General features: G+C 42.5%; 49 protein-coding genes and 1 pseudogene (1 of these 50 cut by a window edge). 14 read left to right on the top strand and 36 right to left on the bottom strand.

Translation table 11 applies throughout. The features are described from left to right. Positions 1-272: 272 nt before the first annotated feature. A complete protein-coding gene (locus ACWU4D_RS11305; RefSeq protein ID WP_456051530.1) occupies positions 273-854 on the bottom strand; it encodes an NAD(P)H-dependent oxidoreductase in 582 nt (193 codons plus the stop codon). A 422-nt stretch (positions 855-1,276) separates the two neighbouring features. On the opposite strand from ACWU4D_RS11305, the gene ACWU4D_RS11300 reads away from it, so the two are divergent. Further along, entirely contained in the window at positions 1,277-2,398 is a 1,122-nt protein-coding gene (locus ACWU4D_RS11300) for a serine hydrolase domain-containing protein (RefSeq protein ID WP_456051529.1), read from the top strand. Positions 2,399-2,471: 73 nt separating this feature from the next. Here the strand turns inward: ACWU4D_RS11300 and ACWU4D_RS11295 are convergent, their stop codons facing one another. The 6 genes from ACWU4D_RS11295 to ACWU4D_RS11270 form a co-directional block, all read right to left on the bottom strand. Further along, positions 2,472-3,494, bottom strand: coding sequence for an oxidoreductase (locus ACWU4D_RS11295; protein WP_456051528.1), 1,023 nt, complete (start codon positions 3,492-3,494; stop codon positions 2,472-2,474). A 124-nt stretch (positions 3,495-3,618) separates the two neighbouring features. Next, positions 3,619-4,305, bottom strand: a complete 687-nt coding sequence (locus ACWU4D_RS11290) for an SDR family oxidoreductase (protein ID WP_456051527.1) — start codon at positions 4,303-4,305, stop codon at positions 3,619-3,621. Positions 4,306-4,446: 141 nt separating this feature from the next. Continuing rightward, positions 4,447-5,364 carry a pseudouridine-5'-phosphate glycosidase gene (locus ACWU4D_RS11285; protein WP_456051526.1) on the bottom strand — a complete coding sequence of 306 codons (918 nt, stop codon included), beginning with the start codon at positions 5,362-5,364 and terminating at the stop codon, positions 4,447-4,449. Positions 5,365-5,366: 2 nt separating this feature from the next. After that, positions 5,367-6,452: a PfkB family carbohydrate kinase gene (locus ACWU4D_RS11280; protein WP_456051525.1), complete on the bottom strand. Its 1,086-nt coding sequence runs from the start codon at positions 6,450-6,452 to the stop codon at positions 5,367-5,369. A gap of 188 nt (positions 6,453-6,640) precedes the next feature. Next, positions 6,641-7,579, bottom strand: coding sequence for a carbon-nitrogen hydrolase family protein (locus ACWU4D_RS11275; protein WP_456051524.1), 939 nt, complete (start codon positions 7,577-7,579; stop codon positions 6,641-6,643). 10 nt (positions 7,580-7,589) lie between these two features. Then, on the bottom strand, positions 7,590-9,119 hold the full coding sequence (locus tag ACWU4D_RS11270; protein ID WP_456051523.1) for a sodium:solute symporter family protein: 1,530 nt from the start codon (positions 9,117-9,119) through the stop codon (positions 7,590-7,592). Positions 9,120-9,520: 401 nt separating this feature from the next. Here ACWU4D_RS11270 and ACWU4D_RS11265 point away from each other — a divergent pair, with 401 nt between their 5' ends. Then, a complete protein-coding gene (locus tag ACWU4D_RS11265) occupies positions 9,521-10,420 on the top strand; it encodes a LysR family transcriptional regulator (protein ID WP_456051522.1) in 900 nt (299 codons plus the stop codon). Positions 10,421-10,566: 146 nt separating this feature from the next. Here the strand turns inward: ACWU4D_RS11265 and ACWU4D_RS11260 are convergent, their stop codons facing one another. The 17 genes from ACWU4D_RS11260 to ACWU4D_RS11180 all read right to left on the bottom strand — a co-directional run bounded on the left by ACWU4D_RS11260 (position 10,567) and on the right by ACWU4D_RS11180 (position 29,460). Beyond that, positions 10,567-11,931, bottom strand: a complete 1,365-nt coding sequence (locus ACWU4D_RS11260) for an aminotransferase class III-fold pyridoxal phosphate-dependent enzyme (RefSeq protein WP_456051521.1) — start codon at positions 11,929-11,931, stop codon at positions 10,567-10,569. Continuing rightward, the gene (locus ACWU4D_RS11255) at positions 11,932-12,699 is read right to left on the bottom strand and encodes a carbon-nitrogen hydrolase family protein (RefSeq protein WP_456051520.1); all 768 of its coding nucleotides are present in this window, start codon (positions 12,697-12,699) and stop codon (positions 11,932-11,934) included. A gap of 16 nt (positions 12,700-12,715) precedes the next feature. Beyond that, positions 12,716-13,741 carry an extracellular solute-binding protein gene (locus ACWU4D_RS11250; RefSeq protein WP_456051519.1) on the bottom strand — a complete coding sequence of 342 codons (1,026 nt, stop codon included), beginning with the start codon at positions 13,739-13,741 and terminating at the stop codon, positions 12,716-12,718. Between the two features lie 28 nt (positions 13,742-13,769). Continuing rightward, positions 13,770-14,588, bottom strand: a complete 819-nt coding sequence (locus ACWU4D_RS11245; RefSeq protein WP_456051518.1) for an ABC transporter permease — start codon at positions 14,586-14,588, stop codon at positions 13,770-13,772. After that, complete coding sequence (locus ACWU4D_RS11240) at positions 14,588-15,508, bottom strand: ABC transporter permease (protein ID WP_456051517.1); 921 nt, start codon at positions 15,506-15,508, stop codon at positions 14,588-14,590. The genes ACWU4D_RS11245 and ACWU4D_RS11240 overlap by 1 nt, the downstream gene beginning before the upstream one ends. Then, a complete protein-coding gene (locus ACWU4D_RS11235) occupies positions 15,508-16,590 on the bottom strand; it encodes an ABC transporter ATP-binding protein (RefSeq protein WP_456051516.1) in 1,083 nt (360 codons plus the stop codon). The genes ACWU4D_RS11240 and ACWU4D_RS11235 overlap by 1 nt, the downstream gene beginning before the upstream one ends. A gap of 234 nt (positions 16,591-16,824) precedes the next feature. Beyond that, positions 16,825-17,619, bottom strand: coding sequence for a helix-turn-helix transcriptional regulator (locus ACWU4D_RS11230; RefSeq protein WP_456051515.1), 795 nt, complete (start codon positions 17,617-17,619; stop codon positions 16,825-16,827). 149 nt (positions 17,620-17,768) lie between these two features. Continuing rightward, complete coding sequence (locus ACWU4D_RS11225) at positions 17,769-18,719, bottom strand: LysR family transcriptional regulator (RefSeq protein ID WP_456051514.1); 951 nt, start codon at positions 18,717-18,719, stop codon at positions 17,769-17,771. Between the two features lie 262 nt (positions 18,720-18,981). Further along, complete coding sequence (locus tag ACWU4D_RS11220; RefSeq protein WP_456051513.1) at positions 18,982-19,656, bottom strand: DUF1028 domain-containing protein; 675 nt, start codon at positions 19,654-19,656, stop codon at positions 18,982-18,984. 13 nt (positions 19,657-19,669) lie between these two features. Beyond that, a complete protein-coding gene (locus ACWU4D_RS11215) occupies positions 19,670-20,089 on the bottom strand; it encodes a RidA family protein (protein ID WP_456051512.1) in 420 nt (139 codons plus the stop codon). Positions 20,090-20,141: 52 nt separating this feature from the next. Beyond that, entirely contained in the window at positions 20,142-21,398 is a 1,257-nt protein-coding gene (locus tag ACWU4D_RS11210) for a flavin-containing monooxygenase (protein ID WP_456051511.1), read from the bottom strand. 862 nt (positions 21,399-22,260) lie between these two features. Beyond that, on the bottom strand, positions 22,261-23,418 hold the full coding sequence (gene argE, locus ACWU4D_RS11205) for an acetylornithine deacetylase (protein ID WP_456051510.1): 1,158 nt from the start codon (positions 23,416-23,418) through the stop codon (positions 22,261-22,263). Positions 23,419-23,518: 100 nt separating this feature from the next. Further along, positions 23,519-25,129 carry a GMC family oxidoreductase gene (locus ACWU4D_RS11200; RefSeq protein WP_456051509.1) on the bottom strand — a complete coding sequence of 537 codons (1,611 nt, stop codon included), beginning with the start codon at positions 25,127-25,129 and terminating at the stop codon, positions 23,519-23,521. Positions 25,130-25,144: 15 nt separating this feature from the next. Beyond that, the gene (locus tag ACWU4D_RS11195) at positions 25,145-26,026 is read right to left on the bottom strand and encodes an ABC transporter ATP-binding protein (RefSeq protein ID WP_456051508.1); all 882 of its coding nucleotides are present in this window, start codon (positions 26,024-26,026) and stop codon (positions 25,145-25,147) included. Then, positions 26,014-26,811, bottom strand: a complete 798-nt coding sequence (locus ACWU4D_RS11190; RefSeq protein ID WP_456051507.1) for an ABC transporter permease — start codon at positions 26,809-26,811, stop codon at positions 26,014-26,016. The genes ACWU4D_RS11195 and ACWU4D_RS11190 overlap by 13 nt, the downstream gene beginning before the upstream one ends. 14 nt (positions 26,812-26,825) lie before the next feature. After that, a complete protein-coding gene (locus ACWU4D_RS11185) occupies positions 26,826-27,818 on the bottom strand; it encodes an ABC transporter substrate-binding protein (RefSeq protein ID WP_456051506.1) in 993 nt (330 codons plus the stop codon). A 439-nt stretch (positions 27,819-28,257) separates the two neighbouring features. Then, positions 28,258-29,460, bottom strand: coding sequence for a YbfB/YjiJ family MFS transporter (locus ACWU4D_RS11180; protein ID WP_456051505.1), 1,203 nt, complete (start codon positions 29,458-29,460; stop codon positions 28,258-28,260). Positions 29,461-29,582: 122 nt separating this feature from the next. On the opposite strand from ACWU4D_RS11180, the gene ACWU4D_RS11175 reads away from it, so the two are divergent. Continuing rightward, positions 29,583-30,455 carry a LysR family transcriptional regulator gene (locus ACWU4D_RS11175; RefSeq protein WP_456051504.1) on the top strand — a complete coding sequence of 291 codons (873 nt, stop codon included), beginning with the start codon at positions 29,583-29,585 and terminating at the stop codon, positions 30,453-30,455. Here the strand turns inward: ACWU4D_RS11175 and ACWU4D_RS11170 are convergent. Next, positions 30,452-31,384, bottom strand: a complete 933-nt coding sequence (locus ACWU4D_RS11170) for a LysR family transcriptional regulator (RefSeq protein WP_456051503.1) — start codon at positions 31,382-31,384, stop codon at positions 30,452-30,454. The genes ACWU4D_RS11175 and ACWU4D_RS11170 overlap by 4 nt on opposite strands. 115 nt (positions 31,385-31,499) lie before the next feature. On the opposite strand from ACWU4D_RS11170, the gene ACWU4D_RS11165 reads away from it, so the two are divergent. Then, the gene (locus ACWU4D_RS11165; RefSeq protein WP_456051502.1) at positions 31,500-32,972 is read left to right on the top strand and encodes an NAD-dependent succinate-semialdehyde dehydrogenase; all 1,473 of its coding nucleotides are present in this window, start codon (positions 31,500-31,502) and stop codon (positions 32,970-32,972) included. Between the two features lie 45 nt (positions 32,973-33,017). Beyond that, the gene (gabT, locus tag ACWU4D_RS11160; RefSeq protein ID WP_456051501.1) at positions 33,018-34,298 is read left to right on the top strand and encodes a 4-aminobutyrate--2-oxoglutarate transaminase; all 1,281 of its coding nucleotides are present in this window, start codon (positions 33,018-33,020) and stop codon (positions 34,296-34,298) included. Positions 34,299-34,377: 79 nt separating this feature from the next. Here the strand turns inward: gabT and ACWU4D_RS11155 are convergent, their stop codons facing one another. Beyond that, entirely contained in the window at positions 34,378-34,995 is a 618-nt protein-coding gene (locus tag ACWU4D_RS11155) for an HAD family hydrolase (protein ID WP_456051500.1), read from the bottom strand. Between the two features lie 692 nt (positions 34,996-35,687). On the opposite strand from ACWU4D_RS11155, the pseudogene ACWU4D_RS11150 reads away from it, so the two are divergent. From ACWU4D_RS11150 to fghA, 7 genes and pseudogenes are all read left to right on the top strand, one after another. After that, positions 35,688-36,329, top strand: a pseudogene (locus ACWU4D_RS11150) (amino acid ABC transporter permease); the annotation flags it as partial. 174 nt (positions 36,330-36,503) lie between these two features. Further along, positions 36,504-37,208 carry an amino acid ABC transporter ATP-binding protein gene (locus ACWU4D_RS11145; protein WP_456051539.1) on the top strand — a complete coding sequence of 235 codons (705 nt, stop codon included), beginning with the start codon at positions 36,504-36,506 and terminating at the stop codon, positions 37,206-37,208. 14 nt (positions 37,209-37,222) lie between these two features. Next, positions 37,223-38,077: a phytanoyl-CoA dioxygenase family protein gene (locus ACWU4D_RS11140; protein ID WP_456051499.1), complete on the top strand. Its 855-nt coding sequence runs from the start codon at positions 37,223-37,225 to the stop codon at positions 38,075-38,077. Positions 38,078-38,117: 40 nt separating this feature from the next. Beyond that, positions 38,118-38,963, top strand: coding sequence for an ABC transporter substrate-binding protein (locus ACWU4D_RS11135; protein WP_456051498.1), 846 nt, complete (start codon positions 38,118-38,120; stop codon positions 38,961-38,963). A 50-nt stretch (positions 38,964-39,013) separates the two neighbouring features. Continuing rightward, positions 39,014-39,745 carry a class II aldolase and adducin N-terminal domain-containing protein gene (locus tag ACWU4D_RS11130; RefSeq protein WP_456051497.1) on the top strand — a complete coding sequence of 244 codons (732 nt, stop codon included), beginning with the start codon at positions 39,014-39,016 and terminating at the stop codon, positions 39,743-39,745. Between the two features lie 121 nt (positions 39,746-39,866). Further along, positions 39,867-40,997, top strand: coding sequence for an S-(hydroxymethyl)glutathione dehydrogenase/class III alcohol dehydrogenase (locus ACWU4D_RS11125; protein WP_456051496.1), 1,131 nt, complete (start codon positions 39,867-39,869; stop codon positions 40,995-40,997). Between the two features lie 106 nt (positions 40,998-41,103). Further along, positions 41,104-41,943, top strand: coding sequence for an S-formylglutathione hydrolase (gene fghA, locus ACWU4D_RS11120; protein ID WP_456051495.1), 840 nt, complete (start codon positions 41,104-41,106; stop codon positions 41,941-41,943). Positions 41,944-42,011: 68 nt separating this feature from the next. On the opposite strand, the gene ACWU4D_RS11115 is transcribed toward fghA, so the two are convergent. The 8 genes from ACWU4D_RS11115 to ACWU4D_RS11080 all read right to left on the bottom strand — a co-directional run bounded on the left by ACWU4D_RS11115 (position 42,012) and on the right by ACWU4D_RS11080 (position 49,087). Further along, the gene (locus ACWU4D_RS11115; protein WP_456051494.1) at positions 42,012-42,560 is read right to left on the bottom strand and encodes a DUF3156 family protein; all 549 of its coding nucleotides are present in this window, start codon (positions 42,558-42,560) and stop codon (positions 42,012-42,014) included. A gap of 27 nt (positions 42,561-42,587) precedes the next feature. Continuing rightward, the gene (locus ACWU4D_RS11110; RefSeq protein ID WP_456051493.1) at positions 42,588-42,914 is read right to left on the bottom strand and encodes a P-II family nitrogen regulator; all 327 of its coding nucleotides are present in this window, start codon (positions 42,912-42,914) and stop codon (positions 42,588-42,590) included. A 33-nt stretch (positions 42,915-42,947) separates the two neighbouring features. Further along, entirely contained in the window at positions 42,948-44,399 is a 1,452-nt protein-coding gene (locus ACWU4D_RS11105) for an APC family permease (protein WP_456051492.1), read from the bottom strand. A 206-nt stretch (positions 44,400-44,605) separates the two neighbouring features. Further along, positions 44,606-45,736: an NAD(P)/FAD-dependent oxidoreductase gene (locus tag ACWU4D_RS11100; protein WP_456051491.1), complete on the bottom strand. Its 1,131-nt coding sequence runs from the start codon at positions 45,734-45,736 to the stop codon at positions 44,606-44,608. A gap of 57 nt (positions 45,737-45,793) precedes the next feature. Beyond that, positions 45,794-47,188 carry an FAD-dependent oxidoreductase gene (locus ACWU4D_RS11095; RefSeq protein ID WP_456051490.1) on the bottom strand — a complete coding sequence of 465 codons (1,395 nt, stop codon included), beginning with the start codon at positions 47,186-47,188 and terminating at the stop codon, positions 45,794-45,796. After that, positions 47,181-47,486: a (2Fe-2S)-binding protein gene (locus ACWU4D_RS11090; protein WP_456051489.1), complete on the bottom strand. Its 306-nt coding sequence runs from the start codon at positions 47,484-47,486 to the stop codon at positions 47,181-47,183. The genes ACWU4D_RS11095 and ACWU4D_RS11090 overlap by 8 nt, the downstream gene beginning before the upstream one ends. A gap of 48 nt (positions 47,487-47,534) precedes the next feature. Then, positions 47,535-47,936 carry a Rid family hydrolase gene (locus tag ACWU4D_RS11085; protein WP_456051488.1) on the bottom strand — a complete coding sequence of 134 codons (402 nt, stop codon included), beginning with the start codon at positions 47,934-47,936 and terminating at the stop codon, positions 47,535-47,537. An 11-nt stretch (positions 47,937-47,947) separates the two neighbouring features. Further along, on the bottom strand, positions 47,948-49,087 hold the full coding sequence (locus tag ACWU4D_RS11080) for a tyramine oxidase subunit B (protein WP_456051487.1): 1,140 nt from the start codon (positions 49,085-49,087) through the stop codon (positions 47,948-47,950). Positions 49,088-49,324: 237 nt separating this feature from the next. On the opposite strand from ACWU4D_RS11080, the gene ACWU4D_RS11075 reads away from it, so the two are divergent. After that, positions 49,325-50,158 carry a helix-turn-helix domain-containing protein gene (locus ACWU4D_RS11075; RefSeq protein ID WP_456051486.1) on the top strand — a complete coding sequence of 278 codons (834 nt, stop codon included), beginning with the start codon at positions 49,325-49,327 and terminating at the stop codon, positions 50,156-50,158. A gap of 331 nt (positions 50,159-50,489) precedes the next feature. Continuing rightward, entirely contained in the window at positions 50,490-50,729 is a 240-nt protein-coding gene (locus tag ACWU4D_RS11070; protein ID WP_456051485.1) for an RNA recognition motif domain-containing protein, read from the top strand. A 79-nt stretch (positions 50,730-50,808) separates the two neighbouring features. Here the strand turns inward: ACWU4D_RS11070 and ACWU4D_RS11065 are convergent, their stop codons facing one another. Together ACWU4D_RS11065 and ACWU4D_RS11060 are read right to left on the bottom strand one after the other, a co-directional pair. Continuing rightward, complete coding sequence (locus ACWU4D_RS11065; RefSeq protein WP_456051484.1) at positions 50,809-51,174, bottom strand: cupin domain-containing protein; 366 nt, start codon at positions 51,172-51,174, stop codon at positions 50,809-50,811. A gap of 94 nt (positions 51,175-51,268) precedes the next feature. Next, positions 51,269-51,664: the 3' portion of a DUF2867 domain-containing protein gene (locus ACWU4D_RS11060; RefSeq protein ID WP_456051483.1), read on the bottom strand. It continues 102 nt past the right edge of the window; only the last 396 of its 498 coding nucleotides appear in the window; the start codon falls outside the window, past its right edge; the stop codon is at positions 51,269-51,271.

The following is a 51,664-nucleotide window of genomic DNA, read 5'->3' as shown; positions in this document are numbered from 1 at the left end:
AGATTCATCTGGTGATACAGATGGTTCACTCATAAAGCGGTGAACAACGCTTCATACGACTTCAGGTCGCACGGGCATAAACGTGCTAGCAACGATCTCGCGGGCACGCCTCTGGACAAAAGCTTCTTACCCGAGCGGCTGACCCAACTCGCAGTTCGACATTATTGAGCATTTAGCGGATGATTCACACACTCGATGAAGTGAATTGTTATACGCTTTTGAAACTGCTTATTCACTCCAGTACTGGAAATTTTTAGTACTAAATTACAGAATTAAAATTTTGACTTAATTTTGTCTACAAAAGCATCAATTCTATCTTTAGAAGCATCTTCACTTTTGTATAGTGATAGCATCTGAAGCTTACACTGCTTTGTACATGCTCCTAAAAGAGCAATCTTAAGTGTTCGATGAATAGGCTTCCACAGTACGAAAATGTCGACCCACCAAGGTGATCCAAGAGTTGTGATTACTTTTACCTCTCTCAAATTCTCCAGACAAGGCGTTATCGCCCCCAAATCTGACGCATGATTATATGCATGAGTGGGAGCCCATACGCGGTCAAACCAACCTTTTAATATGGCGGGAAATCCAAACCACCATGTTGGAAACACTAAAATTAACGATTCCGTTTCTTTTAGTTGGGTAATATCACCTTCAAGACTATTCGTATCAAAGAATTCCTGATAATAGCTTCGTCGCTCCGAACTACTTAGCGCAGGGTTAAACTCTTCTTGATACAGGTCTTTAACAGTGATCTCGTATCCTTTTGAAGTAAGGTGATCTATCGTTACGTTAGCCAAGTAATGGCACAAGCTATCTTTAAGTGGATGAGCAACCACAACTAGACACTTCAAAGAATGTTCCTTATTAAATTCGCAACCTAAGCGTATGGTGTCATATTGGTATAAAAAATCAAAGACAAACTATCCTTCAGAGTTAACCGTGAAAGCAATGTAAAATGACGTTCATTCATTGAATAATCACTGAATGAAATAAGGCATAATTATGCTTATTTAGATGTAGAATCCACGGTCGATACCCTACAAATAACACCATCGTTTCACCCCTAAGTTAAATTCAAATTACCGCGCATACTTGTTTAAATTTCTCAGGCGCGTTTGAACACAATATTAACGAAAACGCCGTTTACCTCGACAGACTAAGTTCTCAATTTCAGCGATTCATCTGCCAATATGTTACTAGATGTAATGGGCTTTAACTCAAAAAATCCGATTATGTTATGATGAGCGCTTTGGTTTCTCCTTCGGTTCTCAGTATGTTTCGTCTCCTATCTACATTGTTTTTCTTAAGTTCTTTTTCCTGTTATGCACTTGATCTTTCGCCTGTTACTGCAAATCTCGACAGTTACTTCTCCAAACAACTTAAAAACGATAAAGTTCCGGGTGGAGCCTTAGTCGTAGTTCAAGGTGATGAAGTCAAGCTCCTCAGTCTCTATGGCGTTCGTAAGGAAGGAGAAAAAGGTAAGGTTAATCAAAACACGGTATTTCGCCTCGCATCAGTGTCTAAAACATTTGCTGCTGAACTGACTGCAATATTAGTTGAAGAAAAGAAGTTAAATTGGGATGATCTCATCAATGATTACTTACCCGAATTCAGCTACAAAGATGCGAAAGCCTCTAGTCAATTGCAAGTCCAACACTTGCTTAGTCATACAACCGGTATGGTACACAATGTCTACGACAACCTGCTCGATGCACACTTACCGTTGAGTAAAATTTACCCAGCGTTCAATAAACTGGAACCATTGTGCATACCTGGAAACTGTTACGGTTATACCAATCTGATGTTCAGTTTGGTGGACCCCATTCTTGAACAATCTACCAACCAAAATTATACCCAGTTAATGCAAGATAAAATATTTGCACCATTGGCGATGAATGATGCGTCTCTTGGAATGGAAGCGTTTCTCAGCAATAGCAATCATGCAACGCCTCATGTGCGCGGCAAAAAACGCTGGTACAGCCGAGAAGTTGAAGAGGATTATTACCGTGTGTTACCCGCCGCAGGTGTGAATGCCAGTATCAACGATATGGCACAGTGGTTAAAAGCTCAGTTAGGCGAATACCCAGAAGTCATTTCACCAGCCGTGTTAGAAACCGTTTCCACACCCCGAATCGAAACCAAGAGAGAGATGACCCGCAAGCACTGGCGGAAGAAGCTACAAAGAACCGACTATGGTATGGGTTGGCGCATCTTCGATTACGGTGGTGAAGAACTCATTTATCACAATGGTTGGGTAACCGGGTTTAGTGCAGAACTTGCTTATTCTAAGAAACACGACATTGGTATTGCGTTACTAATCAATGGGGAATCTTCGGTTGGAAGTTTGATTGTGACCCATTTCTGGGATGAGGTTTTAAAAAAGGTGGAAAATTAACCGCCGTATCTGGCTTAAACTTACAAGCCAGAATGGAGCAATAGCAAAACATCAGTCTTGTTAGTATTTATTTTCACACAAATATCGTTTTGCCTTGTTTACTACTTTGTTCTGCTGATTCGAGTATTTTTAAAACCTTCACCGCATCAGCAGGATCGATTGGGTTTATACCACCAGCGTTGATTGCAGTGGCGATTGCATGGTAATAGTGTTGATAGCAACCAATTTCTGTTTCAATTAAATCAACTGAAGATTCAGAGTAAAGACTTCCATACTGTTCTTTATTGTCCACACCATACCCTAAATTATCAGGCGCAATGCCGCTTTTTAAATGCTCTTCTTGAGGATCGAATCCATATTTAACAAAACTGCCAAGACTTCCCTCAAGTCTAAAACGAGTGTTTGGTGCCGCACAAAATGAGCTTGCATGCAAAACAACTTCAAGGTTTTGATAATGCAGCAGTACATGGAAGTAGTCAGTTGTTTTTGAACCATCCCTTAACGGCAAACACCTTGCAGTCAAAGCATTAGGCATACCAAAAAGATGAATGGCTTGATCAACCAAGTGAGATCCTAAGTCATACCAGATTCCGGCTCCCGGGCCAGGTTCTTCTCTCCACCTTTGACGAACGATTGGTCGGAAACGGTCAAAACGAGATTCAAATAACCTAATTTCTCCTAATGCATTATTTTTCAGCAGTTTTTGTAGCGTTAAAAAATCACCATCCCAGCGTCTATTATGGAACACGGAGAGGACTAAAGCGTTCTTTTTGGCAAGAATGATCAGTTCTTCAGCTTCTCTACTCGTAGTTACCATTGGTTTTTCGACAACGACATGCACCCCACTTTCTAAGCAAAACTTTGCCAATGAAAAATGAAATTGATTTGGGGCGGTAATTATCACCAAATCCACTTTTTTACTTGTGATTAATTGTTCCGCTGAATTAAATATGACGAGCGATGGGTGTTCTACTTTCAAGATACTCGATTTAGAACTGCTTATGGCTGTCAGAACCATTGACTCGGTGGATTGAATCAACGGAATATGAAATGTATTGGCAGAATTGCCATAACCAATTACGCCTACTCGAATCATGAATTCATGCCTTATTGGAAAATTAGTGGAGTTATAGGTTTTTTACTTCATTGCTATGTGACTAAGTGACCATGTGAGCTCACTGCAACTTATCTTCGGTCGGCTAAAGAATGCCACATGCATGTTACCAAGGAATCTCCGTTCCGTCGTAGTTAAGAAATCGACCGTTATCGTTCTGGTTCAAATTTCCTATTACTTGGGTTAATCCAGCAACACTTTGCGACGCAGTGATTAATGCATTCGGTCCACCCATATCCGTTTGAACCCACCCCGGATGGAGTGCAACGACACAAAAGCCATCATCGGCAAGATCAATACTCAAACTTTTCACGACCGAGTTAAGTGCCGCCTTTGAGGAACGATAAAGATACCCTCCTCCGGAACTATTATCAGTCATACTGCCAACCTTGGAAGAGACGAATGCGATGCGTTTAAGCTCGCCTTGTTTTAACAGTGGATAGAGACTTTCGACCAGTTTCAATGGAGCGATAGTATTGATTTCTAGAACTTGACGCCATTCCTCAAGATCGGTGTTGCCAAAACTAACACCTTTAGGACCGTAATAACCGGCGTTATTAATCAAAAGATCCAGCGCGGGAAGCTTGGTTTTGAGTGCGCTAACTTGTTCGTAATCGGTCACCTCGAGTAAGTGACAACAGAGAGATGGATTGGACTGTTCAAGTTGGAGCAGTTCAGTTGCGCTCGCTTCTGAACGATACGTTGCGTGCACTTCATAACCTAGTGTGAGGTAATGCTGAACCAGAGCAAAGCCAATTCCTCGATTTGCGCCAGTAATAAGAACCGTAGACATATTCTTTACTCCTGTGTTTCTGCGTGTTCAACCTGGAGGTGATCACACATGTGATCGATATAAGTTTGTCACAAATACATTCTGCAGCAACCGCAGCTGGGAACTGCGGTTGTAACCAATAAGGATATTAGTATTGATGGCTTAGTTGTTGCAATATTTCTTCGCTATCTCAGCACCTAGTCGAGCGTTATTAAGCACTAATTGAATATTTGAATCTAGGCTATTACCCCCAGTGAGTTCACATACGCGAGCCAATAAGAATGGTGTTGACTCTTTACCCGCAATGCCCTGCTCGTCTGCTTCTGCTAAAGATTGCTCTATAGCATCCGTGATTGTTTCTAATGGCATTGCGTACTCAACAGGAATTGGGTTCGCGACAACCACACCACCATTGAGATTTAATTCCCACTTGGCTTTAAGTGCAGATGCAATAGAGTCTGGGCTGTCTAATCGATAATCTACCGAATGGTCACTTTCTCGGGTATAAAACGCTGGCAGTGAGTCCGTTTGGTAACCCACAATTGGCACACCTTGTGTTTCTAAGTACTCTCGAGTCAGCCCTAGGTCAAGAATTGATTTGGCTCCAGCACATACCACAGCGACATTCGTGTTTGCGAGTTCTTGAAGGTCAGCAGATATATCAAACGTTTCTTGTGCGCCTCGATGTACGCCACCGATGCCACCAGTGGCAAAGACTTTAATGCCAGCCATTGCAGCAAGAATCATTGTAGCAGCTACCGTTGTCGCGCCATCTTTTTTACCCGCAACCATAAACGGAATGTCGCGTCGGCTTACTTTCGTTACCGAGGTTCCTGCTTTACCAAGATATTCGATTTGCTCTTTTGATAACCCGACTTTTAGACGACCTTCAATAATTGCAATCGTCGCCGGTACAGCGCCATTTTCGCGGATGGTTTCTTCGACGAGAAGCGCTGTTTCGACATTGCGCGGGAAAGGCATTCCGTGTGAAATGATTGTCGACTCTAACGCAACCACGGCTTTATTATTCGCAAGTGCTTCTGCGACTTCAGGTTGAATATCAAGGTACTGTTCTAACATGTTTATTTCTCCTCAATCAGAGACAAAAGCGTCTGCTCTGACATTTCTGAATTAATGGTATCGACTGAAGTGAGCGCTAGATGAGACGCTGCAATGGCAAATCTTATGCTCTGATCCCAACTCCAGTTTTGTAAATAAGCGTGAACAAGTGCTGCCATCATGGCGTCGCCTGCTCCAGTAACATTCACCACATGAGTCGGGGTGGCGTCCATTAAGGTCTGCTGCGAATTACAGCTTGCTAATACGCCTTTATTACCAAGGCTAATTGCAAGGTGTTTGACCCCTTTTTCATGCAAATCATCCGCTAACTGGCTGACTTCAATAGACTCATTGATAGAATGGCCCGACAGGACTTGTGCTTCGAGTTGATTAGGTTTTAAGAAATCAATTTTATCTAAATAAGGCAAGAGTTTAGTTGCCTTGATCGATGAGACAGGATCAGCAAAAATCGTTTTATTGCCATACTGATTAAACAAATATTCCAACGCTTCTTCACTGAGGTTGGCATCGATAACAAGAACACTTGCACCGGTAATGATTCCCCTTCTCTTGGCAAGCTGCTTAGCGTTTAAGCTCTCTATCAATTGCATGTCATTTAGTGCGACAAGCAACTCACCCTGATCATCGATAATAGACAAATAACTGCTCGATTTTCTATCGGGTAAGATAAGCGAATGGTCGGTGCCGACATTAGAAAGATGGCAAGATTCTTTTAGTTCTTCCCCCCAACTATCACCACCGAACGTACCAATAAACTCAACTTGGCTACCTAAACGAGCTAAATTTTCAGCAATATTTCGTCCAACACCACCGGCACTGGACTCAAATGAACCGGGATTAGAGTCGGCCAACACAATCGATGCATCAGAGCGACCACACAAGTCCATATTCGCACCACCCAACACAACGGCATAGGGTTCGGAGCAGAGAATGTATCCCTTACCTTTAATAAACCCTTTACGCGTTAGCTGCATGATGTGGCCAGCAACAGCGCTTCGGCTTATCCCGATCTGATCAGCTAGTTCCTGCTGAGGGATCAAAGGATTACGCTGTAATATTTCTAAAACTTGTTGTTCTCTATCAGTCATAAAAATAATCGCTCACAAAAATAAAAACAATTGTCCGCATTGCAAACAATTGTTCGATTAGAGCATGCCATTACCGTTATGTAAAGTTTCTACGTGTAGTTTTCGAGAGGATTAGTTTCGGTAAGTACAATACGGATGGAGTTAACCCTTAGCGATAACGCTAAGGGTATACTTATATTGGAAAGATCTTATGTTTGATTGTCGAAAACCACAGCCTGCTTTTTGCTTGTATCAACATTCAGCGATAAAACGTCTGGCCTTGAGTAATGCCCAACCGGGTCGAAATCTATCTTACTCTTTATCAACATTTCTCTATCTAGGTCTGCATATATAATGGCTTTCTTATCGAATATTGGGCCAGCTATGACATCTCCAAGCGGACCAATAACACAACTACCTCCTCTCATGACGATACTTTCATCATCGTCGGACAGTATGCTTCGGTAATCACTGCCAAACTCTTTACGAGTAATAAACTGACAAGCACTTAATACAAAACAACGCCCCTCCATTGCGATATGTCGCATACTTGACAACCATGTTTCTCGATCGTCGGCCGTCGGTACGCAATATAATTCAACGCCTTGCGCATACATTGCCATCCGAAGAGATGGCATGTAGTTCTCCCAGCAAATCACCGCGCCAATCTTACCAATATCGCTGTCTACTACGTCAAGTGTAGAACCATCTCCAAACCCCCAAACTAAACGTTCAGCGCCTGTGGGCATCAATTTCCGGCGAACATTAACGACACCAAGCTTGGGGTCCACAAATACAACGCTACAGTAGAGTGTACTCCCTACTCGCTCAATAATTCCCATAACAACAAAAATGGAATTTTCAGACGATGCAACGACAACCTTTGTCATTTCCTCACCATCTAATTCAACCGCCCCTTCAAAATATCGATAGAAATCATTTCTACCTTCAGGAAGTCGAGTACCAACTGGAGCATCAAACGTTAGACCTTTAGGGTAAGTGCCTATAAATGCTTCAGGAAATACCACCAATTCGGCACCATTCTCGGCACATTCTTCAATTAGTTGAACTGATTTATCTGCTGTTTTTTCAGAATCAAATGGAACACTACTATCTTGGATAATCGCGACTTTGCAATTCTTGTTCATTATTCATTCCTTATTTTTGGGTCACAACGCTTGTGCTTGCTTCAATAGATCCGACTTCCGTCGTATTGTTCACCATATATTCATCGTACATATCATGGTAATTCACCACCGATTTCTCAGAAACAGGTTGTGTAATCTTACTAACCAACACTGTCACTAATATGTTGATAATAAAGCCAAAAAGACTAGAACCGACAACTAAATTCAAACCTAATAGAGCGGAAAAGATCATAACAACCGAGCCAACTATCAACCCCCAAAATGCACCGGATTCTGTTACTTTTTTGAAATAAAGAATTCCTAACGCACTAGGGACAATTTGAAGCCCTAAACCAAAGCCTAATGAAGCAATAGGTACAAGGAATCCCGTGCCACTTGGTGTTAAAGCAAGCACAAAGACAAAGATGGTTAACAACGCAACCACTAACTTGGTAACACGGACTGTATTTTCTGAGGATAGCGGCTTTTTGCGTATTGTATTTACGATATCTTCCGCAACAATACTGGCTGAAGACAATAGCTGACTATTTATAGTGGAAATCGCGGCAGCCAAAATACCAGCAACAACAAATGCACCCAAGAGTGGTAAATGTGCAGCGAATAACTGTGGCAAAATTGTGTCACTGGTCTTGTCAGTCAAACTAGGTATAACACCAGGGATCATCGCTGCAGTGCCGACAACAAGAGGGATAATGGCCATCATCCATGAATTCCAAAACGGTGTCATAACCGCAACTTTGCCTAGTACTTCAGCCGAAGATGCCGAATAGTATTTTTGCCACATATGAGGTAAAACCCACGCCCCAAAGCCAAGACCCAGCCATAGTTCAATCATTTTAAGCGGGTTACCAGTGTTAACCATTTTTTCAGGGCTATGAGTAAGTGCATTTTTGAACAAGTCGAATCCGCCTGCTTTATCCGCACTATATAAAGCAGTAAAAATCAATATAGATGCAAAAAATAACCCCATAAAAGAGTCGGTCCAAGCTGTTCCTTTAAAGCCAGCCCAAAGTACGATAACGCCTACCATTAAAGAAGTTACTGTTACCCCGATAACATACGGAATAACCCCATCGGTTAACGTTTCTAAAGCCTGTGCTCCACCACTAATTTGAATCAACATCACCGGAACCAAAGCAGTAATTCCAACCAATGCGACAGCAATCCTCATACGCTTACTGGAATAGTAATGTTCAAACATCTGACCTGGTGTGAAGAAACCAAATTTTTTCCCTGACAACCAAATCCGAGTGCCAAACAACCAGACAAAAATTCCGTGAAAAATCGTCCAGACAGCGAAGCAAGCAAACCAGACTCCACTGCGATAGTAGGTTCCAAATGAACCTAGCAACGTCCAAGTTGAGAAATACGTTGCACCCATGGACAGCAAAAGAACCATCGTCCCCATATTTCTACCGCCGATGATATAGCTCTCGGTCGTACTTTCTACATTTTTCGACCCCCGACTTGCCAAAAAAGCGACCAATAAAAACAACAATAAAAATGAGATAAGAATCCCGATAGTTAAATAGTGATTCATAGCTCCTCTCCTTGTATTGGCTTATCCGAAAGTTTCTTTATAAAAGGTTTAAAATGGAGGGGATAGATTGCTATCGCACATATTGTTAATACAACATTGCAAATAAGAATTAAGGCTAATGGCATGGGAAGTAAACCAATCAGCTCTGCTTCATTGAAATAACCAAAATAGGGTAAGGTAGTCAAAGAGAGAGATAATAATATTATTAGCCACAAAATTTTCCGTTTTATTTTCATAACAACTCCTTTGTAATTCATTTACAACTTCATATTAAGTTATCATTGCTGTTCTGAAAATTAGAAGTTTCCGAACAGCATGTTGCACAAAATGCAACAGCGAGCCATAACAGTGCAAGTCGGGGTCTTTTGTGTCTGATGAATTAATCGGGTAAGGATGTCTAAATGGAAATCACAACAATGAAATACTTCATTGTATTAGCGGAAACACAATCTCTAAGAGAAGCATCAAAACTCCTGTATATAAGTCCTTCGGCATTAAGTAGGCAAATTAAAAATTTTGAGCACAACTTTCATTCACCTTTGTTTGAAAGGCGTCCAACAGGCATGTTCTTAACTGAAGAAGGTAAAATTGTTGAACGCCATATACGACGAACAATTCGAGAAGTCGATCTCGCAAAATCTGAAATCGACAAACTTAAAAACCTACTTACGGGTAAAATTAGACTCGCGACGATCGAAGGAGTTGTTGAATCTTGGGTGATGCCCCCAATGAAGGCATTTACTCATCAGCATCCAGATATAAGATGTAAATTAGCGATCTCTGGAAGCCGAGAGGCACATTATAATGTGGTCAATGACCACGCAGATATTGGTATCGCAATGCAACCAATTGATTGCAGCAATATTGATATTATAAAAAGCGTCAATACACCATTAGCCATCACAGGACGATATGATCATGCTCTATCTAAGACTCCAAACCCGACATTAGAATCCATCATCTCTTACCCGTTTGCAGTCTTAGATGGTAGTTTTCATACAACACAGCTGTTTCATCAATTTTTAAAACATAACAACAAAACATTCGAACCTAAGTTAGAGTTCAACCAAATCAGCTACATCAAAAACCATATAAAAACATCCGACTATCTTACTATTCTTCCCAACTATGCCATTGAAAATGAGGTTAATAATCAAGAGTTATTTATACTAGAAAATGAAAAGTTGCCCTCGTGTAAGACAATTATTTTTGTTCGGAAAGATAGAAAGTTAACTCATGCAGCAACGCACTTTATTAGTCTTTTGTGTCAAAGTATCAAGACGATGGACAGTTGCACCTAAACGTTAAGCAACGTAAGCAACGATATGAACAGCAGCAGTGGCTTGTTTGATGGTGAATATTGAATACAAATATCTTAGAACTCGTATTTCAGAGAGGCGAAAAAATACTCTCCGATAGCACGGAGAGTATTGGAGGTTATCAATAATTAGAGTGACGCACTGACTTCAACAATACTTTGATGAAGGATGCTCGCAATTTCTGTCACCTGCTCTTCACCAAGAATCAACGGTGGCGACAAGATAAGTATGTTACCCAGAGGTCGAGCGATCAGACCACGTTGTTGAGCGGCTTTAGCCACTTTTAACCCAATCATATCTTCTGGAGTGAACGGCTCTTTCGTCGCCTTATCCTTCACAAATTCGATACCGATCATAAAGTGGCTACCACGAACCTCACCGACTAAATCAAGAGACGCTAATCCTTTCAGGGCTTTCTCAAACATTTTACCGGTAACTTGTACTTTTTCTGGTATCCCTTCTTTCTCCATGACTTCAATGTTAGCCAATGCCGCAGCTGATGCTGCTGGGTGACCAGAGTAAGTCATACCATGCAAAAATACTTCTCCAGGACCGGAAATGACTTCATGGATTTCATCAGAAATAATCGTTGCCGACAAAGGTTGATAACCCGAAGTTAAGCCTTTAGCCGTAGTAATAATATCTGGAGTAACGCCAAATACGGCTTCAGAAGCAAAGAAATGTCCTAAGCGACCAAACGCTGTCACAACCTCATCGGAGATATACTTAATGTCATTCTCAGCACATACTTTTGCCATACGAGCATGGTAACCTTCAGGCGGTACGATAACGCCACCCGCACCCATGATAGGTTCTGCAATATAAGCCGCGATATTTTCAGCACCAACGTTATGAATATTTTGATTTAAATCGGCGATTAAATGATCTAGGAACTCAGCTTCCGTCATCCCATCACCTTCACGCCAATAGTGTGGACATGCTAAGTGATGAACTAATTCAGAGGCACTGTCCCAACCTTTGCTATACGCAGGCGTTGTCATCGCAATCGCAAGGTGAGTAGAACCGTGGTAAGCGCCAACACGACTTAAAATCTTTTTCTTGTTTGGACGACCAAGGCGATTGTTGTAGTGATGCAGCATACGTACAGCGGTATCATTAGCCACTGATCCAGAGTTGCCAAAATGGACATGATTTAAATGACCCGGAGCAAGCTGAGCAATTTTTTCAGCCAGTTTTGCCGCTGTTGGGTGAGTAAAGTTATAAAATGTTGAATAATAATCCAGAGTGTTGAGCTGGGTATTAATCGCATCAATAATTTCTTTTCTCTTATGTCCAACGTTAACACACCATAATCCACCGATGCCATCAATCAGGCTGTTCCCTTCACTGTCTTTGACAAAGTAGCCATCAGCTTCAGTAATAACCGTGATCGCGTCTTTTTCTTTTAACGCATTAAGATCTGCGAACGATTGAACCAGATGTTCATCTGACTTTAAAACCGAAGACGTATCAGTCGCGATGTTCATATCCATTTATTTAACCTCTAAATAATCATTAAGCTGCGTTGAAGAAATGCTCTTCGCTGCGTATCGTGTATCGAGATCGACGATGACAAGTGCTGGTGTACAGCCCACCATCGCCATTGGGGCAGAATCAGAACTGGCAATCATAGAAAGTCCTGCATAATCCAATCCTGCTTCTGATCCACAGTAGTTTGCGTAAACGATGGTGACGCCCATCTCAGCGGCTCTAGCGGGAACCAATGTCTGTGAGACATATTCATACCCTGTTGGGTTCGCTGTCGGAACAAAAATCAACGTTACACCCATTTCCGCTAACTCACGACAATGCTGAGGGAATTCGATGTCATAGCAGATAAGTAACGCAGCTTTCTCACCATTCCAGTCAAAAGTTTGATAAGAATCACCAGGTATAAAGCTGGCTTTTTCCATCTCACCAAATAACTGAATTTTTCTATAATTCGCTAATTGAGTACCGTTCTTATCTAAGCAAATTGCTGAGTTATATACGGTGTTGTCACTGGACTCTGCCCAGCCTAATGTCAATCCACAGCCATATTTTTTTACTAACGCTGTAAGCCTATTGATCCAATCGCCATCGATAGATTGAGCGAGTTCTTGGTGCAGATCGGGACGATTATATCCAGGTAAATAAAGCTCTGGAAAAACCACCATTTCGGCGCCAGCTTCAGCTGCTGCACGAAGGTTAGTTTCGATTGTGGTAAACCCACTTTCGATATCCCCATCAATAGGTAAGGCTTGGCAAAGTCCAATTTTCATTAAATTACTCTTCTACTTATTTTCTTAAACGAGTCCAAATAGCGTCATACGTTTTCTGAACGTCTTCAGAACAGACTTCGATAAACGTTCCTTTTGAACCTGCTGGTGGGTGTGCTTCTGGCAAAGTTTTAATTGCTTCATCCAAGTAAGGTTCAGTACCTTTCACGCCAGAGGCATATTGAGCGTAGTTAGTTAACGCTGCTGCATTTTCTGGAACAAGTAGGAAGTTCATAAATTTCAACGCGTTTTCGCGGTTAGGAGCGTCTTTTAGTAATACTAAGTTGTCCATCCACACTATGTAGCCTTCTTTCGGGAATGCATACTCGATATCCGCACCTTCAGAACGTGCGCGTGCTGACATTCCAGACCAAATCATTCCGACCGTTGCGTCACCAGATACCAACACGTCTTTAGCAATATCAGAACCAAATGATGCCCAATCTTTTTTCGCATCGTTCACAAGCTTACTTAACGCTTTAAGTTGCTCTTTGTCGCTACTACATTGTGGGATGCCTAAGTGAATTGACGCTAAACCTAATGTTTCACCCGCAGTATCAAGAACGTTAATCTTTCCTTTCAACTCTTCAGGTGGATCGAACAGAATAGAGGTCGAGTCGATAGGTCCTCTATAAAGGTCTCGATTCACTGAAAATGACGTCGTACCCCATTGATAAGGAATAGAACTGGTTCGGCCTGGATCAAATGAAACATCAAGCCATTGCTCTTCAATATTGGAGAAGTTAGAAAGCTCTGATGGTTCAAAAGTATCTAACATACCTTCGCCTTTCATTATCTTCACCATGTAGTCACCCGGTACAGCAAGGTCATAACTCCCAAGCTTGCCGGCTTTGAGTGACGCGAGTAATGCTTCATTACTGTCAAACGTATCCATGGTTACTTTAACATCATGCTCTTTAGAAAATTTATCAATCAACTCTTGTGGCATGTACTCAAACCAGTTGTAGAGTGATAAATTCCCTGCCGCTTGTGCATTCGCAGAAAGAGCGAGTAATATAATGGATGCTATCGTACGTTTTTTCATAGTCTTTCTTCCTTGTAATAATTCCGAGTTATGATTCCGATGGATGTTCTTGGCCAGACCGGCCGACAATCCACGATAGGGTGACAAAAATAATTGATACAAAAAGCATAAGGGTTGAAATCGCCATAATGTTTGGCTTTATCCCTTGTTTAACCGAACCAAAGATTACGGTTGGTAGTGTTTCGATACCCGCTCCTTTAACGAAGTTGGTAATCAAAAAATCGTCTAGCGATATGATGAACGCGAGAAGGAAACCAGAAAGAACGCCCGGCATCATTATCGGTAAAAGTACCTTCTTGAAAGCATCTCTTGGTGTCGCGTAGAGATCCATCGCAGCTTGTTCATACATTGGTGGAATCGTCTGCATTCGAGCTGATATTGGTAGATATGCAAACGGTATACAAAATATGGTGTGTGCGATAAGGATGGTTAATACTCCACCATTAAATCCAATGGCTGAAAAGAACACCAAACTCGCAACTGCGGTCACCACTTCTGGAACCATTAACGGTAAGTTAATCAGTGCAAATCCAGTAACCTTCCCTCTGAATGATCCGCCTCTCGTCATTGCCACAGCCGCAGCCAAAGCAATCATGGTAGCAATACTCGCCGCACAGATAGCGATGACCAAGGAGTTAATAGCCGCCTGTTCAAACTTCCCAGATTCAGGGCCGGTAAAGACATCCATGTACCAGTTAAGTGACCATCCACCCCAGTTTGTTATCGACGATGAAGCGTTAAATGAGTAAATCGCAACAACGATAAGCGGCGTATATAGAATTACCAAACACAGAACAGTAATTGCGCGAAAACCGGTAAATTTTCTTAAATCAGTTACTTGAGTCATTAGTTACTCTCCTTATGCTGATTTCTCGCGTAAACAAACAGAACCGCCATAACGATGGTCAACAAAATCATTGATATTGCCGCGCCAAATGGCCAGTTTCCTGCGGAGCCTTTAAACTGCTCTTCGATAAGAGAACCAATCATAAAGTTCTTGGCACCACCTAAAAGATCCGGTGCGAGGAACGCGCCTAAAGAGGGAACAAAAACCAAGATACAGCCAGCAATGATTCCAGGTTTCACGACAGGTAGAATAACTAAACGCAATGTGGTCCACGCGCCGGCATAAAGGTCGGCAGCGGCTTCAGACAAACTAAAGTCGTATCGTTCAACCGAGGCGTAAATCGGTAAAACCATAAAAGGTAAGTAGCTATAAAATAGTCCTAGCTGAACCGCAATATCAGTATTAATTAAGCCAAGCGGTTCAGATATCGTGCCAGTCCAAAGTAAAAACTCATTAAGTGGTCCACTATCACGAATCAGGAACTTCATCGATACTGTGCGAATGAGTAGATTCACCCAGTATGGAATCGTGACTAAAAAGAGCCATATCGCACGGCTTTTTTCATCACGAGTGGCAATAAACCACGCCGTTGGAAAACCAATCACCAGACATAAAAGTGTTGCCATTCCCGCTTGGTAAATAGAGCGAAGGAATATGTTGATGTATGTCCACTCAACAACAGGAGGCTCATCACCAAACAAGCCGCGATCAAGAAAGAACTGATCGTAGGAAGCAAACGAAAATTCCCAAATAACACCACCACGGAATTCTTTCGTAAGGAAAGAGTAGACACCCATCATAAGCACAGGAAGTAATAGGAAAAAACCAATCATCACCCATGAAGGAAGCATCAAGCGAAATGCATGACCTTTATAAATATCCGATGAGATATTCGCGCCGAGCGACGCACCCGCAGCCATTAATCTATCAACAGGCTAGCGGCACCTGCCTCCAGTTTTAGACCAATAACATCACCCGTCTGAGGGATTGTAACTGAAGCTGAGTTCTGAATTCGAACCGTAATGTCTTCATCATCAACCAGTTTTAACTCAATGTGTGTATCCGTTCCGAGGTAAACTTGACCAGTTACAGTGCCTTTAAGATCCCCCGCTTCCGGTGAGCAAAAACTGATGCGCTCAGGTCTAACCGATAGGTGCCCTTTACCTGGATTCACTTTGGCAGCAGCAGGACAAGAAAATGGGTGACCGCCCGGTAAATGAATTTGTGCAATACCATCGGTTACCGAGAGGACTTCAACATCGAGTAAATTGGTTTCTCCAATAAAGTCTGCCACAAATCGATTAATCGGTGTTTCATAGATCTCTTTTGGCGTACCCACTTGCTGAACGTAACCATTCGACATTACCGCAATGCGATCCGACATGGTTAACGCTTCTTCTTGGTCATGAGTAACAAAGACAAACGCAATGCCTGTTTCTCTTTGGATCTTTTTAAGTTGAACACGTACAGCTTGACGAAGTTTTAGATCCAATGCAGAGAGTGGTTCATCAAGAAGCAAGACTTTAGGACGTGGCGCTAATGCTCGTGCTAACGCAACCCTTTGCTGTTGTCCGCCAGATAACTGTGAAGGTTTTCGTGTCGCATGCTCATCAAGTTGAACCAATTTCAGCATATCATCAGCACGACGAATTGCTTCCTTCTTGGTCCATCCACTGCGTAGCAACCCGAACATAACGTTTTGTTCAACGGTCATATGTGGAAACAGCGCGTATTGTTGAAATACAGTGTTAACTGGGCGTTCATAGGCTTGTAACCCAGTTAAATCTTCATCATTAAGTCGAATATGCCCTTCACTGACATCTTCAAATCCAGCGATGCATCTCAATAACGTGGTTTTGCCACAGCCAGAAGGCCCCAGCAAAGTAAAAAATTCGTTTTCTTTTATGTCTAACGAAATATTATGCAGTGCGGTAAAAGAACCATAACGCTTAACTACGTTATCAATTCCTACCGAAGCATTTTGTGCAATTTGTGTAATCATGACGCCTTCCCTGATACCCCTCACAATGATAATTTAACTTTATATCACCTGATTTGAGGGGTATATAACCCCAGGGGGGTATGGCATGTCAAAAATGGCATTTATTTGTTTAAAATCAACATGTTAACAAAAAAATAATGAGGGTTTAGTGACAATTTCATCATCAATAGGTTGAATTTCGGGTATCAATAGTGACCTGGAAATAACGAGGAAGATAAATATAAATTTAGCGGGCTACAGAGTAGAAAATATCGGCATTAACAAGGCAAATAATTCAGCTTGAGAGCTGATGCTGCATTTGGCGTACAGTTGTTTACGAAATACCTTAACGGTTTCCTTACTAATATCGAGATTAAGTGAAATAGAAAGTGAAGAATGACCTTGCAAGATATAGAACGCCACTTCAGCCTGTCGAGGACTTAACGCAATGTTATGTTTTTCAATCAACACACTTCTCAGGCGATCAGTAACAGGAGGGAGGGCAATATTTTTTCCTTCTTTGGGTTCATAATTTCCCCAGTGCTGCTCACATAGTGCAGACAACAAAGATTCTAACGACTTCAAATACTCAATTTCAGATTTGCAGTAGAGTAGCTGACTTGTTTTATCGCGACCAAAACAGGCCGTTAACGTTGTCTCATGCCCTAAACGCGCAAACAGAGCAAGCTCATCAATGAGATTCGTATCTTGGTAATATTCACGATAATAACTGGTGTGTTTAAACTGATCCGGCGCCATATCGAAAATGTCGTGAATGCCAGATTGAATGCCACTGCGTACCGCATGATAAAACGGATCGAGTAAATAAGCCCCGCTAAGATAATGCGTCTGCATCTTCCGGTAGACCGTAGGATCCTTTGATTCACGGTACAGCTCTTCAGGGTTGTGGTCTTTATGATAAACAAGAATAATCAGATTATCACAGGAAATAACTTTACCGAAGAAATGATGAAGTGCTTCAGGAAAATGTTCTTTGCCCAGAGAACGCACCAGTTGGGCAAGAGCCTTGTCATGTTTTTTCTCTAACATATTGACCTTAAACTTCTTCCTTCAACCAAACAAACACGGCAGATAATATCAACAGGGTAACTTACATTCACAAAAAACACGACTCTCGAAGTCGTCTCTTTTTGAACCATTATAGCGTGTGCGTTAGACCAGAGTTCCTAACAGCATAGTTAGGTAGGTTCCGCTGTTTTCGTTACATCTAATTGTTCAGGAATAAGTATACCGGATGCGAAGTCTTCTAACACTTTAAAAAATGCTTCCCCTGCCGGAGTCAATTGCTGTTGCTTTAATTTCACAATGCCCATTGTTAGAGGCATAAGATCCCCTTCCAATGGAATCGACGCAAACTTGGTTCCATCAAGTGCAATGTTACTGTGAACCGGAGTGTTGAAGATAGAATACCCAAAGCCATTTGCAACCATTCCCCTTACCATGCCTAGTGAATGTGCATGATACCCAACAGTTGGCTTGGTACCTTGAGATAAAAATAGGGAGTGGAAATATTCTCGACTGACGGGCCAATCGAGCATCACCATCGGATAATTAGCTAACTCTTTTATCGAAACGCCTTTCTTTTTGGCTAAAGGATGGTCGAGTTCGCAAACCACGTAAGGCGGTAAGCTAATCAGCGGGATAAATTCAACAATGGAAGGCAGTTGCATATCGTAGGTTATTGCAAATTCATATTTGCTCGTGATTAACCCTTCAAGTAAATCGCGTTGATGCTTTTCATCACATTGAACCGTTACGGCTGGATATTTCTCAACGAACTCTTTAAGCATTGCAGGCATCATCAACGAGGTGAACGTAGGGAAACCAACTATCCGCAGTGATCCTGATATTTCGGTTCCCAGCGAACTGACGAACTGAGAAAGATCCTCAGCACCCTGTAGCAGAGCTTTCGCTTTATGATAAAACTCCGCACCTTGACTGGTTAGGGCTAACCCTTGAGCGTGATGGCGAATAAACAACTTCAACCCGGTAACATCTTCGAGATGATGAATGGCGCACGAGATTGATGGTTGAGAAACAAATAGCACCTCCGCAGCCTTGGTGACACTGCTATGTTCTCCAGCTGCAACGAAATACGTGAGTTGTTTCAATGTGAATTTATTTGCCATTTTTCATCTCGATTGTTGCATTTATGTTGTGGTTATTAGAAAAGTGTACTGAATTAATTAATCAAATACAAAGCATACTTTAGTTTAATAAAACTAATTCATAGCCACAGAATATGTATAAATTACAAATCTTATTATTTATCAATAACAGACAAGATCGCCATAAATTTAGCTTCAAACACACAATCGCCTTATTTCCTCAAGAAAATAAGGCGATGAAATTAGTCAGGTTGAGAGCGAAACCTATGGCTTGTTACAGCCTTTACTCATCTCCAGGAACACCATAACTTGCGGCAGAATCTGGAGATTCAGCACGTAAGATATAGTCTTTGATCTGAGGGCTATAAACATCCAATAGTGTTCCAAGTTCTTCTATCGGTAGGTCATTCCAATCAACACGAAGATCCACAATAGGCCAATTCTGATCACCATAGACTTTGAGTCCAGCTGACTTAACCGGCCCTGCTTCACCGCCATTATCAACACCCGCTTGCAGAGAAAGTAATAAGCGTTCTGGTAAACTTAATTGTTCATTTGCTTCAAAAAAGTCAACCATAGCTTGAGGAACAGAGGTATTGTCTAACAGGTTACCCATTGCAATGCATGAGTCCCCTATCGCTTCTCCAACGTTTCCTAAAGCATTCGCGCCGCTGTAAACAACACTCTCGTTCTTTCCATCAAGAATACCCAGTTGGCGATACTCAATATGCTGCTCCGAACGGCGCAAAATATCTAACGCTTGTTGAGGTGTATTTCCGAGCTCCAACTGCTCTAGACCTAGAGGCCCAAGATCTGGGTTAGTGATATTCTGAGTTAAAACAACACCAACTTTTGACTTAGCAAATGCACATCGGCTTGCAACACTGATACTTGATGATGAAATAGCAGTACCAAACATCCCAGTTTTCTTACAAAAACCCGCAATGGAAAATGTCATTATTGATTCCTTTCTAATTCGCTTCTTCTGGCAATACGGCGATAACGTCAATTTCCATTAACCACTCAGGCTGAGCAAGTCCAGCAACGACCAACCCTGTAGAAATTGGGAATACGCCTTTTAGCCACTTACCAACTTCTTTGTATACTGGCTCTCTGAATCGAGGGTCAGTGATATACGTGGTTGTTTTAACTATATGACTCAAATCAGAACCACATTCCTCAAGCAACTGCTTTACATTTTTCATCGCTTGCTCTGCTTGCTTTTGTGGGTCACCGAGTCCAACAAGATTACCCTCAAAGTCAGTGCCAATTTGGCCACGAACATAGATGGTATTACCCGCAACAACTGCTTGGCACAGATCGTTGTCTAAAGACTGAGTTGGATAAGTTTCTTTCGTATTAAACATACGAATACGTTTATGAGTCGGCATACAGGTTCCTATTGTTCAATAATTAAATTATGGTGCTAGGTCTTAGCAACCATTACTTCTTTTCATATCGATGATATTTATTTTGCGTCCCGATATGATCAGCAACATATTTCGCATCATGCCAACAACCCCAGATAAACGTCGAACCACGACGAGATAACCAAGGTAAACCGACAAAATACATACCAGGTGCTGCGGTAACACCACGTTGATGTATCGGCGCTCCATTTTCAGAAATCACGTCTACATCGAGCCAGCTATAATCAGATTTAAAGCCAGTTGCCCAAATAATCGTAGTAATACCTTTCGCTGCAAGGTCGACTTCAAGAAGCGGGTTTAGCATACATTCAGGTGTTGCTACCTCACGCCTTGCTTCCGGCTCTTCTGGAAGATCCAAACCGTGCTTTTTAATATACGCATCAGCAGCATCAAGTAAAGAGAGATAATTTTTATCACCGTTGTTAACGTTGGTCACTAGATCTTCGCCAACATAAATCTTACCGTTTTCATAAGACTCTGTGCGGCCTAACAACGTAATTCCATCATGAGCGAGCTGACGAAAATCTATCGTGATTCCTTCATGTGCACCACTTACTGCGATAGTAACGTGCTCTGTACCAGGTTCAACAGCAGGTGCATCCCATAAGCCGAGTACACCAAGCCACCAAACGAAATCTCTGCCACGGTAGGCGCGTGGTGGGCGATCATGTGGTCCTACAGACAGATAAACATCTTTCCCTGCTCGGTTAAGTTCATCTGCTATTTGAACACCTGATGAACCCGCACCGACAACAAGCACACCGCCGTCATTTAGCTGGCCTGGGTTAAAATATTGAGACGAATGAATCTGAGATACTGACTCAGACTCCGGCATGATTGGCGGAATCGATGGATATTGAAACGGTCCAGTCGCGCAAACAATATGTTTGGCTTTAATCACACCTTTGCTCGTTTCAACGGTATAACCTAGCTCTTCTTCAAGCGGAGACACTCGGTTAACTTCAACGCCGGTATAAACAGGTAATTGGAATTTTTCAACATACTCGACGAAGTAAGATGCAACACGTTCTTTAGATGGAAACGCATCTTGGTCGATATCATCAAAATTCAAGTTTGGGAAACGGTCATGCCATGCTGGACCGTTTGCTACCAATGAATCCCATCGTTGCGATCGCCATCTTTCTGCTATACGATTTTTTTCAATAACAACGTGATTGATATCAAGAGCTGTTAGATGTTCACTTGTTGCAATGCCAGCTTGTCCGGCACCAATAACAACGGTATCAACTTCTAGATTGTGTAAGTCCATTTTTGTCACCTTTTTTAACTTCCATTTTTGTTAGTACTGAGAGTAAAAGAAGATATTTAATCAATAAAATATGATTAACTAATTCTCTACATCGAAAAATATTATCCAACAGGATAAATTCAATAAATTCATGTGTTTTCAATCCCAATATAATCATCAAAAATGTTGATTTATAGGAATAATAAATATATTTAAGTTAGTAGGTTAAAATGATAACTCGCATCAAGCATGTTCATTTCAATAGCGAGAAATTATTCTATAAAAATAAATTTTTAGATTTTTCATTTTAAAAAAATAAATTTTATGTAACATCTATATTATAGATAGAATACACAATAATTATTATAAACATACCGAGAAATAACCTAGCCTATTAAGTTATAAGCCCTAGAAAATTCAGAGCACTTCCTATTCTGCGCGCGATATATGCCGTTAACGATATTCGCCATGCATTTGCTCGCAAAGGTTAGTTCGCATTTTCACAAGTGTAACGTCAGATACATACACAGCAGAGAGCTCCGAGAATTTTAGAAAATCTCGAAGAGAGAGCATTAGACTCATAAAGTGTCAAAAAAATCGCCCAATAAATAATCAACTCTTATTAAAAATAAACATTAGTTATTATTCACACTATGAATAATAACATTCTAATCATTATTATCAGTCATTTTAAAAATTCCCAATCACCATTAGAATGCTATTAAAACAAAGAACAAAACATCGCTTTTGAAAAAATATGTATAAATAATTAAAATATATAAAATTAAATAGCTATTAAATATAGATTTAATTTCAGTAAAAACCCACTTATGTGATGTTATTGTACTGTTTTTGAGAACTCTATATGGCTTTAGATAAAATTTTATTCACTCAGAGAAAGAATAAGCCGTTCTAAAAATATCTCCGATTTCGTTATCTGTTCAAGATGGATATATTCATTTGGTTTATGTCCCTGTTCCATATTTCCAGGTCCACATACAACCGTTGGCACGCCAAGCCTTTCACTAAACAAGCCCCCTTCGGTTCCAAAATTTATCTGTCCCTCTTCAGCGTCATCGACCAAGCTTTTTAAGTAACTCAAGATGTCTTGGTCTTCGGTTTTCGCCAATCCGGGGTATTCTGTGAGCATCTCTATTTCAATATTGGCTTCGGGAGAGACACCTTGAATATCTTCAATTAACTCTTGGACGTATTGGGTAAAGGCCTGAAAAAACACTTTCGGATCATCAGCGGCAATATTTCGTATTTCAAAGTCAAATTGACAATGTTTCGGTACAATATTAAGCGCGGTACCGCCATGCACGGTGCCAGTATGAATAGTGCTATAGGGAATTTCGTAATCGTCGTTGAATGGACCATTGTGTTTCTTGTCGTTCGCGGCATCTTCTAACCAGTTAATCATTCGAGCAGCAATGTTAACTGCATTAACCCCATAAGGTGCCATACCAGAATGACACTCTTTGCCCGTGACAATCACTCGTGCAGCTAACTTACCTTTATGAGACGTGACCAGTTTCATATCGGTCGGTTCACCAACAATACACGCTGCAGGTTTAACGTCCATATGGCGAAATTGCTCAATAAGGCTACGCACCCCTAAACAACCGATTTCTTCGTCATAAGAAAAGGCTAAGTGGATTGGTTTTTTTAATGAAGCGTTAACCATAGAGGGAACGCTCGACAAAACGACAGCGACGAATGACTTCATATCTGTCGTTCCCCTGCCGTACGCTTTGTCATCTTTGAAGGTTAGCGTATAAGGATCTGTATCCCATTGTTGCCCAGTAACTGGAACCGTATCAGTATGACCAGACAGCATAACACCTGGTTTATCTATTGGGCCGATAACGGCATGTAAATTAGCCTTGGTTCGTTCATCATTGTAATCAAGATCTGACTCTACGCCATACTCTAGAAGAAACGCTTGAACAAACTCCATTAACGCTAAATTAGATAATTTACTTGTCGTATCAAACCCTATCAGAGTTTCCAGTGTTTTCAATGTCAACTGACTAGCCATTTGTTTACCTGTTTACCTATTTGTTTTTTGGTTAACGCTTATACTGATAATTAAAGTTACTAATGATTCAAGTTACTGACGCTCTCAGTGGCTACAGAGTTTACGCTGCCACGGTCTGTGAAGGCGTTTTTATAAAATCTGCAGCTCGTTCGCCGATCATAATACAAACAGCATTGGTGTTACCGCTTACCAGTGTTGGCATTATCGCAGCATCAGCCACTCGTAATCCCGCTATACCATGAACTTTTAATTCAGGACAAACGACAGATTGAGCATCCGTTCCCATCTTACACGTTCCCACTGGGTGGAAGACCGTAGCGCCGTACTCTTTAACATACTCAAGTAACTGCTCATCAGTCGTGCAATCTTTACCAGGAAGCATTTCTGTCCCACGAGCGCCATCAAATTCTGAATCAGCGAGTATCTTACGAGCACAACGAATGCCTTCAATAAGCACTTTTGCATCGTCTTCATTTGATAGGAAATTATAATCTAACAACAGATCTTGTTCAGGCGTAATAGATACAAAGCCAATACTTTTAGGTCTCAACACACAAGTATGCACCGCATATCCATGTCCCCATTCAAATAAGCGACCTCTGTGACTACGGTAGCCCGGCACGAAATGGAACTGAACATCTGGACGATCTTCACTTACCGTAGATGCAAATCCGCCAGCTTCAACGTAGTTTGTCGTCATCCACCCTTTTCGATTAAAGACATAACGAAAAGGAGAAGTTAAGATCTGCGGCAAAGCACCTAATGAGAAACCAAGTGTTTTGCTTGAATTCGATCGAACCGTCACCAAACCATCAAGATGATCTTGCAAGTTCTGACCGACACCAGGCAACTCGTGCTTTACATGAATCCCCGCTTTTTCTAATTCTTCTCGTGGACCAATCCCCGATTTCATCAGAATAAATGGGCTACCTAGAGCACCCGCACTTAATATCACTTCTTGAGAACAAAATAGTGTCGACTTTGCTTCTCCTTGAGTAATGACGATACCCTTAGCTTGATTTTCGTCAATCAGAACTTTTTCAACATCAACATTAACCATCACATGTAAGTTTGGTCGTGCTTCAAGAACTGGGCTAACAAACGCTTTGTAGCTCGACTGACGCTTACCTTTAACTTGAGTCACGTTATAGATCCCAGCGCCAAGCTGTGCTTCCCCATTAAAATCCGAGTTGTGCTCAAGGCCAAGAGACTTTTTCGCCGCACGCACAAATTGGTGTGAGAATGGATTTGGATCTTTCGGTTTATCGACGAGTAACTCACCTTCAAAACCATGAAGATTTGATGACTGACCCAGCATGTTTTTTTCTGATTTCTTAAAGAATGGAAGTACGTCATCCCACCCCCAACCTTGCGCTCCTGAGTCTTTCCATTGATTGTAATCCGTTTCGTCACCACGAATATAAATCATACTGTTCATAGAAGACGAACCACCTAGCGCTCTTCCTCTTGGACAATGCAACACTCGGTCGTTCATATTTTTCTGTGGTGCGGAATAATAGTTCCAACTGTACTTTTTGCTTTTATAGAGCGTAATGGTACCTGCTGGAATCTGAATTCTCGGAGAATTATCGCGGTCACCCGCTTCAATCAAGCAAACCGTAACATTCGGGTCTTCAGACAATCGACTTGCAATCACGCTTCCTGCGGAACCAGCTCCGACGACAATGTAATCAAATGTGTTCTTTTCCATAGAACTTCCCTACTACTAAGACTCTGCTTTATCTGCTATTTCAGTCATATCATCGTGAAGAAGCGATAAAATCTCTCTTTTCAACGAAATGAATTCAGGATCCATGACCATATCGAGAGTTCTAGGATGTGGAATATTGACATCTAGAATCTTCTGTATGCGTCCTGGCTTCCCATCCATAACAAACACTCGATCACCCAACATAATTGCTTCATCGATATCATGAGTCACAAATACAACGGTTTTCTTACTGTGTTCCCAAACTTGCAGCAGCAGTTGTTGCATTTGCATGCGAGTTTGGCTGTCCAACGCGCCAAATGGTTCATCCATTAGCAGTATTTCTGGGTCATTGGCCAACGAGCGTGCAATGGCGACTCGCTGTTTCATGCCTCCAGAAAGTTGATTCGGATAGTTGTCAGCAAAGCTATCTAAACCTACTTCCGTTAAATATTTCTCAACGATTACTTTACGTTGCGCTGCAGGCATCTTCTTTTGCTTAAGACCAAATTCGATATTTTCAGCGACGGTTAACCAAGGAAACAAGGTGTAGCCTTGGAAGACCATGCCTCGATCGGCTCCTGGTCCGTCGACAATCTTATCTGCCACTCTGATCTTACCTTCAGTCGGATCATTTAACCCGGCTGTAAGATAAAGCAGGCTCGATTTACCACAGCCAGAAGGCCCAACGATTACTGCAAATTCATTCTTTTTCACTTCCATTGATACGTCTTTCAGAGCCGTAAAGCTTCCACCATTTGGCGTGGGAAATTTTAACGTGATGTTATCAATGTGCAGTTGAACTGTTTTCTTATCCACTACTTCTTGAATATCAACAACGGAATTCTCAGAAGGTTGCGTTAAAGGCGTTGTCGACATTGGTTCGCTTAGTTGGCCCATGAGCTTATTCTCTCTCTTAGAATTTTGAAAAACTGATCCGTACCTAGGCCTAACAACCCGATCACAACAATCGCTAGGAAAATCACATCAACTTGGAAACCACGCATGGCTTTAAGACTGATGTATCCTAATCCGCTGGTCGCGGCGACAAGCTCAGCGACAACAAGGTAGGTCCAAGCCCAACCAATCGTGACGCGTAACGTATCTAAAATACCCGGCAGTGACGCTGGTGCGATAACCTGAGAAACCACTTTAAATCGGCTGGTTCCTAGCGTATATGCCGCGTGTAAAAGGTCTTTTGAAACATTTCGAGACACATCGGATATCATCACAAGCTGCTGGAAAAAGACGCCAAAGAAAATAACCGTCACACGCTGCTCAATACCAATACCGATCCACAATATAAATAGCGGAACAAATGACGTTACTGGCAAATAGCGAATAAAGTTAACGAGTGGTTCTAGCAGTGACTGAACGATTTTAAAGCTTCCCATCAACATTCCCAATGGAATAGCAATGATCGCAGAAACCCAAAAACCAATTAATACCACTTGCACACTTGCCCAAATATGTCCGATTAGACTGCCGTCCTCCACAAGACGTATTCCAGTTTGGAGTACGTCTAATGGAGAAGGTAGGAACATACTTGGCACTATATCGCTCATCGAAAGGATGAACCAACTGGACAACATTACGATCCAGCTGATTGCACCAGCACCTAACACTATCTTCCTAGGTAACGGTTCCTTAGGTGAAGTGAGCTGCTTAAAACTTATAGAGGCCATTGATGAATTCCTTTTTATTTGGCTGCGAATGAGCTATCAACTAACTCTTTGAATGTGACGCTGTACTCAATACCCAACAACTCGCTCCACGTTTCGTTTGCAAGCTTGATGATTGGAGATAAGTCACCTTCGGCGCCATCTTTGCCCAACAATTTGATGTTCATCTCTTTGTCATAAAAACGGACAGTCGCTGCAGCGGCAGCCAATTCTTTAGGATCAGATAAGTATCCACCAATGCCTTTTGCCATGATTGCGTAAGCATCTTCTGGGTTAGTTTTGGTGTATTCAACCGCACGATATAAACCATCAACAAGTGCTTGGACATCTTCAGGTTGTTTTTCGATCACATCACAATTAAGTGCAACAACATCAACGATTACGCCTGGAGTGCTACTACTATCAATGAGAACTTTGCCTGCATTGTTATTGCGAACGTGAGTAAGGTTTGGTTCCCATGTAACAGCTGCTGGAACTCGACCCGCGATAAATGCGCTTGCGGCATCATCTGCTGTCATGTTTTGAACCGTGATATCAGACATAGACATGCCTTCATCTTTCAGTAGGTTCGACAACCAGAACTGAGATACTGACCCTTCATTTACCGCGACAGTTTTACCTTTCAAGTCCTGCATTGAGTCAATACCGTCTTGAACAACGATTCCATCACCACCAAAACTGTCATCAAGTACCGCAACAGCTTTGAAGCAAAATTTAGGGCGATATTTTAAAATTTCATCGATGGTTGATGCTGAGCCCGATAATTGACCAGATGCAGCAGCGGCCATGTACATTGAAGACTCTTCAATTGTAGTCAGTTCGAGATTTAATCCTTTCTCTTCAAAGTAACCCAATTCCTTAGCTAAATAGAGTGTTCCATACCCAACCCAAGTCGTATGACCTAACGAAATTGTTCCAGCATTTGCAGCACCTGCAGAGAGTGCCATTGCAGTCGCGGCTGCGATACTTACCTTAGCGGCTTTTTTCGTTACGTTTTTTATTAATGTCATTGTTATTCCTTCCTTTGGTTTCTGACTTTATTGATATTTAAATCGTTATGAACTTGATCCATATCATTTGTTTACAGTAGAAAACTTTCTGGAAGTTGATTCAATTATGTTTTTTTGTAACATTAAATTAATTTTATTAAAGCAAGTATTTTGCACCAAATTAGCATTTAATTAACATTTAAACGCACAAAAATAGGGCAGGCAATTAAATAAAGGAAGTTGGAGAGAATTAAATCTGAGAGAATTAATTAAATAACTAACATATACATTTCAATGTTTTAAATTAAAAAACATTAATAATTAGATAATATTTAGAAGTGTAAAATTAGTAATTGGCACACTTATTGGCAAAATAGACATGATATTAAAAAAATAAATTTAATTTCATGTCTACATTAGTTTTTCATTAAAACCGCCTAACTAGCACGTATAAACCTTGCTATATATTCACTTCTAGTCTATCACCTGAGTTTATTCCGTTTAACGTGTTGCTTCGAGCACGTTGAATACATGCGGCCCCGAATAGCACGACCACAGCCGCCATATATAACCCGGTTTGATAGTCTCCATTTCTCGCAATAATGACACTAACTACAAATGGGGAGAGTATCTGACCAATGCTATAACTGATTGTCATTCTACCCATCATTTGACAAGTATTACCTGGAGACAATCGACCTGCTACCGTCAATGTCATGCTCACAATACTAATAAAGGTACACCCATAGAGAACAGAGCCTAACAGCACTCCTTCTAAATTATTTAACAATACCGGTGCAGCAATACCCAGAGCATGTACTAAAAATGCAATCAACAGCACGTTCAACATGCCTATTTTTCGAGCAATAAAATCCCAAATGATGCATGCTGGAATCGCGCAAATACCTATCAGCAAAAAGGCTAAGTTTCCTTTGCCCTCTGTTCCAGGCATCTGGTCAACAATTGCAACAATGAAAGTCGCACTTATTACAAAACCAACGCCTGCACAAAAATAGGCAGCCATTATTAAATTAATAAAGCGTTGTCTTAATAGCGATACAGGGGAAAAGCTTGCCGTTTTTACGACTGTCTCATTGGCCGCACTCGGCATCCATAACCAAGCTGGAATAGAAAACAAGACAGCGAAGAAACACAGTAGCTCCCATTGCTCACTCCAATTGAGTTGAGGAAGTGATGCTTCGACCAGTAGCGAACAAAAAACAATACCAATGCCTATCCCAGCGAAATGTATACCAAGCTCGCTTCTATATCCGTTGCGGGTTAACCAATCCATGATCAATCCCGATCCCACTAAAAACCCAATTGCGCTTCCAAACCCAGCGATAAAGCGAAAAACGCCCCACAACAGACTGGATTCGGTTATTCCCATTCCGAATGTTGTCATAATCGCCATAAGTAAACTGACACGGTAAATAAGTTCTTTTATGTGAGCATCACCAATATAAGCGATAATAATGACACCGAATAAATAACCAATGTAATTAAAACTTGCCAGCCATCCACCAGCAGCGACTTCTAAACCCGCCTCGTTAATCATAATGGGTAACATTGGTGAATACGAAAAACGAGCGATACCTAACAGCACAATTTGGCTTAAAATACCCGCGACCAATATTCGTATTCTTTGTTGATTCAGATTCATTATTTAATTTATTCGCCAATAGAGAGTTTAATTTTATGGTTCCTATTTTAACTAATTTTATTATTGGTAAATATCGCATAATATAGAATGAACCTATCTCTAAAATCGAATTGTCTGAAATTATGGAATTGCTAACTCTGAAAACGTTCATTGCGGTTATTGAAGAAGGGGGAGTGTTAGCTGCATCGAAACGTTTAAATACGGTTCAATCGAACGTCACGACTCGAATCCATCGTCTAGAAGATGAATTAGGATCCCCACTTTTTCACCGCAGAGGTCGAGGGCTTGAGCTTTCTCCAGCGGGTCGAGTCTTGCATAACTATGCCAAGCAACTTTTACTGCTAGAAACCCAAACTCAAAACGCAATTCGTATGGTTGGTCAAAGCGAAGGTACGTTACGTATCGGAAGTATCGAAACATTTGCCGCCGTCCACCTGCCCCATGTTCTTAGAAAAGTCCGAAAACAACATCCTGATGTAGAGCTCAATGTTCAAGGTAGTACTAGCCAAGATTTGCTCCAGCAAGTGCTCGACTTTAAACTTGATTGCGCGTTTGTGGTTGGACCAATCGACAGTGATGAGTTGCGCTATCAAGAGGTCATGAAGGATGAACTGGCATTTGTTCGCTCAAAAAATGGCTGCTCATCAGAAACGACATTGATTCAATTTAAAGATGGGTGCACCTATCGAGCAAATGCGATTTCCTGGATGAATGAACTCGGGCGTCCAGTGGATGAAATAATGGAAATTGGTACCTTAGAAGGGATTCTTGGTTGTGTCGCGGTGGGATTGGGTTCAACGCTAATGCCAAGAACAGCCGCGGAGTTATCGCGCTATTCTAACGATCTCATCATAGAACAATTACCTGTTCATTTATCGTCAGTATCAACCAAGCTTGTCACCCATATCGAGACGCCGCCAATGGCGTGTGTACAAACGTTAGCCGCCAGCACCATAGGGTTAACCGACCAAAGAGATTGGCCGACGGTATTTTAATCGGCGTTACGCTCAAATACCAAGCTAAAGGCATTCTGTAATAGCTCAACCTTACGTGTCTCTCTGGGGATCTTCTTTTGCACCAAAGAGAGATCAAACTGATAGGTCAATATGCTGGGTTGAATGATTCTAAGTAATCCCAAGTTGAGCTCATTTTGAATGTAGCTTTGCGGCATGTAGCCTAAGTATTTACCCGACAATATCATCGCTTTACGCATATCAAACTGATAAGAACGAGCGTTAAGATTTAGCTTCGTTAACTGCTCCCGCCCCTCTTGGTGGATATCAATTCCAGGATGAATTGTCGATGCGGACGCAAGCTTATCCGCTGTAATTTGACTGTCCATGAGATTAAAAAATGGGTGTTTCTCGCCACAACACAGATATATCGGCTCGCTCGAAAGTGGACGATAACTCAACCCTTCGATCGGTTGGTATGCAGGAAAGATTCCGATATGGGCCTTATCTTTGAGTAACAGTTTTTCGATGTTCGAAATCGAGTCGCCGTCGAGAACAATATGCAGCCCGGGCGATTCTTGATGCACCATCTCAATAACGCTCGCAAGTCGCGTCTGCTTGGTCTCATCGAGTTGGTCCGCACATAAGATAACAAGTTCGCCACTGAGTTCTTTACTTAATGTCCCCACCATCAATGAAAAATCATTCAGCGACTCAAATAAATCAATGATCGATCGATAGACGATTTGTCCTTCTTCGGTCAATGAAAATCCAGCTCTGCCTCGTAGACAAAGTTTGAGATTCATTCGCGTTTCCAGATTGGTCATATGAACACTGATCGTCGACCGTGTAATGCCGAGCGCTCCTTCCGCTGCCGCAAACCCTCCGTGCTCCACCACAGATACAAATATGCGTAGCAAGCGTAAGTCATACTCGGTGATAGGTCTTGGGATGATCGAATCGGCGCGCATTAAAATCCTTAATGTTTTATATACTTCAAACATAGCGTTAAAAGTTTAATATTTAACCGCGAATGTATTTACTATTCAATAGAAAAATACTCAGCACTGGAGGCACAGACAAAACATGGACAGCAAACAACAACCCGATTTACACGACGCACAACTACTGAAGTGCTTTTCTTATATCAATGGAAGTTGGCATAGCAGTGCCTCGCAACTGGATGTTACGAACCCAGCAAATGGAGATATCGTAGCGACAGTAAGTAACGCGGGCATTGTTGAAACCGAACTCGCAGTGAAAGCCGCCAAAGAAGCTTTAGCATCATGGTCGGCGAAATCAGCCAATGAGCGCGCAATTGTATTGAGAAACTGGTTCAACTTGATGATGCAACACCAAGATGATCTGGGCAAAATCTTAACCTTAGAGCAAGGCAAGCCACTCGCAGAAGCAAAAGGCGAGATCGCATATGGGGCCGCTTATATTGAATGGTTTGCTGAAGAAGGCAAGCGTGTTTACGGAGATACCATCCCTGCGCCATCTGGTGATAAACGTATCATTGTGATTAAACAACCTGTCGGTGTTGTCGCATCAATTACACCGTGGAATTTCCCCAATGCCATGATTGCTCGCAAAGCCGCTGCAGCTCTTGCTGCCGGTTGTACATTTGTTGTACGCCCAGCGACGCAAACGCCTTTATCTGCTTTAGCCATGGCAGAGTTAGCTGAGCGAGCTGGCATTCCAGCTGGTGTGTTTAATGTTGTCGTTGGTGATGATGCGAGAGGAATGGGGAAAGTCCTTACTCAGCATCCAGATATTGCCAAATTTACGTTCACCGGTTCTACCGCTGTCGGCAAACAACTCATCAGTCAGTGCGCAACAACCGTGAAAAAAGTCTCCATGGAACTCGGTGGCAATGCACCATTTATTGTCTTTGACGACGCTGATATTGACGCAGCGGTTCAAGGCGCTATGACATCAAAATATCGCAACGCGGGACAAACATGTATCTGTAGCAACCGAATTTTTGTTCAACAGGGCGTACTCAATGAATTTACAGAAAAATTCACGGCAGCTGTTACCGAACTTAAACTAGGCGACGGCTTGGATGAAAATACCCAAGTGGGGCCAATGGTCAGTAGCGCTGCCGTTCTTGATGTCGATACCCTAGTGAACGATTCCATCGCAGCAGGTGCCACGCTGATACTTGGTGGCAAGCAAGATGCTGCAGGTGATGCTTTTTATCAGCCAACCATCTTAACGAACGTCACTAACGAGATGCCTGTCGCTAAGAACGAAATATTCGGGCCAGTCTCCCCTATCATCGCATTTGAAGATGAAAGTGACGTTATCACTTTAGCCAATGATACCGAATATGGCTTGGCCGCCTATTTTTATGCTCGAGACATTGGCAGAATTTGGCGAGTAGCCGAACAGCTCGAATACGGCATGGTCGGTATCAATGAAGGGGCCATTTCAAATGCCGCTGCTCCTTTTGGTGGCGTCAAACAATCGGGTAATGGGCGTGAAGGGTCTAAATATGGTTTGGATGATTACATGGAAATTAAATACTTGTGTATGGGTGGCCTAGGTCGCTAATCGCCTTTTTAATTATCTGTTAGTACGATTAATGAGAACAACATCATGAACAATTCTGAATTACAAACAAGAAAAAATGCCGTCTTCGCTCGCGGCCAGGGTAACGCCTATCCCGTCTTTGTTGAAAAAGCCGAGAACGCTGAAATCTGGGATGTCGATGGCAACCGCTATATCGATTTCGCCACTGGCATTGCAGTATGTAATACCGGGCATAGCCACCCAAAAGTCACCAATGCCGTAAAGAATCAAGTCGAAAAATTTAGCCACACTTGCCTGATGGTCAACCCTTATGAAGTTGCGGTTGAATTGGCGGAAAAGTTGGTCAAAATCGCACCGGGAAATTCAGAGAAGAAAGCGGTCTTCTTAAACAGTGGCGCTGAAGCTGTTGAAAACTGTGTAAAAATTGCTCGAGCTCACACAGGTCGTCGAGGGGTTGTTGCATTTAATGGCGCGTTTCATGGCCGCACCAATTTAACCATGGCGATGACCGGTAAAATCACTCCATACAAACATCTATTTGGACCTTTCGCCGGTGATGTATATCACGTGCCCTACCCGATTGAACTCCATGACGTCTCAGTAAAAAGTGCACTGACTGCGCTAAAAAATCTATTTAAAGTCGATATTGATCCATCTGATGTTGCGGCAATCATTATCGAACCGGTTCAAGGTGAAGGTGGCTTCTATTCTGCGCCTACAGAATTTTTAGTTGCTCTACGCAAGATATGTGATGAACACGGGATTGTATTGATTGCAGATGAAATCCAAAGTGGATTTGGTCGTACTGGCAAAATGTTCGCGATAGAGTATTCCAATGTCGAACCAGACCTTGTTTCAATGGCAAAAGGTATCGCAGGTGGCTACCCACTATCGGCCGTGGTTGGAAAAAGTGACATCATGGACGCACCGTTACCTGGGGGTTTAGGCGGTACATACGGTGGTTCTCCGGTGGGTTGTGCGGCTGCTTTGGCCGTATTGGACGTGATTGAAGAAGAGAATTTAGTCCAACGTTCAAACGAGATTGGAATGATCTTTAATAAAAAGCTCAATGCGCTAAAAGACCAATTCCCAGATCAAATCCTTGAGGTTCGCAACCAAGGATCGATGATCGCCCTTGAACTGGTTTCTAATGGGGATGCCGATCAGCCGAATACCGAGCTTACCAAAGAGATTATTGCTAACGCACAACAATATGGTTTAGTGCTGTTAGCCTGTGGATTCTACGCCAATGTGATTCGTTTCTTGCCAGCATTAACGATGACAGATGAAATCGCAGAAGAAGGTCTTACCAAATTTACTGAGCTATTTAAAGCATTAGCTAAGTAACCTCAATCTCCAGTTATCAGGTTGTCACACTTGATAACTGGGTTTTCATCTCAATCGAATTCACTCGATTAAACCGCTGTCACTCTCCGTATTGAATTCCATACTTTGCAAACGTTGCTTTGATATCATCTGGCCCGAAGACACGTTCGGCATTGAGGCCTAATTCGCGGGCTACGAGAACATTCTTGTCGCCATCATCAAAAAACAGAATCTCTTGCGGTTGACAGTTCAACGCAGTAATCAGCTTTTGGTAAATCTCGACGTGAGGTTTCATAACACCAAATTCGATGCTAGTGAAAGGGTTATCCAACAAAGGTAAAAAGCTATTGCGTTTAACCAGCATATCCAAATGGAGGACGTTGGTATTGCTAAGTAAGCTCAAGGTATAATTCGGTTTAAGCTTTTCTAACATCTCAACAATGCCAGGGAAGTCATCTTGGACAATATTGCGGTAACAATGCTCAAACTCCTCGGGTGTCACCACGAGGTTATTTTCGTCCATCAACTGCTTTCTAAACGTATCAAACTCAATTTCACCTTCCTCAAACGCCGTTGCGGCAGGTGAATTAGCCCAACGCTGATGCATTTCTTCAAATGGAATATCTTCTCCCAGTAATTTTGACATTTGACCGTGCCAATCGATTTGTACCAGTACACCACCCATATCAAATACGAGATGTTTAATTTGTGTTTTCATCAAGGTTCCTTTTGGCTGATTTCGATGTTTTTATAATATGAATAAAAGTGAAACAAAGATGGCGTTATTAGCAGATTCTATATATTTAAGTACGCTACTAATGTTCAGTACTTTTAAGACATTAAAATTCTAATCCAATTAATAACGCTTACACCAATTATTTATAGACAATAAAATTATAAGAAAGCCCCATACCTAACCACAGAGTATCGACAATAACTCTTCATTTCGACTCCAACGACGTATCTGCATAAGTTTTTTTCAAGCAAATCTTCCTACACCTAACACTAGAAATGGCGCTAAACCCTGCTGTTCTAGCGACTTAGGGACAAGGTTCCATTTTAGAAAATTATCCTCTTACAGAGAACAACGCCCAATCGTGATGCACGTTCTAATTACCAGCCAATATCTAACTATCAATCACTTTATTTACCTTGCGCTTAAATTCGTGCATAAATGAACTATTTTAGGGCAAGATAAATAAGCAATAAAATATAAAATTTCGGTCATCTAAGAATATTTTTCGTTACTAAAAAATAACGATTGAATAGTTTTTTTTAAACCATGAGACAAAAAAAAATAATTGCTACCAATACAATTTCAACGACATAGTAATTACACAAATTTGAGGTATTCATGATTAAAATCAATATTGAGTTTTATTAAATATACTAGGGAAAGGTAGCAGATTTATGGTGTTTGATTGGAACTATATGTTCAGTTTATTTAGTTTGGCTGATTTCTGGTTAGCAAGTTGGACTGTTATAAAGTTAAGCTTGGCCACATGGATCCTCAGTATTATCTTGGGTTTTGTTCTCGCATTAGGAAAGCAATCACGATTTGCGATTCTATCAACACCGTCAAAAATTTATATTTGGTTCTTTCGTAGTTTACCGCTGCTCGTTCTCTTAATTTTTGTTTACAACATACCCCAATTAATCCCAGCAACCAGTGTGATATTGGCTGACCCTTTCACCGCAGGTTTGATTGCAATGGTTTTATGTGAGAGCGCGTACGTCGCGGAAATTCACCGTGGTGGCTTGTTAGCGGTTCCTAAGGGACAAGGAGAAGCGGCCAAAGCATTGAGTATTCGCTTTGTCGGTATTCAATGGTTGATTGTCATTCCTCAAGCATTGCGTGTTGCACTACCCGCTTTAGCCAATGAATATATTTCAATCGTTAAGCTTACATCACTGGTATCGGTCATTTCTTTAACCGAAATTCTAATGGTGGGGCAACGTCTCTATAGTCAAAACTTTCTTGTTCTAGAAACCATGTTTGCCGTAGCAGTGTATTACGTGTTTATCGTGACAGTGTTCGATTTTCTACTCACTCGTTTAGAACAATACCTTGATGTAACCAAAGGGACCGATACAAAAAAACCATCAGATGAATTCATTAAACAAATCCAGAGCACACCAGCTCCGTTAACAGACTCTGTTGAAAAATTTAATGGACCAGCGCTTAACGCGACTAAGTTACATAAAGCCTATAACAATGTCGAAGTATTGGGTTCAGTTAATTTAAGCATTAAGCCAGGTGAAGTGGTCTCGGTTATTGGGCCATCGGGCTCAGGTAAGACAACATTAATTCGATTACTGAATGGGCTTGAGCAACTAGATAATGGTGAGATTGATATCTACGGCCAACCTTTTTTGAAGCTATCGCGCCACGGCTCTGCAAAATCTCGCTTAATTGAGCACCCAGAGCATCAAAAGAAAATAGGTATGGTGTTTCAGAGCTTCAATCTATTCCCTCATTTAACGGTTCTAAAAAACTTAATGTTGGCCCCAAGCTATAACAAAATCGCGTCTAAGCAAGAGCTAGAAACACAAGCCTACCAGCTATTAGATAAAGTCGGGATGTTGGATCACGCGTGGAAATACCCACATCAACTTTCTGGTGGTCAACAACAGCGAGTGGCTATTGCGAGAGCACTGATGATGAGACCACAGATCATGCTTTTCGATGAGCCAACCTCGGCATTAGATCCAGAAAAAGTAAATGAAGTACTGCAAGTCATCGAAGACTTAGCAAAAGAAGGGATCACTATGGTGATTGTGACTCATGAAATGAACTTTGCCTTCAAAGTCTCAGACCGTGTCGTCTTCATGGAACAAGGTCGGATCGTTTGTGATGAGCCCCCTCAAACGCTACGTGAAGGCAATAACCCTCGCGTCCAAGCTTTCCTCAAGGATGTATCTTTTACCTAAATAAGGAGTGACTTATGATTGAACAATGGCAGATAGATCAATACAACGAACAAGGCTTTCTCGTCGTTGAAAATGTGTTAGACCAAAAAGAAATTGCGGCCCTTCAAAACGACTTCGATACATGGGTAGAAGAGAGCCGTCAACACATGGAACCTTGGGGAGAAACGCTGGATGGCCGTGCTCGGTTTGATATCGAAAGCGACCATACTGCCGATCACCCATCGTTGCGACGAATTACGTCACCCACTGAAATATCTGATGCATTCAAGCACGTTGCACTTGAATCCAAAGTTGCTCAGATAGCAGGTCAACTTGTAGGAAGTAAAGGGGCTCGATTACACCATAGCAAAGTGAATTCTAAGTTACCCCGCACTGCAACGGTTGTGAAATGGCATCAAGATTTCCCATTCACACCCCATAGTAACGACGACTTAGTAACATGTTTATTGATGCTAGGGGAAGTCAATGAAGCTAATGGGCCATTACAAGTCGTTCCAGGGAGCCACAAAGGTCCTTTATTCTCCCACTGGGACGGCGATAAGTTCACCGGCACCGTAAACGAAGATGTACAAGAAACACGCTGTAAAACGCCGATATCTTGTTATGGATCGCCCGGCACAGTTTGTTTCATGCACACCAGGTTACTGCATGCTTCAAGTCCTAATGAATCCGATTTACCGCGCACGATTTTCATCAATGTTTATGCGGCGGAAGATGCGTTGCCATTTGGGTATAACCCTCTTCCTAGCAGTGATTCAGGCACCATAGTATGGGGCTGTGAAAGTGGTGAGATTCGTACTACAGAAAACACCATGAAGCTGCCCCCCAAGCCAGATGGCGCTTCATTTTTTGTTCAACAAGCGGACTAGTCCGTAACTTTTTTAACTCACATTAATTAAAGGAATAATTATGACAATCACTAATCGCACTCTACAGAAAGCTATTCGTTCTGCGACTATTGGCCTTATTGGCACAACCTTGGCAATAAGTTCTGGTAGCGCATTAGCGTTTAAAGAATCCGGTAAAATTATCGCCGGTTCTGATATGACATTCTTCCCGTATGAGTACATGGAGAACAATAAGCCAGCTGGATTCGACATTGAATTTCTTGACGGCCTTGCAAAAGTGATGGGGTTAGAAGCTCAAAACATCGATACACGTTGGGCAAATTTAATTCCTGGGTTACAAGGTGGTCGCTTCGATATTACTAACTCCTCGATGTACATTACCGAAGAGCGTATGAAGGTGATTGATATGATTCCATACTTAAAAAGTGGAGAGTCTATCATCGCTATCAAAGGTAACGAATATCAGCCTAAAGTACCTGAGGATTTCTGTGGACACAAAATTGGGTCAATGGCGGGTACCGCTTGGTTGAAACAATTGCAAAAGCTTTCAGTAGAATACTGTGAAGCCAACAATTTAGAACCAATTATGATCAGCGAATATCCAACTGACCCTGAAACAACACAAGCAGTGCTTTCTCGAGCCGTAGAAGCTCAGATCACCGATGCCGCAGTTGCTAAAGGCATTATTGACAAAGTTGGCAACCGCGTTGTGATTTCATCTGAGACTCTGATTTACCCTGTCCTTAATGGTTACGGTGTAAAGAAAGGAAACGACGAAGTTAAAAATGCGCTTATTGAAGGATTGGAGAAGTTCAGCAAAACGCCTGAATACACCGCATTACTGGAAAAGTACAGCTTCCAAGCGCCAACCGCTGAAGACATTGAAGCTCTCGTCCCTAAATCATAATTATGGAAGCTGTGCTCAGAGAAATCTGAGCACAGCTTTTGGAGTCTATTGTGGCACTTTCAATTGAAGAAGAATTACGCATCGATCTCGCAGCATCACTACGCATTGTTGCGAGTTTAGGGATGCATGAAGCGGTCGCTAACCATTTCAGTGCTGCGGTTTCCGATGATGGCAAACAATTTCTAATCAATCCAAAATGGAAGCACTTTTCACGTGTACGCGCGAGTGACCTATTATTAGTTAACGCTGATGATGAATCGAGCGCCGAACAATTTGGTGTTGATAGAACCGCTTGGTCGATCCATGGTCAACTGCACAAACGATTACCGCATGTTCGCGTCGCAATGCACCTTCATCCTGTGTATACCACTGCTGTATCTACATTAAAAAATCCAAGTATTCCACCTATTGACCAAAACACTGCTCGTTATTTTAATAGAGTTTCGGTTGATACTATGTTTGGTGGTATGGCTGATACCGCTGAAGAAGGCGCGCGCCTTGCGGGACTGCTCGCCAATAATCGTCGATTATTAATGGGGAACCATGGTGTGTTAGTTGCTGGAGATAATATTGGTGAAACCTTTGACGATATTTGGACACTTGAACGCGCCTGTCAGATTCTTATTACCGCGATGTCTTCCGGCCGCCCTTTGAATATTTTATCCGACGAAGTTGCTGAAAAGACGGCGAGAGATTGGGAAGGTATTAACGATTTTTCGCGACAGCACTTTGAAGAAATGAAACAAATCATGATTGAACAAGATTCTTCTCTGTTAGACTGACCACAAGCATGAATTCAATTCGATACAGTAGCGTTAAAAAATTTACGCCTGACTTATCAATACAATCAATATCTTACTATTTAGAACAATAAGAACGTAGAACACTTAATAAGGAGTTTAAATGACTGATCAATTCATCAAATCCAAAGCTGCAATTGCTTGGGGCCCGAATCAACCATTGTCTGTTGAAGAAGTTGATGTGATGTTACCACGCAAGGGCGAAGTGTTAGTCCGCATTGTTGCCAGTGGCGTGTGCCATACCGATGCTTTTACTTTATCAGGTGAAGATCCTGAAGGTATTTTTCCAGCGATATTAGGTCATGAAGGCGGCGGAATTGTCGAACAGATCGGTGAAGGTGTCACAAGTGTTTCAGTTGGCGACCATGTTATCCCACTTTACACGGCAGAATGTGGCGAATGTAAATTCTGTACATCGGGAAAAACCAACTTATGTAGTGCCGTACGTGAAACCCAAGGCAAAGGACTTATGCCAGATGGCACGACTCGTTTCTATAAAGATGGACAGCCAATCTATCACTATATGGGCTGCTCAACGTTTTCCGAATTTACCGTATTACCCGAAATTTCGTTAGCCAAAGTCAATAAAGATGCCCCACTCAAAGAAGTGTGCTTACTCGGCTGTGGCGTTACAACGGGCATGGGTGCGGTTCTCAATACTGCTAAAGTTGAAAAAGGCGACAATGTTGCGATTTTTGGTCTTGGCGGTATCGGGCTATCAGCGATCATTGGGGCGAAAATGGCGGGAGCAAACCGCATCATCGGAATTGATATCAATGAGAGCAAATACGAGCTTGCGAAAAAGCTTGGCGCGACAGACTGTATCAACCCACGCGATTATGACAAGCCCATTCAAGATGTGATCGTCGAAATGACCGACGGTGGTGTTGAGTATTCATTCGAGTGTATCGGTAACGTCGACGTTATGCGTTCTGCACTAGAGTGTTGTCACAAAGGATGGGGAGAGTCAGTTATTATTGGTGTTGCGGGTGCAGGCCAAGAAATCTCAACTCGTCCGTTCCAATTAGTGACAGGTCGTGTATGGCGCGGTACTGCATTCGGTGGTGTAAAAGGTCGTTCTGAGTTGCCTGATATCGTCAACCGTTATATGGATGGCGAGTTTGCCTTGGATGACTTTATTACTCACACCATGGGGCTAGAAGGTATCAATGACGCCTTTGACCTAATGCACGAAGGAAAAAGTATCCGTAGTGTCGTTCATTTCGATAAGTAATTCTGACGAAAGAAAATTAAATAACGAAAGCGATTAACAATGACATCGAAACAGTCTTAACAACCTCATTAAGGCTGTTTTTATTTTTGGCAAAAGCGGAGCAGCGATGAACCTAGAAAAGATAAGTCAAACTAAAGTGGCGAACGGTTGGCATAAACAATATCAACATGACTCTAGTGCGACAAACTGTACCATGCGGTTTGCCATTTTCTTGCCGCCAAACGCAAGCAAAGAAAACAAGGTACCCGTTTTGTATTGGTTGTCAGGATTGACCTGTGATGATCAAAACTTCATGCAAAAAGCAGGTGCATTTAAAAAAGCCGCCGAATTAGGCATCGCAATTGTCGCACCCGATACCAGCCCACGCGGTGAAGGCGTACCCGATGATAACGATGGTGCCTATGACTTTGGCTTAGGAGCCGGCTTTTACATCAATGCCACTGAATCACCGTGGAACACGCATTATCACATGTATGACTATGTGGTGAATGAACTGCCTAGTCTTATCGAAGCTCATTTTCCTGTTAGCGATAAACGGTCGATCTCTGGACACAGTATGGGTGGTCATGGCGCGCTAACCATCGCGTTAAAAAATCAACAGCGCTTTCACTCGGTCTCAGCATTTAGCCCAATCTGCAATCCGATCGATTGTCCTTGGGGGCAGAAAGCTTTTTCTCATTATTTGGGGAACGATAAATCAACTTGGGCACAGTTTGATGCCAGCGAGTTACTCAAAGACGGATCGACACTGCCGATTCTGGTAGAACAAGGCGAAGCTGACCAATTTTTAGATGAGCAGTTAAAACCCCAACGACTGATCGAGGCCGCAAAGATAAGTGGCGCAGATTTGCAACTCCGAATGAGAGCCGATTATGACCATAGCTATTTTTTCATTAGCAGTTATATCGACAGTCATCTAGAGTTTCATTCGCAATATCTGAAGTAGTTTGACTAGAAACAAAAAGGAACGTGTCTATCTGTCTGACACGTTCCCATCAAAGTATCGATCGCTATTTATATTTTCTGAATATGGGAGCCAATAGTTTTCAACGCTTCCGCCAATGGGAGTATTTGCTCTGGCGGAAGGGGTATGGCGGTGCGGACTGGCGGTATCACCATGTAGGCCATTCCACCACCATAAGGCGTTAAAGTGCATTGAACCATACCGTCTTTTATATCGAAGACTAAGCTATCAAGATCGACCGAAAGCAAGGTCTTTTTTAGCATGTCATCAGCATCTAACGTTGATAAAAGCTGAGCACATTCCTCTCCATTGGCTTTGCCGGTAAAGACACCACCTCGTGACCCCTTGAATTCAATTCTGCCATGACATTGTTCAGCTATTGGATGAGAAAATACAATATTCATTGCGCATGTACCTCCCATCCAACGTTTCCTAAAGTCAGGCCTAATTCTCAAGTTGGCGAGTTCGTCAGGCAAGCGACTGAATTGAACAGTGCCCTCATCTGCTTGAGCCGCATCCCCCCAGTACTGAGAGAATGCTAACGAATGATTGTAAAGAGCGGACTGCGCCATTGTGAAAGCATTGGGTTTTACACTCATAAAGCTCTACCTAGGTTAATGAATCCACTACTCTTCGTCTTGCTCACCGGTACGGATGTTGTAGCTCTCCGCAACTGGGATGACAAACACACGACCATCGCCCCGATTGCCGTCACCGGTACGCGCGGCTTTGATAATAGTCTGAACTGCGTCGTCTTTCAGATAGTCTTCAACCACCGTCAGAATCATTTCTTTAGGGAGATCTTTATAACTGATATCTCCCACTTTAAGCCCACTTTGTCGGCCGCGGCCAATGACAGGCACTTTAGTAAGCGCTTGAATATCAGATTCTGCAAGAGCATCTGTCACTTCGCCTAATTTTTCTGGGCGGATAATTGCTTGAACTAAAAACATAATAAAATCCTTTTTAAATTTGGGATACTGAAATCACACGGTATTTGGGCGCGAGTCCGGTTCGATGCTAAATGTGGCCTGAATACCGGTCGGTGCCAGATCATCGTTAACTTTTTTCCACTCCGATTGCGCTTCTTTCATTTCTAACGGTTGGAACAGAGGCTGTTTAACCACAAACTTCAACCAGACCACCGCATACACTAACGCAAGCACAACCATTATTCCGACAAGGTTATAGATTGCATCCGCCATCTCAGGCACGGGTGCGATATTTAAGATGGTATAACCGATCCCTAATGAACCAAGAACTTGTGGCACGGGATAGAACCGAGTCTTGTATGGACGACGCACATTTGGATAACGGAACCTTAAAATAATGACATTGATATGCGCGATAATGTAACAGAACAACCAAGCGCAACATGCTGACAAAATGTAGACAATTAAATTAGGTGAGTTAGCAATGCCACCGAAGAAAAAAGCGCCAATGCCCCCGGACATGAACAAGATCCCGACCCATGGTGTGCGGAATCTAGGATGAATCTTTCTAAATACTTTAGGTAACTCATGACTCAACGCCATTCCATAAAGCATCCGCGGTACCACACCAATGACGGTATTAATCGTACTGGCACTAGCAAAAATAGATACGATTGAAATCCAAATCATTCCCGGTTTACCTAGCATCGCTAGAGCCATATCAACGTGAGGATGATTAGATGACGCAAGTTGTTCAGCGGGGACATATTTCAATAGTGCAAAACCATACACTAGGTTCACGCCAAAGATCACGATAAGACCGGCAACCATAGCTCGTGGAATATTTTTCTCAGCTCTCTTGGTTTCCTGAGCTAAGGGAGTCACAAACTCGATTCCTATGTATAGCCAAATGGCCAATGCCGTTAAACTAAACACTCCCGCTCCCATGGCGTTAAAAGGAATGTCAGCGAGTTCTGGAGCTGGCAAAGCACCTATCCCTGTAAGTCCAATAATACCTAGTAAAGCAATTGAAATAATCATCGTAAGCGTGAAGAGGATTTGCAAGCGAGCAAAAATATCGACACCAATAATATTCATCACCATAAGGAATCCGAGAATTAGCCCCCCAAGTAAAATGGGTGACAAACTTGGAAAAAAGGTTTCAGTCAGTACCGACCCTGCTACAGTGAGCTCAGCAGGTACCGCCAACAGGTTTGGTACTAAATATCCTAGTAAGGTTGCGACTACGGCGGGCAATGCTCCCATTGCTACACGTGTGTAGGTTCGAATGCCACCAGAAGCTGGCATCATGCACGCAAGTTCTGCGTAACTTTGTGCTGAAAAATGCTGTAGCACCCACGCCGCTATCATGGCAATAACAAAGCCACCGCCCGCTATTCCCATTCCTTGGCCAAGCGACACTAAGGTACTAGATGCCACTACACAGCCAACAGCAACGGCAAAACAAGACCAAAAGCCCAGTGTCTTTTTGAGGTTAGTCCCCATTGTTGTATCTCCTTTACATTTCGTTATGCTTAACATTCCTTCGAAATCTACGTGTTGCTCGTCACTTAGCCTGCGATCACTTCTATTCAATCATTACCGCTATTTGGATTGTGCTCGAAGTTTTTTGAGTGACAAGTTACCCTTGATCCTATTCTTCAACGGCATTTCTGTATTGCAATTTTGCGACATTCCTTTGAAGATAATGCCTATAAAGTCCGCCCTAAAAAGCGTTCATAGCTCAGCCCACTAATATCGACAGACGGGGTTTCATCGCACGCTAATTCGGCTAATACGGTACCGACCGAAGGTGCGATCCCAAAGCCATGCCCTGAGAGTCCACACCCCAATATTAATCCTGGAACATCCTCAACTTTGCTTAGAACAGGGACTTTGTCTTCACATAAATCAACAATGCCAACCCAACTTCGCACCACTTTCGCGTGTTTCAGCGCAGGAATATAGCTAAGAATTCCACGACAGGTGTCTGCTGTTGCTTCTATTGGTGTATGGTCCGAACTCTGTTTAACAAGGCTTGAATCTAAAGGTGAACCGCCACCGAAAACAAACGACCCATGACTCGTCTGATGACCATAAAAATCCGCCATCGCAGTGCCGAGCATTTGGTAGAACATTGGTGGTTGTGCGTCTGTTATGAGCGTATCCAAAGCAATGGGTTTCATTGGCACATCGACGCCAACGGTTCGAGAAATTGGCCGACTTTCAAGGCCTGCCGCTAAGACAACTCTGTCTGCTTCAAAGATACCACCAGCGGTCACCACCGTACGCAACTCACCGGCCACCATTTTCAAAGAGAGTACATCTTGTCCGGTTAAAAAGGTGACTCCGAGCTTTCGCGCAGCATTATGGAAAGCTAACGTCGTCTGTAGCGGATTAGCATGACCATCACTTGGGCACCAGCTCGCTCCAATAACTTCATGTGACAAATGTGGGCAAATTTCTCTGACTTCTTCACCGCTGACCATCTTTACATCGAGCCCTTGACCGACCGCGATCTCAGTTAAGCCCTTAAGAATATCGATATGGTCATCCGTTTTCCCTAGACGCAAATTACCATGTTGGTAGTATTCGACATTTGTCCCTAACTCTTCTGAGAGGTTCGGCCACAAGTTTTCAACGCCGTACATCGCCAATGGAAGTTCGCGTTTATCTCGCCCTGATTGGCGCACCCCACCCCCATTGCGGCTGGAACCGCCGTACCCCATAACCTGGCTTTTCTCCAAAACGATGACCGACTTTCCTTTTTTTGCCAAATAGTAGGCGGTCGAGCAGCCGATGATTCCGCCGCCAATAATGATGACATCTGCATTTGTCTTCATGTTGTCTCTCTTTTGCAATGATGTGAAAGAGCCGAAGCTCACTCCACATACTCTAAGTCAGTCACTCTCACCAAACGTCATGTTGGCAAACTGTTCTATGCTCAAAGGCTTCAATGGCGTTCGAACGCGCATCGTCCCAACGTCAGTGATGTCAATCGCACAGTTATCGGCAATGATTTCTGAGATCGTTGCGGCACACATCCTTCCTTGGCAAGGGCCCATACCCGCTCTAGTTCGAGCTTTGATTTGCGCTGGATGACTTGCTCCTTGAGCTATCGCTTGACGAATTTGCCCTGCGGTTATTTCTTCGCAGCGGCAGACGAGTGTCTCATCATTTTCAGGGACCAAAGCCTGCCGATTAGGTGGAAAAACATGATCAAGAAAAGGTCGAATGAATAGTTCCTTGTTAAGGTTAACTCTATGCTCTTCCGCTATATGATCACGTTTCAGTTGATTAATTTTTTCCAGCTTGTAAGCACTATCAATCGCAGCCAAGTGACCCCTAGCCGCCGCCATTGGACCGCCACCAATTCCCGCTGAATCACCGGCAATGGACACACCATCGACACTGGTTTGCCCCCATGAATCGAGTTTAGGTTTCCAATAGCGTTGTGGTTCGTACCATTCATGTTCGCAGTTAATTGAATGACTAAGACGCAAGTTCGGCACCACCCCTTCGTGCAGCAAAACAGTTTTTGCCGCGATATCCATCTGCTTGTCACGACAGGTAAAGCGCAACCCCTGAGCTCGTTCGTCACCGGTCACTTCGAGATCACGACAACCCATATAGAGAGGCACACCAGCACGTTTTAGCTTTAATCGCATCAGCAAACCTTTTACGAGATAATCACTACGTAAAAGCGCTTTCGGCATAAAGGGAATAGCTTTGAAGTAATCACTAAAACCTGCGGTCTCAACCATCGCTGAAATGTGCACACCATTGTCAACGAGGTGACAAGCGGCCAAGAGCAACAACGGCCCGCTACCTGCGATAACCACTGGCTCATCGGGAACCATGTCAGCGGATTTGAATAAAATATCAGCGGCCGCAGCCCCCATAACACCAGGTAATGTCCAGTTTTTCATTGGAACCGGACGCTCTGCAGCACCAATGGCAAGAAGTAGTCGACGGCCTCTTACTCTTTGTGTCTTTCCAGCAGATAAGAGATCGACATCGAATTGATTGGCAATATTGAGTACCGTGGTATTTGGCATATAATTCACAGCCGAAAGTCGAAAAGCTTCGATAAGTGGTTTTCCGGCAAAATAATCTTTACCAAGTACATGTGTATTTTCGGTACGGCTGCGCTCCATTGAACGATAGATCTGCCCGCCGGGTTCGGGTTGTTCATCAACCACCAAGACGTTTAGCCCGAGATTGTCGGCAGTGACCGCAGCAGCGACGCCACCGGGCCCAGCACCAATGATGATAAGATCGTAGATTTTACCCATTCTCCAACACCTTCTTACCGTTCTGACGATTTACGACCATACCGTCGTACACTTGTATCGCACACGCTTGTTGATTAGGGATACCATCGATCTCCATTAAGCATTCAAAGCAAACCCCCATCTGACAATATCCAGCTCGAGGTGCTCCACTTATCGGCGAGGTTCGGTTGTAACCCGCCCCCGCCGCCATGACGGTAGCAAGAACCGTTTCACCGGCCGGAACTCGTAACGGCTCGCCTTCAAAAGTGATGGTCACACACTCTGTATCTGAGGGGCTGTCATGTAACCTTTTCAACATATTTCACTCCTTACCGACATGAAGAGGCATCCGTATCGCGGTCATTTATTACTCTTCGCACACTTCACAATCGAGCATGGCTTCAAGCTCAATCTCAACAAACTGAGTTGGACGATTGAGCTTTGGAGTTTCGACCATAGTGAACAACGGGCAAACTCCCTTGAAAAACTCACTGTAGGCGGTCGCGACATCTTTTGCTTGCCCCATATCAGTCACATAAACTTTCACTTTATAGACATCTTTCGCCTCGGCATCGGCGCGTTTGAGTAACTCAATAAATCGACCGAATATGTATTGAGCCTGTTCATAAGCCGTGCTGCCAAAGACTTCACCATCAGGCTGTACAGCGGTTGTGCCACCAATCATAATTCGGTTGCCGATTTTGACCATTCGCGAGTAACCAGCGTGTTTCTCAAGAGCAGAGCCAGTTGAATAATTGATACGTTGCATTCTATTTTTCCTTATTTAAGTACTGGTTCATCCCAGAGGTTCAGTGACACGCCAATTCCTTTTTCAACGGCGTTGCGATAAATCTTGGTCGCCCAAGCAACATCTTCCACTGGCATCCCACCAACGGATAACACGACTATTTCGTCATCACTTTTACGACCAGGGGTAATACCCGCAACAATGTTTCCAAGATCTTCGAGCTCATCGCTTGTCAATTTTCCTTCATGAATTGAGTCCATGAAACGCATGCCCACAAGGGGGATATGGTTGTGTGCAGGTTTCGGCACTTCTTCATACCAGGCCTCATATAAACCCGTGTTATCCAGCACTTTTCGGACATCGGAACCTTCCATGCCTTCATCCAGTCGACAGCTTGCCGGCATCGCTAAAAATGCACCTGGTTTGACCCATTCACGTTTAACTTCCGGGTAGGTCATGGGGTCTCCGGTTTCTCCGGAATTACAGTAAGTCACTAAGTCGGAATCGCGTACAACATCTTCAACGGAGTCCACCACTTTCACATTTGTGATTTGCGGGTATTCAACGGCAAGCCAAGTAATGAAGCTGTCCATACTCGCTTTACCACGCCCTTTGATTTTGATCGTATCGACCTCTGGGCAAGCTGCCATAAAGGCGGCCACTGTCGTTTTACCCATTACGCCCGGTCCAAGTAGACCAATGACCTTCGAATCTTTGCGTGCTAAGTAACGAGCACCAACACCGGGTATCGCACCAGTACGGTAAGCAGAAAGTAAGTTCGCCGACATATAAGCCAATGGGGCACTGGTTTCAATATCGTTTAGAGTAAACATAAGAATGGATCGAGGCAGTCCTTTCTCTCGGTTAGCTATGTTCGAGCCATACCACTTAACACCGCACGTCTGAAAATCACCACCAAGATACGCGGGCATTGCCATTAAACGGCGGTCAGCGGTAGGTTTTGGCATGGTCGGGAACTGAGACTCTTCAGGGAACGTAACCATGGCTCCGTGTGAATCACTATTTGGGCCTGCCATGCGATAGTCCCCTTTTTGCAAAAGAACAAACATCTCTTCCATCGTATCAACGCAACTGGGCATATCGGTCACGCCAGCCTTAATCATGTCTGGCTCTGAAAGGTATATAAAATCAATCTTAGTGTTCGCTGACATATCATCACCTATATCCATATAGTTTGTTTTCGCCTGTTTCTTCACTCACCCCCTCACGTTTATCTGGACGTTATCGAACTGATTATGGAGAGGTTCAATGAGTCGTTGCTTTTGATACTATTGCCAGAATTAAAGCCCGTATTGTATTTTTGCGACATTGCTTTTCCGTGCATTTCTGATGAAATTGGCACCTACTTTGCTAGATGTATTTGTCACTCAAGGATTAGAGAGTTAGATATGTCTGCTTCGTCATTGCTATCACGTGTTTCTAGTATTCATTCAAAACAACCTTTTTTTGTGTTGGACTCAGAGCGTTTTTTGACTCAGTTGGCTCCCAACAACCCTGAGGTGTCTCACTTCTACAGCTTTAAAGCCGGCAGCAGTCAAGAGCCAACAAGTGTGATTCCGGATGGCTGTATAGACATGATATTTGACTGTGATGCAAGTTCACCAACCGGGCGGGTCTGTGGAACAAAATTGGAGGCAGGTGCGGCGTCGTTTACACCCGGACATCAGTACTTTGGCGTGCGTTTTGTACCTGGTGTATTTCCTGATTTTCTAAGGGTTTCAGCTCAAGAGCTCATCGAACATGAGCTTGATTTAAATGATGTTATTGCAGGTTACGAACCACTACTTGAACAAGTAATAAACAGTGGCGACTTTTCACAACAAGTCGGTGTGGTAAATCAATTTTTAGGTAAGAATAAACGACAAGAATCGTCAAGAGTAACCAGCAAGATTATCGAAAAAATTTGCCATCACAAAGGCAACATTCAAGTTCAGGATCTAGAAAAATTCTCTGGTTATACAACTCGAACACTCCAACGCATGTTTAAGAATGATATCGGTTTAACACCAAAAGGATTTAGCCGAGCAATCCGTTGTCAATCAGCTATTTACAGTATTAATCATAATAGCGATCTTATTTTTTCTGATTGCGCGGTTGAACTTGGATTCAGTGATCAGTCACACTTTCTCAATGAATTTAAAAAGCTCGTGAATGTAACGCCTCTGGAATATCAAAATAGAGTAAAAGAACGAGCCTATCTTGAACGCATTCGCTGTTACTAAACATTCAATATTGGTGCAGATCGCACCAATAATGAATGTTTTTAGTCATAATGGAGCGGTGTGTTGAGAGAATATTTCGATTAAGGCATCGTAGTTATGTGATGTATTTTTACCCATTAGAATTGTTGTTGCTCTTCTGGGGTATTCATTAATTCATTTTCCCCATAAACTCTTTCACCCGTTCCAAGCCTTCTATCTGCAACTTAAAACCCACCAGCTTTCAACTGCTGTGATAGGTCTTTTTTGTCAAACGTAAGTTTTTGACTGATTATCCTTGGTTTATTTACCTATAGCTGAGACACTTACGCCTCAATTTTATTAGGTAAACAATATGAAAATTTTAGTCCGCAACCTTGCTCGAACAACCACTGAACATGAAATTCGAGTTTTATTTTCTGATCATGGCTCTGTTTCTGAGTGTAACTTAGTTTTAGATCAGAACACCGGACAATCAAAAGGTTTTGCTTTTGTTGAAATGCCGGATGTTGATGAAGCAGCAACGGCTATAAGCAAGTTGAATCTATCTAAAGTGGCGAATAGTACGATCAGAGTGAAATTGGCACAAAATTAATCAAAATGAAGGCTAGTAGCGACTGCTAGCTTTCAGTCTTACTGTTTCAACCGTGACTTCTACCCCTATCTATTAGATGTTAAATCCATTCTTGATGTTCTGACGATACCGTTACTTCACTATCAAGTTCGCCTGTATGAGCTGTAGAGGATGGCTCTACCATCATGAAATGCGTATCAGGCTCAGCTTTAGGGCAATGCTCCACGCCTTTTGGTACTACATACATTTCACCTGCATTTAGAACAATATTTCCACTTCTTAACTGCAAAGTAAGCTGTCCTTTAAACACAATAAATAACTCATCTTCATTATCATGTGTATGCCATACAAGCTCACCAGTACCTTTCGCTATTTTGACTAATTGGCCATTTGATTCAGCCAAAATCTTGGGAGTCCATTCATCTGAAAACAACCCAAATTTCTCACTAATATTAATTTTATTCAACGAACTATCCTTAGCATACAGCCGCCCTGTTAAGGGGCAATTATGTGGAAAGCGCCAAAAGATCAACATTAATTATTGGCACCATAGCTTCTTTTTATATACGACCTGCTTTAAGTGCTTGCCTAATGCAGTATTTGGCAACCAGCTTATGAAATGGTTTTATAAAAGCCATATACACCTTTCCTGATTTTGTTTTTAAATTCACTAGTGTAGAAACTAAAAACTCTTGTTCCGATAACTTTAAGACTGATAACCACATATCCATATTTGGCTCGTATGCACCACATATAACCTCTGACGGCTCTACTGATTCAATGGTTAAAAAGCCCGCTTTCTTTCCTGTTTCAATATCCTCAAGAGGCAAAGACATTTCTGTATTACTTGATGAAAAACCGAAGTATTTAACAACTGAATTCCGAAAGGATAAAGCAAGTTGAACTGGCTTTGGCAAAAAACCAAAGATGCTGTGATATACATTTTTAGCTTCAAG

It is taken from the genome of Vibrio phycocola (genome assembly GCF_053850235.1).
This window is presented reverse-complemented; position numbering and strand designations above follow the sequence as displayed.

Coding starts and splice junctions, on each gene's coding strand:
- ACWU4D_RS11300 (WP_456051529.1), top strand. CDS start 1,277: ATGTTTCGTCTCCTATCTACATTGTTTTTCTTAAGTTCTTTTTCCTGT.
- ACWU4D_RS11295 (WP_456051528.1), bottom strand. CDS start 3,494: ATGATTCGAGTAGGCGTAATTGGTTATGGCAATTCTGCCAATACATTT.
- ACWU4D_RS11290 (WP_456051527.1), bottom strand. CDS start 4,305: ATGTCTACGGTTCTTATTACTGGCGCAAATCGAGGAATTGGCTTTGCT.
- ACWU4D_RS11285 (WP_456051526.1), bottom strand. CDS start 5,364: ATGTTAGAACAGTACCTTGATATTCAACCTGAAGTCGCAGAAGCACTT.
- ACWU4D_RS11280 (WP_456051525.1), bottom strand. CDS start 6,452: ATGACTGATAGAGAACAACAAGTTTTAGAAATATTACAGCGTAATCCT.
- ACWU4D_RS11275 (WP_456051524.1), bottom strand. CDS start 7,579: ATGAACAAGAATTGCAAAGTCGCGATTATCCAAGATAGTAGTGTTCCA.
- ACWU4D_RS11270 (WP_456051523.1), bottom strand. CDS start 9,119: ATGAATCACTATTTAACTATCGGGATTCTTATCTCATTTTTATTGTTG.
- ACWU4D_RS11265 (WP_456051522.1), top strand. CDS start 9,521: ATGGAAATCACAACAATGAAATACTTCATTGTATTAGCGGAAACACAA.
- ACWU4D_RS11260 (WP_456051521.1), bottom strand. CDS start 11,931: ATGGATATGAACATCGCGACTGATACGTCTTCGGTTTTAAAGTCAGAT.
- ACWU4D_RS11255 (WP_456051520.1), bottom strand. CDS start 12,699: ATGAAAATTGGACTTTGCCAAGCCTTACCTATTGATGGGGATATCGAA.
- ACWU4D_RS11250 (WP_456051519.1), bottom strand. CDS start 13,741: ATGAAAAAACGTACGATAGCATCCATTATATTACTCGCTCTTTCTGCG.
- ACWU4D_RS11245 (WP_456051518.1), bottom strand. CDS start 14,588: ATGACTCAAGTAACTGATTTAAGAAAATTTACCGGTTTTCGCGCAATT.
- ACWU4D_RS11240 (WP_456051517.1), bottom strand. CDS start 15,508: ATGGCTGCGGGTGCGTCGCTCGGCGCGAATATCTCATCGGATATTTAT.
- ACWU4D_RS11235 (WP_456051516.1), bottom strand. CDS start 16,590: ATGATTACACAAATTGCACAAAATGCTTCGGTAGGAATTGATAACGTA.
- ACWU4D_RS11230 (WP_456051515.1), bottom strand. CDS start 17,619: ATGTTAGAGAAAAAACATGACAAGGCTCTTGCCCAACTGGTGCGTTCT.
- ACWU4D_RS11225 (WP_456051514.1), bottom strand. CDS start 18,719: ATGGCAAATAAATTCACATTGAAACAACTCACGTATTTCGTTGCAGCT.
- ACWU4D_RS11220 (WP_456051513.1), bottom strand. CDS start 19,656: ATGACATTTTCCATTGCGGGTTTTTGTAAGAAAACTGGGATGTTTGGT.
- ACWU4D_RS11215 (WP_456051512.1), bottom strand. CDS start 20,089: ATGCCGACTCATAAACGTATTCGTATGTTTAATACGAAAGAAACTTAT.
- ACWU4D_RS11210 (WP_456051511.1), bottom strand. CDS start 21,398: ATGGACTTACACAATCTAGAAGTTGATACCGTTGTTATTGGTGCCGGA.
- argE (WP_456051510.1), bottom strand. CDS start 23,418: ATGGCTAGTCAGTTGACATTGAAAACACTGGAAACTCTGATAGGGTTT.
- ACWU4D_RS11200 (WP_456051509.1), bottom strand. CDS start 25,129: ATGGAAAAGAACACATTTGATTACATTGTCGTCGGAGCTGGTTCCGCA.
- ACWU4D_RS11195 (WP_456051508.1), bottom strand. CDS start 26,026: ATGGGCCAACTAAGCGAACCAATGTCGACAACGCCTTTAACGCAACCT.
- ACWU4D_RS11190 (WP_456051507.1), bottom strand. CDS start 26,811: ATGGCCTCTATAAGTTTTAAGCAGCTCACTTCACCTAAGGAACCGTTA.
- ACWU4D_RS11185 (WP_456051506.1), bottom strand. CDS start 27,818: ATGACATTAATAAAAAACGTAACGAAAAAAGCCGCTAAGGTAAGTATC.
- ACWU4D_RS11180 (WP_456051505.1), bottom strand. CDS start 29,460: ATGAATCTGAATCAACAAAGAATACGAATATTGGTCGCGGGTATTTTA.
- ACWU4D_RS11175 (WP_456051504.1), top strand. CDS start 29,583: ATGGAATTGCTAACTCTGAAAACGTTCATTGCGGTTATTGAAGAAGGG.
- ACWU4D_RS11170 (WP_456051503.1), bottom strand. CDS start 31,384: ATGCGCGCCGATTCGATCATCCCAAGACCTATCACCGAGTATGACTTA.
- ACWU4D_RS11165 (WP_456051502.1), top strand. CDS start 31,500: ATGGACAGCAAACAACAACCCGATTTACACGACGCACAACTACTGAAG.
- gabT (WP_456051501.1), top strand. CDS start 33,018: ATGAACAATTCTGAATTACAAACAAGAAAAAATGCCGTCTTCGCTCGC.
- ACWU4D_RS11155 (WP_456051500.1), bottom strand. CDS start 34,995: ATGAAAACACAAATTAAACATCTCGTATTTGATATGGGTGGTGTACTG.
- ACWU4D_RS11140 (WP_456051499.1), top strand. CDS start 37,223: ATGATTGAACAATGGCAGATAGATCAATACAACGAACAAGGCTTTCTC.
- ACWU4D_RS11135 (WP_456051498.1), top strand. CDS start 38,118: ATGACAATCACTAATCGCACTCTACAGAAAGCTATTCGTTCTGCGACT.
- ACWU4D_RS11125 (WP_456051496.1), top strand. CDS start 39,867: ATGACTGATCAATTCATCAAATCCAAAGCTGCAATTGCTTGGGGCCCG.
- fghA (WP_456051495.1), top strand. CDS start 41,104: ATGAACCTAGAAAAGATAAGTCAAACTAAAGTGGCGAACGGTTGGCAT.
- ACWU4D_RS11115 (WP_456051494.1), bottom strand. CDS start 42,560: ATGAGTGTAAAACCCAATGCTTTCACAATGGCGCAGTCCGCTCTTTAC.
- ACWU4D_RS11110 (WP_456051493.1), bottom strand. CDS start 42,914: ATGTTTTTAGTTCAAGCAATTATCCGCCCAGAAAAATTAGGCGAAGTG.
- ACWU4D_RS11105 (WP_456051492.1), bottom strand. CDS start 44,399: ATGGGGACTAACCTCAAAAAGACACTGGGCTTTTGGTCTTGTTTTGCC.
- ACWU4D_RS11100 (WP_456051491.1), bottom strand. CDS start 45,736: ATGAAGACAAATGCAGATGTCATCATTATTGGCGGCGGAATCATCGGC.
- ACWU4D_RS11095 (WP_456051490.1), bottom strand. CDS start 47,188: ATGGGTAAAATCTACGATCTTATCATCATTGGTGCTGGGCCCGGTGGC.
- ACWU4D_RS11090 (WP_456051489.1), bottom strand. CDS start 47,486: ATGTTGAAAAGGTTACATGACAGCCCCTCAGATACAGAGTGTGTGACC.
- ACWU4D_RS11085 (WP_456051488.1), bottom strand. CDS start 47,936: ATGCAACGTATCAATTATTCAACTGGCTCTGCTCTTGAGAAACACGCT.
- ACWU4D_RS11080 (WP_456051487.1), bottom strand. CDS start 49,087: ATGTCAGCGAACACTAAGATTGATTTTATATACCTTTCAGAGCCAGAC.
- ACWU4D_RS11075 (WP_456051486.1), top strand. CDS start 49,325: ATGTCTGCTTCGTCATTGCTATCACGTGTTTCTAGTATTCATTCAAAA.
- ACWU4D_RS11070 (WP_456051485.1), top strand. CDS start 50,490: ATGAAAATTTTAGTCCGCAACCTTGCTCGAACAACCACTGAACATGAA.